At 65.7% G+C, this 55983-nt stretch carries 53 protein-coding genes (1 of these 53 running past the window's edge); 29 read left to right on the top strand and 24 right to left on the bottom strand.

Annotated elements, in window-relative coordinates:
• Positions 1 to 34 precede the first annotated feature (34 nt).
• On the top strand, positions 35 to 1414 hold the full coding sequence (locus BCV67_RS10485; protein WP_062170586.1) for an FAD/NAD(P)-binding protein: 1380 nt from the start codon (positions 35 to 37) through the stop codon (positions 1412 to 1414).
• Between the two features lie 33 nt (positions 1415 to 1447).
• Here BCV67_RS10485 and BCV67_RS20100 read toward each other — a convergent pair whose 3' ends face one another.
• Positions 1448 to 1996 carry a hypothetical protein gene (locus BCV67_RS20100; RefSeq protein WP_156455897.1) on the bottom strand — a complete coding sequence of 183 codons (549 nt, stop codon included), beginning with the start codon at positions 1994 to 1996 and terminating at the stop codon, positions 1448 to 1450.
• 200 nt (positions 1997 to 2196) lie between these two features.
• Here BCV67_RS20100 and uvrD point away from each other — a divergent pair, with 200 nt between their 5' ends.
• Positions 2197 to 4392, top strand: coding sequence for a DNA helicase II (gene uvrD, locus BCV67_RS10490; RefSeq protein ID WP_062170584.1), 2196 nt, complete (start codon positions 2197 to 2199; stop codon positions 4390 to 4392).
• Positions 4393 to 4593: 201 nt separating this feature from the next.
• Positions 4594 to 5043 carry a universal stress protein gene (locus BCV67_RS10495; protein WP_062170582.1) on the top strand — a complete coding sequence of 150 codons (450 nt, stop codon included), beginning with the start codon at positions 4594 to 4596 and terminating at the stop codon, positions 5041 to 5043.
• 174 nt (positions 5044 to 5217) lie between these two features.
• Here the strand turns inward: BCV67_RS10495 and BCV67_RS10500 are convergent, their stop codons facing one another.
• Entirely contained in the window at positions 5218 to 5499 is a 282-nt protein-coding gene (locus tag BCV67_RS10500; protein ID WP_062170580.1) for a DUF2782 domain-containing protein, read from the bottom strand.
• 76 nt (positions 5500 to 5575) lie between these two features.
• Between BCV67_RS10500 and polA the strand changes: the two genes are divergently transcribed.
• Positions 5576 to 8344 carry a DNA polymerase I gene (gene polA / locus BCV67_RS10505; RefSeq protein ID WP_062170578.1) on the top strand — a complete coding sequence of 923 codons (2769 nt, stop codon included), beginning with the start codon at positions 5576 to 5578 and terminating at the stop codon, positions 8342 to 8344.
• Positions 8345 to 8742: 398 nt separating this feature from the next.
• Entirely contained in the window at positions 8743 to 9225 is a 483-nt protein-coding gene (locus tag BCV67_RS10510; protein ID WP_062170576.1) for a DUF421 domain-containing protein, read from the top strand.
• A 187-nt stretch (positions 9226 to 9412) separates the two neighbouring features.
• On the opposite strand, the gene hemF is transcribed toward BCV67_RS10510, so the two are convergent.
• The 5 genes from hemF to BCV67_RS10535 all read right to left on the bottom strand — a co-directional run bounded on the left by hemF (position 9413) and on the right by BCV67_RS10535 (position 15630).
• A complete protein-coding gene (hemF, locus tag BCV67_RS10515; RefSeq protein ID WP_062170574.1) occupies positions 9413 to 10315 on the bottom strand; it encodes an oxygen-dependent coproporphyrinogen oxidase in 903 nt (300 codons plus the stop codon).
• Positions 10316 to 10361: 46 nt separating this feature from the next.
• Positions 10362 to 11918, bottom strand: a complete 1557-nt coding sequence (locus tag BCV67_RS10520; RefSeq protein ID WP_062170572.1) for a hypothetical protein — start codon at positions 11916 to 11918, stop codon at positions 10362 to 10364.
• A gap of 17 nt (positions 11919 to 11935) precedes the next feature.
• Positions 11936 to 12505, bottom strand: a complete 570-nt coding sequence (locus BCV67_RS10525) for a hypothetical protein (RefSeq protein WP_062170570.1) — start codon at positions 12503 to 12505, stop codon at positions 11936 to 11938.
• 40 nt (positions 12506 to 12545) lie between these two features.
• Complete coding sequence (locus tag BCV67_RS10530; protein ID WP_062170568.1) at positions 12546 to 12977, bottom strand: NUDIX hydrolase; 432 nt, start codon at positions 12975 to 12977, stop codon at positions 12546 to 12548.
• A gap of 286 nt (positions 12978 to 13263) precedes the next feature.
• A complete protein-coding gene (locus BCV67_RS10535) occupies positions 13264 to 15630 on the bottom strand; it encodes a S9 family peptidase (protein ID WP_062171924.1) in 2367 nt (788 codons plus the stop codon).
• Between the two features lie 406 nt (positions 15631 to 16036).
• On the opposite strand from BCV67_RS10535, the gene BCV67_RS10540 reads away from it, so the two are divergent.
• The 3 genes from BCV67_RS10540 (at position 16037) to BCV67_RS10550 (ending at position 19919) form a co-directional block, all read left to right on the top strand.
• Positions 16037 to 17431 (top strand): cytochrome ubiquinol oxidase subunit I, encoded by a 1395-nt coding sequence (locus tag BCV67_RS10540; protein WP_062170566.1) that lies wholly within the window; start codon positions 16037 to 16039, stop codon positions 17429 to 17431.
• A gap of 1 nt (position 17432) precedes the next feature.
• Positions 17433 to 18446, top strand: a complete 1014-nt coding sequence (gene cydB, locus BCV67_RS10545) for a cytochrome d ubiquinol oxidase subunit II (protein WP_062170564.1) — start codon at positions 17433 to 17435, stop codon at positions 18444 to 18446.
• 126 nt (positions 18447 to 18572) lie between these two features.
• The gene (locus BCV67_RS10550; protein WP_062170562.1) at positions 18573 to 19919 is read left to right on the top strand and encodes an AMP-binding protein; all 1347 of its coding nucleotides are present in this window, start codon (positions 18573 to 18575) and stop codon (positions 19917 to 19919) included.
• Positions 19920 to 19967: 48 nt separating this feature from the next.
• Here the strand turns inward: BCV67_RS10550 and BCV67_RS10555 are convergent, their stop codons facing one another.
• Complete coding sequence (locus BCV67_RS10555; RefSeq protein WP_062170560.1) at positions 19968 to 20978, bottom strand: hypothetical protein; 1011 nt, start codon at positions 20976 to 20978, stop codon at positions 19968 to 19970.
• A 195-nt stretch (positions 20979 to 21173) separates the two neighbouring features.
• Here BCV67_RS10555 and BCV67_RS10560 point away from each other — a divergent pair, with 195 nt between their 5' ends.
• The 8 genes from BCV67_RS10560 to fabG all read left to right on the top strand — a co-directional run bounded on the left by BCV67_RS10560 (position 21174) and on the right by fabG (position 27574).
• Positions 21174 to 21443: a phosphopantetheine-binding protein gene (locus BCV67_RS10560; protein WP_062171922.1), complete on the top strand. Its 270-nt coding sequence runs from the start codon at positions 21174 to 21176 to the stop codon at positions 21441 to 21443.
• A gap of 5 nt (positions 21444 to 21448) precedes the next feature.
• The gene (locus BCV67_RS10565; RefSeq protein WP_231732406.1) at positions 21449 to 22171 is read left to right on the top strand and encodes a ketosynthase; all 723 of its coding nucleotides are present in this window, start codon (positions 21449 to 21451) and stop codon (positions 22169 to 22171) included.
• Between the two features lie 51 nt (positions 22172 to 22222).
• Positions 22223 to 22522 (top strand): beta-hydroxyacyl-ACP dehydratase, encoded by a 300-nt coding sequence (locus BCV67_RS10570; RefSeq protein WP_062170558.1) that lies wholly within the window; start codon positions 22223 to 22225, stop codon positions 22520 to 22522.
• Positions 22519 to 23493: an acyltransferase gene (locus tag BCV67_RS10575; RefSeq protein ID WP_062170556.1), complete on the top strand. Its 975-nt coding sequence runs from the start codon at positions 22519 to 22521 to the stop codon at positions 23491 to 23493. The genes BCV67_RS10570 and BCV67_RS10575 overlap by 4 nt, the downstream gene beginning before the upstream one ends.
• On the top strand, positions 23399 to 24058 hold the full coding sequence (locus tag BCV67_RS10580) for a LolA-related protein (RefSeq protein ID WP_231732405.1): 660 nt from the start codon (positions 23399 to 23401) through the stop codon (positions 24056 to 24058). Before BCV67_RS10575 ends, BCV67_RS10580 begins: the two co-directional genes overlap by 95 nt.
• A gap of 65 nt (positions 24059 to 24123) precedes the next feature.
• A complete protein-coding gene (locus BCV67_RS10585) occupies positions 24124 to 26394 on the top strand; it encodes an MMPL family transporter (RefSeq protein ID WP_156455999.1) in 2271 nt (756 codons plus the stop codon).
• Positions 26381 to 26812, top strand: a complete 432-nt coding sequence (locus tag BCV67_RS10590; protein WP_062170552.1) for a hypothetical protein — start codon at positions 26381 to 26383, stop codon at positions 26810 to 26812. The genes BCV67_RS10585 and BCV67_RS10590 overlap by 14 nt, the downstream gene beginning before the upstream one ends.
• Positions 26813 to 26845: 33 nt before the next feature.
• Complete coding sequence (gene fabG / locus BCV67_RS10595) at positions 26846 to 27574, top strand: 3-oxoacyl-ACP reductase FabG (protein ID WP_062170550.1); 729 nt, start codon at positions 26846 to 26848, stop codon at positions 27572 to 27574.
• A 10-nt stretch (positions 27575 to 27584) separates the two neighbouring features.
• On the opposite strand, the gene BCV67_RS10600 is transcribed toward fabG, so the two are convergent.
• The 3 genes from BCV67_RS10600 to BCV67_RS10610 are packed head-to-tail and all read right to left on the bottom strand — an operon-like array spanning position 27585 to position 30365.
• On the bottom strand, positions 27585 to 28373 hold the full coding sequence (locus BCV67_RS10600; protein WP_062170548.1) for a glycosyltransferase family 2 protein: 789 nt from the start codon (positions 28371 to 28373) through the stop codon (positions 27585 to 27587).
• Positions 28366 to 29160, bottom strand: a complete 795-nt coding sequence (locus tag BCV67_RS10605) for a beta-ketoacyl synthase chain length factor (protein WP_062171913.1) — start codon at positions 29158 to 29160, stop codon at positions 28366 to 28368. Before BCV67_RS10605 ends, BCV67_RS10600 begins: the two co-directional genes overlap by 8 nt.
• A 5-nt stretch (positions 29161 to 29165) precedes the next feature.
• A complete protein-coding gene (locus tag BCV67_RS10610; protein WP_062171909.1) occupies positions 29166 to 30365 on the bottom strand; it encodes a beta-ketoacyl-[acyl-carrier-protein] synthase family protein in 1200 nt (399 codons plus the stop codon).
• A gap of 241 nt (positions 30366 to 30606) precedes the next feature.
• Here BCV67_RS10610 and BCV67_RS10615 point away from each other — a divergent pair, with 241 nt between their 5' ends.
• Positions 30607 to 30882 (top strand): YcgL domain-containing protein, encoded by a 276-nt coding sequence (locus tag BCV67_RS10615; protein ID WP_062170546.1) that lies wholly within the window; start codon positions 30607 to 30609, stop codon positions 30880 to 30882.
• The gene (locus tag BCV67_RS10620) at positions 30875 to 34213 is read left to right on the top strand and encodes an ankyrin repeat domain-containing protein (protein WP_062170544.1); all 3339 of its coding nucleotides are present in this window, start codon (positions 30875 to 30877) and stop codon (positions 34211 to 34213) included. Before BCV67_RS10615 ends, BCV67_RS10620 begins: the two co-directional genes overlap by 8 nt.
• A gap of 140 nt (positions 34214 to 34353) precedes the next feature.
• On the opposite strand, the gene BCV67_RS10625 is transcribed toward BCV67_RS10620, so the two are convergent.
• The gene (locus BCV67_RS10625) at positions 34354 to 34782 is read right to left on the bottom strand and encodes a hypothetical protein (protein WP_062171907.1); all 429 of its coding nucleotides are present in this window, start codon (positions 34780 to 34782) and stop codon (positions 34354 to 34356) included.
• Between the two features lie 144 nt (positions 34783 to 34926).
• On the opposite strand from BCV67_RS10625, the gene BCV67_RS10630 reads away from it, so the two are divergent.
• The 4 genes from BCV67_RS10630 to BCV67_RS10645 all read left to right on the top strand — a co-directional run bounded on the left by BCV67_RS10630 (position 34927) and on the right by BCV67_RS10645 (position 37495).
• Positions 34927 to 35175 (top strand): hypothetical protein, encoded by a 249-nt coding sequence (locus tag BCV67_RS10630; RefSeq protein WP_062170542.1) that lies wholly within the window; start codon positions 34927 to 34929, stop codon positions 35173 to 35175.
• A gap of 109 nt (positions 35176 to 35284) precedes the next feature.
• A complete protein-coding gene (locus tag BCV67_RS10635) occupies positions 35285 to 36199 on the top strand; it encodes a bestrophin family protein (RefSeq protein ID WP_062170540.1) in 915 nt (304 codons plus the stop codon).
• Positions 36200 to 36228: 29 nt separating this feature from the next.
• Complete coding sequence (gene hemB / locus BCV67_RS10640) at positions 36229 to 37218, top strand: porphobilinogen synthase (RefSeq protein ID WP_062170538.1); 990 nt, start codon at positions 36229 to 36231, stop codon at positions 37216 to 37218.
• A gap of 1 nt (position 37219) precedes the next feature.
• Positions 37220 to 37495, top strand: coding sequence for a hypothetical protein (locus BCV67_RS10645; RefSeq protein ID WP_062170536.1), 276 nt, complete (start codon positions 37220 to 37222; stop codon positions 37493 to 37495).
• Positions 37496 to 37690: 195 nt separating this feature from the next.
• Here the strand turns inward: BCV67_RS10645 and BCV67_RS10650 are convergent, their stop codons facing one another.
• Complete coding sequence (locus BCV67_RS10650; RefSeq protein ID WP_062170534.1) at positions 37691 to 38569, bottom strand: TolB family protein; 879 nt, start codon at positions 38567 to 38569, stop codon at positions 37691 to 37693.
• A gap of 52 nt (positions 38570 to 38621) precedes the next feature.
• On the opposite strand from BCV67_RS10650, the gene aroE reads away from it, so the two are divergent.
• The 4 genes from aroE (at position 38622) to BCV67_RS10670 (ending at position 42813) form a co-directional block, all read left to right on the top strand.
• Positions 38622 to 39470, top strand: a complete 849-nt coding sequence (aroE, locus tag BCV67_RS10655; RefSeq protein WP_062170532.1) for a shikimate dehydrogenase — start codon at positions 38622 to 38624, stop codon at positions 39468 to 39470.
• Between the two features lie 8 nt (positions 39471 to 39478).
• Entirely contained in the window at positions 39479 to 39835 is a 357-nt protein-coding gene (locus tag BCV67_RS10660; RefSeq protein WP_062170530.1) for a hypothetical protein, read from the top strand.
• 74 nt (positions 39836 to 39909) lie between these two features.
• Entirely contained in the window at positions 39910 to 42009 is a 2100-nt protein-coding gene (gene dinG, locus BCV67_RS10665; RefSeq protein ID WP_062171904.1) for an ATP-dependent DNA helicase DinG, read from the top strand.
• 375 nt (positions 42010 to 42384) lie between these two features.
• A complete protein-coding gene (locus BCV67_RS10670; protein WP_062170528.1) occupies positions 42385 to 42813 on the top strand; it encodes a hypothetical protein in 429 nt (142 codons plus the stop codon).
• An 809-nt stretch (positions 42814 to 43622) separates the two neighbouring features.
• Here BCV67_RS10670 and BCV67_RS10675 read toward each other — a convergent pair.
• From BCV67_RS10675 to BCV67_RS10690, 4 genes are all read right to left on the bottom strand, one after another.
• The gene (locus BCV67_RS10675) at positions 43623 to 44003 is read right to left on the bottom strand and encodes a DUF1761 domain-containing protein (protein WP_062170526.1); all 381 of its coding nucleotides are present in this window, start codon (positions 44001 to 44003) and stop codon (positions 43623 to 43625) included.
• 571 nt (positions 44004 to 44574) lie between these two features.
• Complete coding sequence (locus tag BCV67_RS10680; RefSeq protein ID WP_057626952.1) at positions 44575 to 44841, bottom strand: hypothetical protein; 267 nt, start codon at positions 44839 to 44841, stop codon at positions 44575 to 44577.
• Between the two features lie 88 nt (positions 44842 to 44929).
• Positions 44930 to 45202 (bottom strand): YdeI/OmpD-associated family protein, encoded by a 273-nt coding sequence (locus BCV67_RS10685; protein ID WP_062170525.1) that lies wholly within the window; start codon positions 45200 to 45202, stop codon positions 44930 to 44932.
• A 93-nt stretch (positions 45203 to 45295) separates the two neighbouring features.
• Positions 45296 to 46672 carry an amino acid permease gene (locus BCV67_RS10690; protein WP_062170524.1) on the bottom strand — a complete coding sequence of 459 codons (1377 nt, stop codon included), beginning with the start codon at positions 46670 to 46672 and terminating at the stop codon, positions 45296 to 45298.
• A gap of 141 nt (positions 46673 to 46813) precedes the next feature.
• Between BCV67_RS10690 and BCV67_RS10695 the strand changes: the two genes are divergently transcribed.
• Positions 46814 to 47566: a hypothetical protein gene (locus BCV67_RS10695; protein ID WP_062170523.1), complete on the top strand. Its 753-nt coding sequence runs from the start codon at positions 46814 to 46816 to the stop codon at positions 47564 to 47566.
• A gap of 16 nt (positions 47567 to 47582) precedes the next feature.
• Here BCV67_RS10695 and BCV67_RS10700 read toward each other — a convergent pair whose 3' ends face one another.
• The 7 genes from BCV67_RS10700 to BCV67_RS20335 all read right to left on the bottom strand — a co-directional run bounded on the left by BCV67_RS10700 (position 47583) and on the right by BCV67_RS20335 (position 53003).
• On the bottom strand, positions 47583 to 48161 hold the full coding sequence (locus tag BCV67_RS10700) for a methyltransferase family protein (RefSeq protein ID WP_062170522.1): 579 nt from the start codon (positions 48159 to 48161) through the stop codon (positions 47583 to 47585).
• Between the two features lie 87 nt (positions 48162 to 48248).
• On the bottom strand, positions 48249 to 48818 hold the full coding sequence (locus BCV67_RS10705) for a hypothetical protein (RefSeq protein WP_065868105.1): 570 nt from the start codon (positions 48816 to 48818) through the stop codon (positions 48249 to 48251).
• Between the two features lie 244 nt (positions 48819 to 49062).
• A complete protein-coding gene (locus tag BCV67_RS10710) occupies positions 49063 to 50205 on the bottom strand; it encodes a nitrilase-related carbon-nitrogen hydrolase (RefSeq protein WP_062170519.1) in 1143 nt (380 codons plus the stop codon).
• Positions 50206 to 50600: 395 nt separating this feature from the next.
• Positions 50601 to 51107, bottom strand: a complete 507-nt coding sequence (locus BCV67_RS10715; RefSeq protein WP_062170515.1) for a hypothetical protein — start codon at positions 51105 to 51107, stop codon at positions 50601 to 50603.
• A gap of 48 nt (positions 51108 to 51155) precedes the next feature.
• Positions 51156 to 51515, bottom strand: coding sequence for a hypothetical protein (locus BCV67_RS10720; protein ID WP_057626960.1), 360 nt, complete (start codon positions 51513 to 51515; stop codon positions 51156 to 51158).
• Entirely contained in the window at positions 51512 to 52699 is a 1188-nt protein-coding gene (locus BCV67_RS10725; protein ID WP_062170513.1) for a class I SAM-dependent methyltransferase, read from the bottom strand. The genes BCV67_RS10720 and BCV67_RS10725 overlap by 4 nt, the downstream gene beginning before the upstream one ends.
• Before the next feature lie 19 nt (positions 52700 to 52718).
• Complete coding sequence (locus BCV67_RS20335; RefSeq protein WP_156455896.1) at positions 52719 to 53003, bottom strand: hypothetical protein; 285 nt, start codon at positions 53001 to 53003, stop codon at positions 52719 to 52721.
• Positions 53004 to 53153: 150 nt separating this feature from the next.
• Here BCV67_RS20335 and BCV67_RS10730 point away from each other — a divergent pair, with 150 nt between their 5' ends.
• Positions 53154 to 54005 (top strand): DUF1838 family protein, encoded by an 852-nt coding sequence (locus BCV67_RS10730; RefSeq protein WP_062170511.1) that lies wholly within the window; start codon positions 53154 to 53156, stop codon positions 54003 to 54005.
• An 89-nt stretch (positions 54006 to 54094) separates the two neighbouring features.
• Positions 54095 to 55983 carry the 5' portion of a TonB-dependent receptor gene (locus tag BCV67_RS10735; RefSeq protein WP_062170509.1) on the top strand. It continues 544 nt past the right edge of the window, so the window shows 1889 of its 2433 coding nt (coding positions 1–1889); it begins with the start codon at positions 54095 to 54097; the stop codon falls past the right edge of the window.

Raw genomic sequence — 55983 nt, forward strand, 5'->3', positions numbered from 1 at the left:
AGGCAGGGGTACTGCATCGCCTACAATCGGGCGGATGAGTGTTATCGATACCCCTGCATTGTGTGATCTGGCCATCGTTGGTGGTGGCGCCGCCGGCGTGCTTGCCGCCATTGGCGTGCTGCGCGGCGCAAGCCGGTCGCTGCGCCTGGTGGTGATCGAGCCCAGGCTGCCGCTGGCGCGTGGCGTGGCCTATGCCACTCCCTGCGAGGAGCACGTACTGAACGTGCCGGCCGCCAAGATGAGTGGCTTTCCTGAACAACCCCAGGACTTCCTCGACTATCTGTGTGACACGCAGGCCTTTCCTGCGTTGTCGCGGGAGCAGCTGGCCTCGCAGTTCGTGCCGCGCCGCCATTACGCCGACTACCTGCGCCTGCGGCTGCAGCAGGCGCTGGATGCCAGTCCGGCGCAGCTGGAAATCCTCGCGGTGCGGGTGCAGGCGCTGCAGCCCAATGACGCCGGCGTACTGCTGACCCTGGATAACGGCAGCTCATTGCAGGCGGGGCAGGTGATTCTGGCGGTGGGCAACGCGCTGCGGCCGTTGCCGGCACGCGGCGCCGGCAGTCTGCCTGACAGCCTGCGGGTGGAAGCCTGGGATTACCCGGCGCTGGGCGGCATTGCCGACACGGCGGATGTGGCGATCATTGGCTCCGGCCTGAGCATGACCGACGCCGTGGCGACCCTGCAGGCCAACGGCCACCGCGGCCGCGTCCACGTCCTGTCGCGGCATGCACTGCTGCCCTTGCCGCATGCCAAGGGTGCGGCGGCCGACTACGATCCCGAGCCGCTGCTGGCGATGAATCTGCGTCAGCGGATGCACGCGCTGCGTGTCTATGCGGCCGAGGCGGCAGCCCGTGATATTCCCTGGCAGAGCGTGATGGAGCGGATCCGTCCGCTGGGGCAGCGGCTGTGGCAAACCCTGTCGTTCGACGACCAGCGCCGCTTTCTGCGCCATGTGGTGCGTTATTGGGATGTGCACCGGCACCGGATTGCCGCGCCTGTGCACGCACAGCTGCTGGGGTTGCAACAGGCCGGCCGTCTGCAGCTGCATCGCGGCCGGCTGGAAACCGCGGTCGCCGAAGGCGCCTGCGTCTGCCTGAGTGCACAGGACCGCCAGCGGCGGCCGCTGCAGCTGGAAGTGCAGTGCGTGGTCAACGCCACCGGCGTGGAAATGCGTGCGCAGGCCATGCGCAACCCGCTGCTGCAGCAGGTGCTGGGCAGCGGCGTGGGCCGGCCCGGGCCGCACGGGATTGGTCTGGATACCGCGGCGGACGGCAGCTTGATCGATGCCGAAGGCCGGGTGGAATCACGCATCCGGGTGCTGGGCAGCCTGCGCATCGGCAATCTGTGGGAAAGCCTGGCCATTCCTGAATTGCGAGGGCAGGCCGCGGCCGCGGCAAAGCAGGCGCTGCGCTAGGCAGTGGCAAGGAGGTTTGATTCCCTGCCTTGCTCAGGTGCTTTTGCCCCTAGTAGCCGGTGGCGTTCCACCGTTGCCTCCGGAGGGGCCGCCATTGTTGGGAGGCGAAGACCCGTTCTGGGACCTGTCCGAGGGTTCACGCTGCATGCGACTCACCGGGGGCAGGTTTCGGTTGACTAGGGCTAGGCGTCGGCCATCGGTATGCGCCCAATACCAGTTGCCGATGGGCACCGTTTGGGTGGAAACCAAGGCAAAGTGCACGGTTTGTAGATACTCTGAGCCACTTGGCGTGGCAACAGTGGTCATATTGGCGACGAATTGACGGCTGCTGTCGCTATCGCCGGGAGCCGCGGTGTTGGTGGGGCCGCTAAAGAGTTCGTTGATGTTTGCCCGTAGCAACCGATCGATCTTTGGAGGCAAGCGCAAAGCGGGGTTTACGTCGGTCACCCGGCCTTGGGTGTTGAGTTTCACTAGTACCGGCAGCACGCGTTGGTGCGACGGGACTGGGTTGTCTGCTTGGGCGATACCCGCCAGCATCGCAAGCGCAATGCCTACCAGAGCCACACTCTTGTTCCTTGCCATTTCACACTCCTCGGATAGTGAGAATTGCGCGTGCGTAAGAGAAAGCCGTAATTCCAGTTACGCCTGAGCATTGCGCTTGGCTGCCTGGATGTCAAATACGCAGTCTTGGGTACACCCCTGCCGGATTCTTTAGTGTTGCCGGTTCACGGCGCGTAACCACACTACAGGAACCATTGCGCCGCATCCCGTAAAATGGCGGCATGGATGTTTCCCACTTGCTCGACGGGCTGAACGCAGCCCAGCGCGAGGCCGTTTCCGCGCCTCTTGGTCACCACCTGATCCTTGCCGGCGCCGGTTCCGGCAAGACGCGTGTGCTTATCCATCGCATCGCCTGGCTCACCGAGGTCTGCGGTGTGCCTGCGCACGGCATTTTTGCTGTCACCTTCACCAACAAGGCGGCTGGCGAAATGCGCCACCGCATCGATCTGCAGCTGAGCCGCGGCAGTCGTGGCATGTGGATCGGTACCTTCCACGGCCTGGCCCACCGCCTGCTGCGCCTGCACTGGGCCGATGCCAAGCTGCCCGAGGCCTTCCAGGTGATGGATTCGGACGACCAGCTGCGCATGATCAAGCGCGTGGTGCAGCAGTTGGAACTGGACGACAGCAAGTACCCGCCCAAACAGGTGATGTGGTGGATCAACACGCAGAAAGATGAAGGCCGCCGTCCGCAGCACATCCAGCCCGAGCCGCATGACCAGTGGGGCGAAACCCTGCGCCAGGCCTACGCGGCCTACCAGGAGCGCTGCGACCGTGCCGGTCTGGTCGACTTCGCCGAGCTGCTGCTGCGCGCGCACGAACTGCTGCGCGACAACCCGGCGTTGCTTGCCCATTACCGCGCCCGTTTCCGCGAGATCCTGGTGGACGAGTTCCAAGACACCAATGCCATCCAGTACGCCTTCGTACGCGTGCTGGCCGGTGACAGCGCGCATGTGTTCGTGGTCGGTGACGATGACCAAGCCATCTATGGCTGGCGCGGTGCCAAGGTCGAGAACGTGCAGCGTTTCCTCAAGGATTTCCCGGGCGCGCAGACCATTCGTCTGGAACAGAACTACCGCTCCACCGCCAATATTCTGGGCGCCGCTAATGCGGTGATCGCGCACAACCCGGACCGCATCGGCAAGGAGCTGTGGACCGACAGCGGTGACGGCGACCCGATCGATCTGTTTGCTGCCTACAACGAAATGGACGAGGCGCGTTATCTGGTTGAACGCGCGCGGCAGTGGGTGCGCGATGGTGGCAGCTACGGCGATGTCGCCGTGCTCTACCGCAGCAACGCACAGTCGCGTGCCTTCGAAGAAGCACTGCTCAGCGAGCAGGTGCCGTATCGCGTGTATGGCGGCATGCGCTTCTTCGAGCGAGCTGAAATCAAGGATGCCCTGGCCTATCTGCGGCTGATGACCAACCGCAACGACGATGCGGCTTTCGAGCGTGCGGTGAATACGCCGACGCGCGGTATCGGTGAGCGCACGCTGGACGAAGTGCGGCGTATCGCCCGGCAGCAGGCGCTGCCGCTGTGGGAAGCGGCGATGCTGGCCACGCAGGGTACGGATCTGACCTCGCGTGCCAAGAATGCGCTGGCTGGCTTCATCAACCTGGTGCAGCAGATCACCGCAGAAACCGGTGAGATGGACCTGTCCGAACGCATCGATCACGTGCTGTCGCGCTCGGCCTTGCGTGAGCATTGGGGCAAGGAAAGCCGCAACGCGCTGGATTCGGAATCGCGCACCGACAACCTCGACGAATTGATCTCGGTGGCCTCGCGCTTCGTGCGCCGCGAAGACGATATCGAAGAAGGTGCCGAGGACATGAGCGAGCTGGTCGCCTTCCTGTCCTATGCCTCGCTGGAAGCGGGCGAAGGCCAAGCCCAGGCCGGCGAAGAGGGCGTGCAGTTGATGACGCTGCATTCGGCCAAGGGCCTGGAGTTTCCATTGGTGTTTCTGGCCGGCATGGAAGAAGGCTTGTTCCCGAGCGCGCGTTCGCTGGAAGAAAGCGGACGGCTGGAAGAGGAGCGCCGGTTGGCCTATGTGGGCATCACCCGCGCGCGCCAGAAACTGGTGCTGGGCTACGCCGAATCGCGCCGCATCCATGGCCAGGACAACTACAGCCTGCCGTCACGCTTCCTGCGCGAGATCCCGCGCGAGCTGCTCAATGAAGTGCGCCCCAAGGTGCAGGTCTCGCGCCCGGCTTCGCTCGGTGCCAACCGGGTGATGGGCGGCCACGCCAATATCGAGGCGCCGCCGATCAAGCTCGGCGCGCTGGTCAATCACCCGAAGTTCGGCGAAGGCATGGTCACCGACTACGAGGGCAACGGCCAGCACGCGCGCGTGCAGGTCGAGTTTGCCGACGCCGGCAGCAAGTGGCTGGTGATGGCGTATGCGAATTTGACGGTGATTTGATGTTTGGTGAGTACCGGTGATGTGCCGGGACTCATGGTCTGCACCAAGGGCTGCCGAGCATGGCTCGGCACTACAGGGTAGGACCACACTGGGAGGTATGGGCCAGCCGTTGATCGGCCCGGTTTGATCTTGCGCAAGGCATGGGGGCAACATCGGGTGTGCAATGGTGTCCCCACCACCCTTCAACCAAGGAGAACTGCCATGTACAAGCGCATCCTGATCGCCACCGATGGTTCCGAGCTTTCCGCCAAGGGGTTGGCCAAGGGCCTGGAACTGGCCGCCCAGCTGGGCGCGCACGCCGACATCGTCACCGTTTCCGAGCCGTGGGCGGTGGGCATGTACGACGCCATGGGCTGGAGTGCCGGCTATGAAGCCAGCCCGGAGTACAAGAAAGACCGTGAGGAAGCCGCGCAGAAGATCCTGCGCCCGGCGCTTGAAGCCGCACACGCGGCCAATGTGGCCGATGTACAGACCCACCACGTGCTTGACCGCTACGCCGCCGACGGCATCATCGATACGGCAAAGGCCTGCAACAGCGACCTGCTGGTGATGACCTCGCACGGCCGCCGGGGCGTCACACGCGTCCTGCTGGGCAGCCAGACCGCCGAAGTGCTGGCCCGCAGCACGGTACCGGTGCTGGTGATCCGCTGAGGGCTTTTGCCCCCTCCCTTTTGCCGCAGGCAAAGGGGAGGGTTGGGGAGGGGTGCTTCTAGAGCAAAAGCCAAAAGCTCCCCTAATCCGCCCCTTCGGGGCACCTTCTCCCGCTTGCGGGAGAAGGGAGGTGTCAGGCTCCGCTTTGTCCACTGGCACTCGCCGGCAGTCAGATCACCAGCTATACAGCTTCCAGTACACCGGCTTGGTGCCGTCCTTGTCGCTGTCCATGCGGCCGTCGCCATCGCGGTCGTACATGTAGAACGGTGCGCCCCGTGACGGGGTCACCTTGACCATGCGCAGGGTGCCGCCGACGCGGTATTCCTCGATGGTGTCACCGTTGTCCATCGCCTTGCGGGTGACATCCGCACCTTTGACGTCGACCGGCGGAGCGCCGTCGCCCAGGGTGGCACAACCGGCCAGGGCCAACAGCGGGATCAACAGCAGGGATTTCATGGGTGCTTCCTTCGGTGGGAATGGTCCGATTATGCCTGTCCACATGCAGCAGCGGCCCGCCGCGTAGAATCAGCGCATGAGCAGATTAGTCCTTATTGACGGTTCCAGTTACCTGTACCGCGCGTTCCACGCGCTCCCGCCACTGACCAACGCCAATGGCGAGCCCACCGGCGCGCTGTTTGGCGTGGTCAACATGCTGCGTTCCACGCTGAAGGAAAAGCCCGAGTACGTCGCCTTCGTGGTCGATGCGCCGGGCAAGACCTTCCGTGACGACATGTACGCCGAGTACAAGGCCAACCGCCCGCCCATGCCCGATGAGCTGCGCTCGCAGGTACAGCCGATGTGCGACATCGTGCAGGCGCTGGGCATCGACATCCTGCGCGTGGAAGGAGTGGAAGCCGATGACGTGATCGGCACGCTGGCGCTGGCCGCCGCTGCCGACGGGCTGGAAGTGACCATTTCCACCGGAGACAAGGATTTCGCCCAGCTGGTGCGCCCGGGCGTGGTGCTGGTCAATACCATGACCGGCAGCCGCACCGATTCGGACGCGGCGGTGATGGACAAGTTCGGCGTGCACGCCGGGCAGATCGTCGATTACCTGGCGCTGATGGGCGACACCGTCGACAACGTGCCGGGCGTGGAGAAGTGCGGTCCCAAGACCGCTGCCAAGTGGCTGGCCGAATACAACGACCTGGACGGCGTGATTGCCGCCGCATCGACCATGAAGGGCAAGATCGGCGAGAACCTGCGCGCCGCGCTGCCGCGGCTGCCGTTGAACCGTGACCTGGTCACCATCCGCACCGACGTTCCGCTGCCGCAGGGCCCGCGTGACCTGCAGCTGCGCGAGCAGGACGTGGAAGCGCTGCGTGGCCTGTATGCACGTTACGGCTTCACCCAGGCCCTGCGTGAGCTGGGCGGGGTGGCCGCACCGGATGTAGCCAGCGACACCACGCCCAGCCTGCGCGGCACCGCCGCCGGCTATGCCAAGGCTGCCGACAATGAGCCGGTTGTTGGCCTCGACCCGGCCATGGCGGTAAAGGGTGAATACGAGACGGTATTCACCATCGAGCAATTGCAGGCCTGGGTACAGCGGCTGCAGGCCGCCGACGAGTTCGCCTTCGATACCGAAACCGATGCACTGGATGCGATGCGTGCCAACCTGGTTGGTATCAGCCTGGCGGTGGAGCCGGGCAAGGGCGCCTATATTCCGGTCGGCCACACCTACCCGGGCGCGCCGGCCCAGCTGCCGATGCAGCAGGTACTGGATGCGCTGCGTCCGCTGTTGCAGGACGCCAGCAAGAAGAAGCTCGGCCAGCATGGCAAGTACGACATCCATGTGCTGCGCCGCCACGGCGTCGACGTGCAGGGCTATGCCGACGACACCATGCTGGAAAGCTTCGTGCTCAATTCCACCGCTACCCGCCACGACATGGATTCGCTGGCGCAGCGCTACCTGGGCTACACCACCACCAAGTTCGAGGAAGTGGCGGGCAAGGGCGCAAAGCAGATCTCCTTCGCCCAGGTCGGCATCGACGAAGCCGGTGCCTATGCGGCCGAAGACGCCGACATCACCCTGCGCCTGCACCGCGTGCTGGGCCCGCAGCTGGCGGCGGTGCCTTCGCTGGAAAGCGTGTACCGCGATATCGAAATGCCGCTGGTGCCGGTACTCGCACGCATCGAGGCCAATGGCGTCAGCATCGACATGGCCGAGCTGAAGCGGCAGAGCAGCGATTTGTCCGCGCGCATGCTGGCCGCACAGCAGAAGGCCACCGAGCTGGCGGGGCATACCTTCAACCTGGACTCGCCCAAGCAGCTGCAGGCAGTGCTGTTCGATGAACTGGGCTTGCCGGCGCTGGTGAAAACCCCCAAGGGCCAGCCCAGCACCAACGAAGAAGCGCTGGAAGCGATTGCCGAGCAGCACGAGCTGCCGCGCGTGATCCTGGAATACCGTGGCCTGGCCAAGCTGCGCAGCACCTATACCGACAAGCTGCCGGAGATGGTCAACCCGGATACCGGCCGCGTGCACACCAGCTACCACCAGTCGGGTGCGGCAACCGGGCGGCTGTCCTCATCCGATCCCAACCTGCAGAACATCCCGATCCGCACCGACGATGGCCGCCGCATCCGCCAGGCGTTCGTGGCGCCGCCGGGGCGCAGGCTGATGGCCTGCGATTACTCGCAGATCGAGCTGCGCATCATGGCGCACCTGTCCGAGGACCCGGGCCTGGTGCGCGCGTTCGAGCAGGGCGCCGACGTGCACCGTGCCACCGCCGCCGAAGTGTTCGGCCGCGCGCTGGAGGACGTCACACCGAACGAGCGCCGTGCCGCCAAGGCGATCAACTTCGGCCTGATGTACGGCATGAGCGCCTTCGGCCTTGCCAAGAACCTGGGCATCGACCGCGGCCAGGCACAGGATTATGTAGCGCTGTATTTCAGCCGCTATCCGGCGGTGCGTGATTTCATGGAAAGAATGCGGGTGCAGGCGCGTGAGCAGGGTTATGTGGAAACCCTGTTTGGCCGCCGCCTGTATCTGAACGATATCCACGCCCGCAACCAGGGCCTGCGCGCTGGTGCCGAACGCGCCGCGATCAACGCACCGATGCAGGGCACCGCAGCGGACATCATCAAGCGTGCGATGGTCAGCGTGGATGGTTGGCTGCAGGGGCACAGTGACAAGGCCAAGATGATCCTGCAGGTGCACGATGAACTGGTGTTCGAGGCGGATGCGGACTTCATCGACACGTTGCGTGGTGAAGTCGAGCAGCGGATGGCGTCGGCGGCGAGCCTGCGTGTGCCGCTCGTGGTTGACACCGGAATCGGGGAAAACTGGGATCAGGCGCATTGATTTTCCAGTTTCTTAACCAGAAAGTATTAGTTATTGAAACAATGCGTCGCGTTACATCGTATTTATAAAGTACGGGCACAGTTTGGCTTATGAATCTCTCCTTAATCTTTCTGGATGGAAGACGGAATCTTCACGAACCATCAAGGTTGAGGATGCTCATATAGCCCTCGACAGACGCAATGTCTGTCACGGATCTCTCCCATCCCCTGGAGCAGATCTCGGAGCGGGGATTCCTCCCCAAATGCCCGCTCCCCGGCCCCGTCGACCCCCCCCTGGTCGGCGGGGCTTCTTTTTGCGCGAATGAAAATGCCGCAGCGTCATTGTCGGGCCAGGTTTTCTCGCATCATCTTTATCCGTCGTGATTGACGATGGGCCGTTGCCAATGAGGGAGGGGCGTCATGTCGGATCTGTTTGCACTGGCCATGCCGTGGTGGGAGTTCGTGCTGCGTGCGGTGCTGGTCTATGTCGTGGTGCTGCTGATGGTGCGCGTCGCCGGCAAGCGCACGCTGGGCCAGTTCACGCCGTTCGACATGTTGTTGCTGGTGTTGTTGGGCAACGCGGTGCAGAACGCCTTGCTGGGGCAGGACACCTCGCTGGGCGGCGGCTTGTTGCTGGCCGCCACGCTGATCGCGCTGAATTATTTCGTCGGCTGGATCACCACCCGCAGCCCAGCCGTGGAGCGGGTGATTGAAGGCGAACCGGTGGTGCTGGCGCGGCACGGCCACGTACTGCAGAAAGTGCTGCAACGCGAGTTGGTAAGCAAGGCGGATTTCGCCAAGGCAATGCGCGACGCCGGTTGCGACGACGTGGATGACGTGGACCTCGCGCTGCTGGAAACCAACGGCCACATCACCATCATCTTGAAGAAAGAGCAGCGGTAGTGCCGAGCCATGCTCGGCAGGGGCCTCACCCCAGATCCAAGCTATGTGGGAGCGGTGTCAGCCGCGAAGCTAGTGGTCGATCCGATTACACGCACCATCTCGATTTCATTGTTGTCGGCTTCGCGGCTTACGCCGCTCCCACAGCACCACTTGCAGCCCCTGCCGAGCATGGCTCGGCACTACGGGGCTATGCGCCCAGCCAGTCTCTTGGGACCAGGTATTCGGCCAGGCGTGCTTCGTCGCTGCCGGTGTCGGGCTGGTAGCCGTATTCCCAGCGCACGCGTGGTGGCAGGCTCATTAGGATGCTCTCGCTGCGGCCGCCGCTCTGCAGGCCGAACAGGGTGCCACGGTCGTAGACCAGGTTGAACTCGACGTAGCGGCCACGGCGGTACAGCTGGAACTCGCGCTCGCGCTCGCCGTGAGGCGTGTCCTTGCGGCGTTCGACGATGGGCAGGTAGGCGTCCAGGAAGCCATTGCCGACTGCCTGCAGATAGGCGAAGTCGGTTTCGAAATCACCGTGCAGGTCATCGAAGAACAGCCCACCAACGCCGCGCGTTTCGTTGCGGTGCTTGATGAAGAAGTATTCATCGCACCAGCGCTTGTGCGCGGCGTAGCGATCGGCGCCGTAAGGCGCGCACAGATCGCGGGCAACCGCATGCCAGTGCTGCACGTCCTCGTCGAACGGATAGAACGGGGTCAGGTCGAAGCCGCCACCAAACCAGGCCGCGACCGTTCTGCCATCCCGCTCGGCCTGGAAGTAGCGCACGTTGGCGTGGGTGGTGGGCAGGTAGGGGTTGTTGGGGTGGAACACCAGGGACACGCCACAGGCGCGCCAGGAGGCGCCTGCCAGCTCCGGGCGGTTGGCCGAGGCGGATGGCGGCAGGCGGGTGCCGGCAACGTCCGAGAAGCCGATGCCGGCCTGCTCGAACACCGCGCCATCGCGCAGGATGCGGGTGCGGCCACCGCCACCTTCGGCGCGCTGCCAGCGGTCTTCGATGAAACGGGCCTGGCCGTCGGCCTGCTCGATGGCGGCGCAGATGCGGTCCTGCAGGGCGGTCAGATAATCGCGTACGCGGTCGAATTCGTTCATGTGCGTACTGTAGCGCAGGCCACCACCGTGGCCTGCGCCCCAGGCCTTACTTGCGCAGCGACTTGCCCTTGCTGGGCGTTGCCGGTGCTTCGGCTTCTTCCTCGTTGTCGAGGTCTTCGGCGGCGCGCGTCAGCTGCGCGCCGAGCCCGAGCATCGCCCAGTCGCTGGTCTCGTACACGTCGCAGGCCACGTGCGTACCCTTGCCATCGCGCTTGCAGAGGGACAGCAGCTTGCCGGGGATGTCTTCATCACCGGTGTTTTCGTAAACCGTGCGCAGGTTCTCGCAGCCGACGCGGACGCCGGCCTGGCACAGCTTCTGGTAATACGGTGCGGCCGCCTGCCAGTCGCCGGCCAGCGAATGGCGGTGGCCGAGCGCATTGCAGCCCTGCAATTTGCCACTGTCGCAGCAGGCCTGCGGGTCATTGCCCAGCGGGCAGTCCTGCGGCAACGGCAGTTCGACGAACACTTTGGGTGCGCTGCACTGGCTGCTGCCGCCGGTACGCTGGTAGACGGCGTAGCGGTTCCACTCGTCGATGCCAAGCAGGCCGCCAGTGCGCAGCGGCTTGAACACGAAGTCGCCGCCCTTGTCGTGGCGGATATGGATGCGGCCGTCCTGCAGGCGTGCGCGCAGCTCGCTGCCCATGCCGACGCTGACCCGGCCTTCATCGCCGAAGCCAAGCTCGTCCATCAGGCCGGTGCTGGCCTTGTAGTCGCCGCAGGGCAGGCTACCGGCTTGCCCACCAGCGAGATCGGCAGCGCTCAGCGCGGCCAAGCCCTGTGCGCGTTTGCAGGTCATCTCGTCGGCGCCGGCCTTGCAGGCCAGCTGCAACGCATCGCGTGCAGGCAGGTAGCGCCCGGCATCCCATTGCGCGTCGGCAACCTTGCCGCAGAAATTCGCGTCCGGATGGCTGCGGCACAGCTGCTGCAGTTCATCCAGACGAGCTGGGGGCAGGACCACCGTGCTGCTGTTCAGCGCGCCGGCCAGTGCCTTGGCCATGGCGATGCCCACCACTTCCTTGGCCGCTGCCAGGCAGGCTGCTTCGTTGTACTGCCGATTGCCTTCCTTGCAGACGGCAGGCTCTTCCAGGTCCGGATCAGGTTCGGCCGCCTGTTGCGCAGCCTGGGCTTCATCACGGTAGCTGGACAGCAGGCGTTCGCAGGCGAACGGCAGGTCTTCCTGGCACCACTGGGTCAGCTGCTGCGGCGTCGCTGCGCTGGCGTTCTCGATGCAGCTGTCGATATCGGCACGGCAGCTGTTCGCGGGCGGCGTGGGCGCGGTCCCGCAGCTGCTGGGTGCATCCAGCACATAGTCGCCGAGGCTGCCGGTGATGCGCTTGCCGTCGCGGCTGAGGCTGTACTCGGTGCTGAAACCATTGGATACGTCGGCGGCATGCAGGGTGTTGCCCTGCTGGCGGATCACGTACTGGGTGGGGGCCAGGCCTTCATAGCGCATCGAAGCCTGGCTGCTGCTCTCAATCACGAAGCGGGCCGAGCCTTCTTCGGCGGTATAGCTGCCGCAGTTCAGGGTGGCAGCGGCGGCCGGCAGGGTGGCAAGAGCCAGCAGGCCGCTGGCCAGTGCAGGCAGTAAACGTTGGAACGACATGAAAACTCCGGAGTAACTCAACGAAACAGGGCGCGAACGTCAGGGCGGCACAGTTTGACCACCAACCAAGCGTGCAGGCCGGCCAATGCCAGCGCGGCGGCAGTGCCGGTGATCAGCGAAGTCCACAAGCCCATGCGCAGTTGCGTGCGTATTTCCTGGCCTTGCGGGGAATTGAGGAAGTCGGCAGGCACCATGGCCTGCATGCTGTCGAACATGGTGTGGATCAGCGGCAGGAAGGCGAAGTTGGCCAAGGCCACCAGCACCAGGAAAACGATGAAGCCGATCCGGCCCCATTCGCGGTGCTTGAGCAAGGCCCAGGACACGGCAAGGAACACGATCGACAGCAGTAGGCCCAGCACGCTGAGTGAGAACGCATGCTCAGCGAGCCAGAGCATGCCAGGTGTTACCGGCAGGCCTTCGCTCTGCATCACGCTGATGATGTCGAGTCGCCCCATCAGCGCTACCACCAGCAGCTGCAACAGGCTCCAGACAATGGCCAGCGCTGCCATCACCAGCGACAGCTTGGCGGTGACCGCGATGAACGATGCGGCGGCGGAAGGATGAGGCGGGAGCTGGGGCGGATTCACGAGGGCTCGCTACGGATGTGTTGAGGGAAGAGTGCCGGAATCACTCGGCTTCCTCAGTGGGAAACAGCGCAACGCACGCTGCGGGCAGTACATGCTGCGCACTGAGCGGCGCCAGCTTCACACCGTGTGGTGGCTGCAGCGGTATCCAGGCCAGCTCGGCGATTTCTGCCTGCACCTGCGGGTTGCCGGTGATGCTTACCAGGAAGGATTCGCCCTGCACGCGGCGCCCGGGTTCATTGACGGCAACGTCCTCGAAGCTGCCGAGTGCGACTGCGTTGCTGCTGTCGATCTGCACGCCAAGTTCTTCGTGCAGCTCGCGGCTGAGGGTCTGCAGCGCGTCTTCGCCGGGTTCGCGCTTGCCGCCGGGCTGGATGAAGGTATCCGAGCCGTGCTTGCGCACCACCAGCACGCGTTGCTGTGGATCGAGGATGACGGCGGTGACGATGCGGATGGGGGCTTCAGTGGTGGACATGTGCTTCCTGCGGGTAGGGCTCCGTGATGGGAATGGTACTGGAGGCTTGGGGGGGTGTTGGGTAGAAGCAAGGGCAAAGGAAAAATCAAGATCAAGATCAAGAGCACCCCTCCCCAGCCCTCCCCTGCGCTACGCGCAAGGGAGGGGGCAGAAGCGGCGGCGGCTTTGCTCCCTCCCTTTGGCGCAGCCAAGGGGAGGGTTGGGGAGGGGTGCTCTTCGCTGTTCGCAAAAACCATCCACCACGCGCACAAACAACAAGGGCGCCTAACGGCGCCCTTGTCGGTGCTTACTTCAGTTCCTGCTCGAACAATTTGAGGATGCGCTTGTACTGGTCCAGCCAGGAATCAGCACGCGTATAGCTGTGGCGTTCCAGCGGGTAGGGCGCGATCGACCAGTTGTCCTTGTGCAGCTCGATCAGCTTCTGGGTCATGTTGACCGAGTCCTGGAAGAACACGTTGTCGTCCATCATGCCGTGCGCGATCAGCAGGTTGTCCTGCAGGCCTTCTGCGTATTCGATGGGCGAGGAGATGCGGTAGGCCTCCGGGTCGATGTCCGGGGTGTTGAGGATGTTGGCGGTGTAGGCGTGGTTGTACTGGTGCCAGTCACCGACCGGGCGCAGCGCGGCGCCGGCCTTGAACGTACCCGGCGAGCGGAACAGCGCCATGTAGGTCATGAAGCCACCATAGGAGCCGCCGTAGATGCCGGCATGGGCGCGGTCACCCTGCTTGGTCTCGACCAGCCAGTCCAGGCCGTCCAGGTAATCCTCAAGTTCGGGATGACCCATGTTGCGGTAGATGGCGGTGCGCCAGTTGCGGCCATAGCCTTCGCTGCCACGGTAATCCATGTCCAGCACGATGTAACCCTTCTGCACCAGCAGGTTGTGGAACATCTGCTCGCGGAAGTAGTTGGAATAACGTGCATGCACGTTCTGCAGGTAGCCGGCGCCGTGCACGAACATGGCGATCGGATACTGCTTGCCCGGCTCGAGCTTTTCCGGGCCGTAGTACTTGGCCCAGACGTGGCCGGCACCGTGCTTGGACGGCACCTGCACCATCTGCGGCTGCACCCACTCGCGCGCCTTGAACTGGGCGCTGCGGGTGTCGGTCAATTTGCGCGCTTCGCCGCCGGCAACCGGCAGTACGGCGACCTGGGCGGGCAGGTACGGTGCGGAGTAACGCACCAGCAACTGCTGACCATCCGGTGACAGGCTGAAATCTTCCACGCCATCGAGCGCGGTCACTTCGCGCACGGCACCGCCGTTGGCGTTGACGTTGCACACTTCGTAGTCGCCGGGCCATTTCTGGTTGCAGACGAAGTAGAAACTGCTGCCATCGGCGCTGACTACCGGTGCCGAGGTTTCCCAGTTGCCGGAAGTGATGGCCTTGGGCTTGCTGCTACCGGTCTGCGTGTACAGGTGCGAGTAGCCGGATTCTTCGGACAGCAGCCACAGGGTGCGGCCATCGGGCATCCAGCCGTAGTCGTTGAAGGCCCAGTTGATCCAGCCGGCATCGCTCAGCCGATGACGGCTTTCGAGGCGCGGGCTGCTGACGGGGGTGGTGGCGATCCAGCGGTCCTTGTTGTCATTGGCGCGCAGCATAAGCGCGGCCTGGCTGCCATCGCTGTTCCAACGGATGCCGCCACCCATGAAGTCGCTCATCAGTTCCAGCGGACGGTTGCCCTTGAGCGCGTCCTTGCCGGCCTTGCGGCGCAGTTCGGCCAGCGGATCGGTAGCGATGCCGGGCAGGTTGTCCAGCGACAGCGCTTCCACCTTGCCGGTGATGGCATCGGCCAACCAGAACGCGTGCGGTTCCGGATCGTTGCGGCCAACGCGGGTGCGGGTGTCCTCGGCTTCTTCATAACCGGATTCGGTCACGTACAGCGGCATCTTGCCGCCGCGGCCTTCGTCGTAGCCCTTCGGCTTGGTCACCACGATCAGGTGGCGGGCATCGGGCGAAAGTGCGCTGTTGACGATCTCGACATCGGCACCGAGGAAAATCGGCGCCGGTGCGCGGGTCGGATCGGCCTGGCGCCAACGTTCGCCCTGCTCGCGCAGTTCATCGCGCTGGGCGCGGTCGCTGCGCAGGGTGGACAGGGTGCGCATCTGCTGGTCACGCAGTACGTCGGCCTTGGGCGCATCGGCGGGGTTCTTGTCGGCCTTGAGCTGGGCAACCTGGCTGGTGATGCTGCTGCGCGGATTCCAATGGAACCAGTTGTTGCCCACTGCCCAGATCACGCCGCCATCGTTGGCGAAATTGACGCCGCTGGCGCGTTCGTTGCTGCGGGTCAGCTGGGTCAGGCTGCCGTTGCGCAGGTCGCGCACGAATACATCGCCATTGCGCACGAACGCCATGCGCTGGCGGCTGCTGTCATAGACGCGGTCGGCCGCATCGAGGGTGCCGCGCTGGTCGTCGGCAACCTGCTGGGCAACCCCACCGGCCAGCGGCTGGCGGAAACTGTCGCGCACCGCGCTGCCCTGGCGCTTGAGCGTGTATTCGACCTGCTGGCCGTTCCACGACCACCAGGCGGACTCCACCGGCGGCCCGATCCAGTCCGGGTCGGCCATCGCCTGTTCGATGGTGATCGGCGTGGGCGCAGCATGGGCGTTGCCGAAAGCGGTCAACAACAGCAGGGACAGGGGCAGCAGCTTGGGCATCATTCGGCACCGGTGTAGAGAACCGGGCAAGGGTAGCAGCAGGCCCGCGCGGCGGGCTGGGCCACAGGTCATGGGCGCAGGGTTCGGCGGGTGAGCTGCCGGAATCGGCAATGTTTGTGGTCCCGTACTACGTGCGCGGAGGGCGGCTCTGCCCCCTCCCTTGCGCCATAGGCGCAGGGGAGGGTTGGGGAGGGGTGCTTTTGGGCTTTTGCTGTTCTGGCTTTGAAATGTTGCTGTGGAGCCAAGGCAAATGCGTACCCCTCCCCAACCCTCCCCTTGGCTTCGCCAAAGGGAGGGAGCTATAGCCGCTGCGACTTTTTGACGCACTGCGACATCCGGTCACATCCGTTCTTAACCAATACAGGACCAGAATCGCCCCAATTAATGCGATAGCGGAGAAGCGGCCGTGGAAGCGCTGCTGTTGTCCCGGATCCAGTTTGGGTTCGTTGTCAGTTTTCATGTGCTGTTCCCGGCCTTCACCATCGGCACGGCCAGCTGGTTGGCGTTCGTCGAATGGCGTTGGCTGCGTACCCGCGATCCGGTCTGGCGCGAGCTGTTCTTCTTCTGGCAGAAGATCTTCGCGGTGTCGTTCGGCATGGGCGTGGTCAGCGGCATCGTCATGGCCTTCCAGTTCGGTACCAACTGGCCGCGTTTGAGCGAAGTGGCCGGCACAGTGATCGGCCCGCTGCTGACCTACGAGGTGCTGACGGCGTTCTTCCTGGAAGCCAGCTTCCTCGGTGTGATGTTGTTTGGTTGGGAAAAGGTTTCGCCGCGCCTGCATTTCTTTTCCACCTGCATGGTAGCGCTGGGCACCTTGTTCTCCACCTTCTGGATCCTGTCTTCCAACAGTTGGTTGCACACGCCGGCCGGCTACACGCTGGTCGATGGCATCGTGCATCCGCAGGACTGGTGGCAGGTGGTGTTCAACCCGTCATTCCCATACCGGCTTACGCACATGGCGCTGGGGTCGTTCATCACCACCTGCTTCGTGATCGGTGGCGTGGGCGCCTGGTATCTGCGCCGTGGCGTGCATGTGGAAGCCGGTCGCAAGATGCTGGTTGCCGCCGTTGCATTTGCGGCATTGACGGTGCCGGTGCAGATCTTCGTCGGCGACATGCACGGCTTGAACACGCTGGAACACCAGCCGATGAAGATTGCCGCGATGGAAGCGCACTGGCATGAGACCGCGCCGGGCGAAGGTGTGCCGCTGGTGGTGTTCGCGGTGCCCAACGAGAAGGAAGAACGCAACGATTACGAGATCGCCATCCCCAAGCTGGGCAGCGTGATCCTGACCCACAGCCTGGACGGCACGTTCGCGCCGCTGACCTCGGTGCCGGCCAGCGAACGGCCGCCGGTGGTGCCGGTGTTCTACGCGTTCCGCATCATGGTCGGGCTGGGCTCGTTGATGCTGGTGCTGGCGTGGATCTCGGCGTTCCAGCTGTGGCGTGGGCGCCTGCTGCAGTCCAAGTGGCTGCTGCGCGGCTGGAACTGGATGCTGCCAAGTGGCTTCATCGCGCTGGTGTCGGGTTGGTTCGTCACCGAGATGGGCCGGCAACCGTGGGTGGTTTATGGCTTGCTGCGCACCGCCGATGCGGTGGGCAAGCAGAGCATGTGGATGACCGTGTTGTCGTTGACGGTCTATGTGGTCGGCTATGTGTTCGTGTTCGGCTGGGGCATCTGGTACCTGGTCAAGATCATGCGCAGCGGCCCCACCCCGCACGAGCTGCCACCGCCCGACGACGGCATGCATACCCCGGCGCGGCCGCTGTCCGGCGTCAATGAACCGCTGGAGGAGCGCTGACATGGAACTGACAACCTGGCTGCCGGTGGCATGGTTCGCGGTGATTGGCTTCGGCGTGCTGATGTACGTGGTGCTGGACGGCTTCGTGCTCGGCATCGGCATCCTGGCGCCGTTTGCCGAGGATGAGCAGCAGCTCGACGTGATGATGAATACCGCCGCGCCGATCTGGGACGGCAACGAAACCTGGCTGGTGCTGGGCGGCGCAGGGCTGATGACGGCGTTCCCCAAGGCCTACGCGGTGCTGTTGTCGGGGCTGTATCTGCCGGTGCTGCTGCTGGTGATGGCGCTGGTGTTCCGCGGTGTGGCCTTTGAGTTCCGCTTCAAGGCGCATCGTTCGCGGGCGATCTGGAGCGTGGCCTTCGCACTGGGCTCGCTGCTGGCCGCATTCGCGCAGGGGGTGATCCTGGGCGCGCTGGTGCAGGGCCTGCCGATGCAGGACGGGCACTACAGCGGCGGCGCGTTTGGTTGGTTCAGCCCGTTCTCGATGCTGACCGGGGTGGCGGTGGTGACCGGCTATGCGCTGCTCGGCAGCACCTGGCTGATCCTCAAGACCGAGGGCCGTGAGCAGGCGCTGGCGCGTTCGCTGACCCGGCCGCTGATGGTGGCGGTGATCGTGTTCATGGGCCTGGTCAGCACCTGGCTGCCGTTCCTGCAGTCGCGGGTGATGGAGCGCTGGTTCAGCGACGGCAACTTCTGGTGGCTGTCGCCGGTGCCGCTGCTGACCCTGGCGGTGGCAGTGGCGCTGTGGCGCAGCGCCATGCATCCGCGCCGCGACCTGCCACCGTTCCTGCTGACCCTGGCCTTGTTCGTGCTGGGCTTCATCGGCCTGGTACTGGGCATGTGGCCTTACCTGCTGCCGCCCACCCTGACCCTGTGGCAGGCGGCTGCGCCGGTCTCGTCGCTGGCGTTCAGCCTGGTCGGCCTGGCCCTGCTGCTGCCGGTGATCCTGGGCTATACGGTGTGGTCCTACAGGGTTTTCCGCGGCAAGGTGACCGCAGACACCGGCTATCACTGATCCCGCTCCTGCTTAACCACAATGCCCGTTCCGGCTTGCCAGCCGGGCCGGGCAGCCCCAAGCTGGCCGCCCTGTCGTGGCTGCGGCCGCGATGGATACTCCATCGAACGAGGTCGCCACAGTCGCATGTCGGTTGTTTCAGAGCAGTTGCCTTCCACCACGCGCCATCCACTGGCCCACGGCCCACTGCACCGCTTGCTGGTCAGTGGCGGCGGCCAGACCGTCGATCTGCAGACTTTTTTCGCGCATGTGCGCGGCGTGGCGGCGCTGCTGCCGGCCGGGCAGCATGCGGTCAACCTGTGTGACGACCGTTACCGCTTTCTGGTGGCGTTCTGCGCCATCGCGCTGCGCGGACAGGTGAATCTGCTGCCGTCTTCACGCGCCCATGCGGTGGTGGCCGACGTGCAGCAGCGTTACCCGCAGACCTATTGCCTGGGCGACGATCCACAGCAGCCATTGCCGCCGGGCGGGTTCCTGTTGCCGGCGGTACTGCCGCGCCTGGCCGGTGAAGTACCGACCCTGGGCGAGGAGCAACGGGTGGCGATCGGCTTCACCTCCGGCAGTACCGGCACGCCCTGCGCCAACAGCAAGACCTGGGGCTCGTTCCTGGCCAGCACCGCGCAGAACCTGCAGGCGCTGCGCAGCCTGTGGGGCGATACCCAGCCGGCGCTGGTGGCAACGGTGCCTTCGCAGCATATGTACGGCATGGAGATGGCGGTGCTGCTGCCCTTGCTGGCGCCGGCCACGTTGCAGGCGGGGCGTCCGTTCTTCCCTCAGGATGTGGCGCTGGCATTGGCTGAAGTGAGCGCGCCACGGGTGCTGATCACCACCCCGGTGCACCTCAAGGCGCTGGTCGAATCCGGCGTGCAGCTGCCGCCGCTGGCCGGCATCGTCACCGCCACCGCGCCGCTGACGCAGGAGCTGGCGGCAGCGGCCGAGCAGGCCTTCGCCACCGAGGTACGGGAGATGTTCGGTTCCACCGAGACCTGCATCTTCGCCCGTCGCCGCACCGCGCTGGAGACGGCCTGGACGCTGCTGCCCGGCGTGCGCCTGGAGCCGCAGCCGGACGGCACGCGGGTGCATGCAGCGCACCTGCCGGCGCCGGTGGTGCTGGCCGATCTGGTGGAACTGCTGCCGGATGATCGCTTCGTGCTGTGTGGCCGCCGCGCCGATCTGCTGGAAATCGCCGGCAAGCGCGCTTCGCTCGGCGACCTGACCCGCAAGCTGCAGGCGGTGCCCGGCGTGCGCGATGCGGTGGTGGTGCAGCTGGCAGCCGAGCCGGGCCATGCCGTTGGCCGCATCGCCGCGCTGGTGGTGGCGCCGGATCGCGAGGAGGCGGAAATACTGCGCGATCTGCGCGAGCTGATGGACCCGGTGTTCCTGCCGCGGCCGCTGCGCAAGGTGGCGGTATTGCCGCGCAACGACACCGGTAAGCTGCCGCGCGATGCGGTGCTGGCGCTGTTGCGGCACTGACCGTCGAGGTTGTCGAGGCTGCCGGCGTAGCTGTCGCCGGCGACCAGCTCAGGCGTCGTGGACGCCGTCGATCTCCACCCGCAGATCGCGCCGGCACACGGCCGCGTGCAACACGATGTAAGGCACCTGCGGCGGCAGCAGTTCGGCCAGCATCGCGCGCACGCTGGCAACTTCGGCCGCGTCGCGCACATACACCTTGAGCCGGCTGCCAGCGCCGAAATGCGCAGGCAGGCCCGGCCGCTGCGCACGCGCCGCGCCGATCAAGGCATCGAAATTGGCAAAGGTTTCCTGCAGCTGGCGCTGCGTGCAGTCGCCATGCAGGGTGGCGTGGCCAACCACGCTGGCGGTGCCGGACAACAGCAGCGGCAGGCGGCTGCCGGCAGCGGCCAGCATGGCCCGGGCAAAACTGGGCGACTGCCGGCCGTACTGGCGCGGGTAGCGGTAGGCACTGACCTGGCGCGGGTTTTCCAACGGCGTGCCGGCGTTGCGCGCCGCCAGCCAGTACACCTGCAGCACGCGCACCCCATCGAGCCGACCGATCGCGGTGGCCGCCGGCAGGGTGCCGGTGTCGATGTCGCCGATGCCCCGTGCACGGCCCACGCAGAATTCACGGTAGCGCTCGTTGTCGCCCTCGCCATCGGTGATGGCGTCCAGGTAGTTCCAGATCCGCAGCAGGTGCGGGTAAGCGTGCGCCGGCAGCGTCTGCAACAGCTGCGCGTAGGCGTGCTCGGCGGCACCGACAATGCCGCCATGCGCGTCTTCCTCGACCTGCAGCGCGCCGAACATCAATGCCCCGTCGCTGGCCCAGGCCACGCCATTGGCGTCGCGCCCGCAGCTGACCGGCTTGTCGCTGCGCCACACTTCCAGCTGCGCCGCGCCATCGGCCTGCAGGCCTACCTGCAGATAGCGCGGGTCATCGCTGGGCGGTGCCGCGGTGCCGGCGTGGAAGCCGAAGATGGCCAGCACCTGCGGGTCGGCCAGCAAGGTGGGCAACAGGGCCGGGTCGGCATAATCGACCTGCAGCGAGGCGGCAGCCGCCGGTGACGTCTGAGCGTTCATCTCAGCCCCCCGTGACATTGGCAGGGCAGGCGGAGTGTGGATTCGGGCGGGGGCGGAAGTGGAGCGGGAACGTCATTGCACGGCGTATCGGGCATCGCAGAGACGGCAATGATACCCCGCGTACCCAAGCTGTAATGCTTGCGCAACAGTCGGCGATGCCGGATCGTTGCGGCTCTATTTGCCGTAGGTATGGAAATGTCGCAACAGAATGAAGCCGAGCGCGAGCTGGCCGGGTTGCTGGTCGAAAGCCTGAACCTGGAAGACGTGGACCCGGCCCAGATCGACCCGGAAGCCGCCTTGTTCAACGAGGGCCTGGGGCTGGATTCGATCGATGCGCTGGAACTGGCGCTGGCCATCAGCAAGCGCTATGGCTTCCAGCTGCGCTCGGACAACGAGGACAACCGCCGCATCTTCGGTTCCCTGCGCGCCCTGTCGGCGCACGTTCAAGCCAACAAGACGAATTGAGCGCGGTGACCGCTGCCCGCCCTGAACCCGGGCAAGGGCCGCTTGCGCTGGCGTTGCGGGTGATCCTGCTGCTGGCCTACCCGGTGCTGTCGCACGTGGCCAGCCTGCGCAACGAGGGCATGTGGGCGGCGGCGGCCTTGGCCGGGCTGGTGCTGTTGTGCCTGCTCGAACCGCTGGCGCGGTTGCGGCCATGGGCTTGGGCGGTGCTGGCGGCGTCGTGCGCGCTGCTGTGGTGGCTGGGCGGCTCGGTGTGGGCCTGGATGCTGTTGCTGGCCCCGCCGGTGGTGTTCCCGTTGCTGGTGGCCTGGGGCTTCGCCCGCTCCCTGCTGCCTGGGCAGGTCCCGCTGATCACCCGCATCGTGCGCGCGCTGTATGCGCGTGCCGGGATGCCGCTGACGGCGCCGCTGGAGCGTTACAGCCGGCGCCTGAGTGCCGCCTGGGCGGGCGTGCTGGTGGTGCTGGCGCTGATCAACCTGGGCCTGGCGATGAGCGCCGTGCCGGATGGCCTGCTGGCTGCGTTCGGCGTCCAGCCGTGGTGGCCGGTGACCCATGAACAATGGTCCTGGTGCGCCAACATCGCCGATTGGGGGCTGATCGGCGGCTTTTTCGCGCTGGAGTATGCGGTGCGTTCGCGGCTGTTTCCGCAGCGCCCGTACCGCAATGCCTGGGATTTCATGCGCCAGATGGGCCAGCTGGGCCCGGCGTTCTGGCGCGACCTGCTGCGCTGACACGCAGCGCTGCCGGTATCCTGTCGCCCAAATTTGCGGATATAGCACGCCATGCGCTTCACCATTCCTTCCGACCACCCCTGTTTACCCGGGCACTTCCCGGGCAGGCCGCTGGTGCCCGGGGTGGTGTTGCTGGAGCAGGTGCTGCTGGCGGTCGCCGCCGAGACCGGGCAGGCCATCGGCGCCCTGCGCCTGCCGCAGGTCAAATTCATGGCGCCGTTGCTGCCCGATGAGGAGGCAAGGGTGGAGCTGGAAGGCCAGGCGCCGCGCTGGAAGTTCCGCGTGCTGCGTGCAGAGCAGCTGCTGGTGCGCGGTGAGCTGGTGCTGGCCGGGGCTGGTCTGCCGGCATGAACGACACCGACTGGAAACATCGCCCCGAGGGCGGCGGGCGCTTTGCGGTCCGTCTGATCGGCGGCATTGCCCGCCATGGCGGGCGCGGCATCGCCCGTGCCTGCCTGTATCCGATCACCCTGTACTTCTTTTGCGTGCGCGGCGCCGAGCGGCGCGCCTCGCGCGACTACCTGCAGCGCCTCCGGGGCCACCGCGTGGGCGCCTGGCAGGTGGCCCGGCATATCCACACCTTTGCCGCCACCATTCTTGACCGGGTGTTTCTGCTGGCCGGCCGTACCGCGCTGTTCGATATCCGCAGCAGTGGCACCGAGCCGCTGCTGCAGCTGCTGGACGAAGGCCGCGGCGTGCTGGTGTTCGGCTCCCACCTGGGCAGTTTTGATGCCCTGCGGGTGCTTGCCAGGATGCGCCCGGACCTGAAGCTGCGGGTGCTGATGGACCGCTCGCACAACGCCGCCATCACCGAGCTGTTGGCCGAACTCGACCCCAGGCTTGCGGACTGCATCATCGATGCGGGGCAGGACGGCACCGCGGTCGTGCTGGCCATCCAGCACGCGCTGCAGGAAGGTGCGATGGTGGCCCTGCTGGTGGATCGGGCGCGGCCCGGCGAGCCCAGCATCGCCGCGCCGCTGCTGGGTGCCGATGCCGCGTTTCCCGCCGCGCCATGGCTGATCGCCAGTGCGCTGAAGGCCCCGGTGATGCTGGCATTCGGCCTGTATCGCGGTGGCAACCGCTATGACCTGCGCTTCGAATCGTTTGCCGAGGTGGTGGATATCCCACGCCCCCGCCGTACCGAACTGTTGTCCGCGCTTATCCACCGTTATGCCGGCAGGCTGGAGCATCACCTGCGGCAGGCCCCCAACAACTGGTTCAATTTCTATGATTTCTGGCATTCCCAAGCTCCTGCGGCAGCGGCTCGCCGGCCTGCTGACCGCCCTGCTGATCAGCAGCCCGGCCCTGGCCAGCGGCATTGATGCGGCCTGGATCCTGCGCCAACTGGCGCAGCCGGCGCCAAGCCAGACCAACTTCGTCGAGCTGCGGGGCTCGGCACTGCTGAAGGAACCGCTTCGGGTGGAAGGCCAATACCGCCGCCCCGATGCCGGCACCCTGGTGCGCGAGGTGCGCGCGCCGTATGCCGAAACCACCACCATTGCCAATGGCCAGGTCAGCATTGCCCGTGCCGGCAAGCCGCCGCGGGTATTCGCGCTGCAGCGGGTGCCCGAGCTTGCCGATCTGCAGGCCAGCTTTGGCGCCATGCTGTCCGGTGACCTGGCCGCGCTTGAACAGAGCTACCGGCTGCAGGCCTCGGGCAGCGCACAACACTGGCAGCTGCAACTCACGCCCAAGGCCGATGCCTTGGCCCGGCGCGTACGTGCGGTGACCCTGCATGGACAGAACGCGGAACTGCGCTGCATTGAAACCCAGCCAGCCAAAGGCGATGTGCAACGCACACTGCTGGGCGGCGCCGCCACGGCTGCGGCCACTGTGACGCAAGCCGCTGCACTGAACGGCCTGTGCGCTGCCGGTGCCACGCCTTGAAGCTGACTTCCACCGGCCGCATCGGCCTTGCCATTGTCTGGTTGCTGCTGCTCGGCGTGCTGGGCATGTGGGTCAGCAGCCGCATCCAGGTCAGTGGCGACCTGCGCAAGTTCATGCCCGATGCGCGCACGCCGGCGCAGAAGCTGCTGCTGGACGAGCTGGGTGAAGGCCCCGGCGCGCGCCTGTTGCTGGTGGCGCTGTCCGGCGCCGCACCCGAGCAGCTGGCGCAGCAATCGCGCGCATTGCGTGAGGCCCTGGCCAGCGATGCCCAGTTCGAGCTGGTCGCCAATGGCGAGCAGGCCGGGCTGGAGGCGTTTCCGGAGCAGCTGCTGCCGTATCGCTACCTGATCGATGCATTGCCGGCGGATGCGTTTTCCAGCGCCACCCTGGGCGAGGAACTGCAGGCACGCCTGCAGGACCTGGGTTCACCTGCCGGTGGCCTGATCGAGCCGCTGCTGCCCTCCGATCCCACCCTGCAGGTGCTGCGCGTGGCCGAAGCGCTGCAGCCGGCCAACGCGCCGCAGCGTATCGACGATGTGTGGTTCGACCGCGCCGGCAAGCAGGCCCTGCTGCTGGTGCAGACCCATGCCGCAGGCTTTGATCCCGGCGCGCAGCAGTTGGCAGTGGACACCATCAACGGCAGCTTCACCGCAATTGCCGGTGACAGCGGCAGCCGCATCGAACTCAGTGGCCCGGGCGCGTTCTCGGTGAAGATCGGCAACCGCACCGCCAGCGAGGCCGGCATGATCGGCACGCTGGACACCATCGGCATGATCCTGCTGCTGTGGTTTGCCTACCGCAGTTGGAAGATGCCGATCCTCGGCTTCCTGCCGCTGGCCAGCGCCGGCCTTGCCGGCCTGTGCGCGGTGGCGCTGGGCTTTGATGGCGTGCACGGCATCACCATCGCCTTTGGCTTCACCCTGATCGGCGTGGTGCAGGATTACCCCATCCATTTCTTCAGCCACCAGCGGCCGGGCCGCTCGGCGTGGGACAACGTGCGCGCGCTGTGGCCGACCTTGGGCACTGGTGTGATCGCGACCTGCATCGCCTATTTGACCTTCCTGTTCTCCGGCGTGGATGGCTTGAAGCAGCTGTCGGTGTTCACCATCACCGCGCTGGCCACGGCCGCATTGGCCACGCGTTACCTGCTGCCGGCGCTGATCGATCCGGCCACGCGTGATTTCGCCGATTCCGTGCGGTTGGCGCGTCTGTGGCAGCACACCCAGCGGCTGCCACGGCCGCGCTGGTCGTTGGCGGTGCTCGCCGGCCTGGCGCTGGCGGTGATGGCGCTGGCGCCCGGCGCGTTCTGGCAGAACGATCTGGGCCGGCTGACGCCAGTGGATCCGCAGGATCTGGCGCGCGATGCGCAGCTGCGCAGTGAGCTGGGGGCGCCGGACGTGCGATACCTGATCACCGTGCGCGGCGATGACGCGCAGTCCGCACTGGCCGCCAGCGAGCAGCTGCGGCCTGCGCTGGACGCGCTGGTCGCCAATGGCGAGCTGGAGCGTTACGACATGGCGGCGCGTTATCTGCCCAGCGCGGCCACCCAGCGCCAACGCCAACAGCAGCTGCCCGACGAGGCGAGCTTGCGTGCGGCATTGGCCAGCGCGGTGGCAGGCACGCCGTTCATCGATGATGCCTTCGCACCCTTCGTCGCCGACGTGATGCGCGCGCGCACTGCGCCACCGCTGCAGCCCGCCGACCTGCACGGCACGCCGCTGGCCACCGCAGTCGACGGCCTGCTGGTGCAGGGCGAGGACCATGCCATCGCACTGGTCTCGCTCAGTGGCCTGCGCGACGTGGCCGCAGTTGCAAGCACCGCACGCCTGCATGGCGCGCAGCTGCTGGACATGAAACAGGCCTCCGAATCGCTGGTGGCCGACTATCGCAGCCGTGTGCTGCTGGCGCTGGCCGTTGCCGTGCTGCTGCTGGCGCTGACCGTGGGCATCGCATTGCGCTCACCACGACGGGTGCTGCGGGTACTGCTGCCGATGCTGCTGACCACCTTGCTGGTGCTGGCGGTACTGCGCGGGCTGGGCGTGGAATTGAACCTGTTCCATCTGATTGGTCTGATCCTGGCTGCCGGGCTTGGCCTGGACTACGGCCTGTTCTTCGAGCATGCCGGCGACAGCCATGCCGACCAGCTGCGCACGCTGCACGGCCTGCTGGTGTGCAGCGTGATGACGCTGCTGGTGTTCAGCCTGCTTGGTCTTTCATCGATCCCGGTGCTGCGTGCGATCGGCAGCACGGTGGCGCTGGGCGTGGTCTGCAATTTCGTATTGGCCTTGTTGATATCGCGGCATCCGCTGCAGGAGGGTGGCAATGCTGGGGCGTGAGCAAATCCTGCAATTGGTCCCGCACCAGGGCGGCATGTGCCTGTGGGACGAAGTAGTGGACTGGTCGGCGCAGGACATCGTGCTGCGGGCCTATAACCACCGCGATCCGCAGCATCCCCTGCGCTGCGACAACCAGCTGCGTGCCATCCACCTGTGCGAGTACGGTGCGCAGGCGATGGCCGTGCACGGTGGCCTGCGCGGCCGCGAACACGGCGGCGCGGTGCGGCCGGGCGTGCTGGTGGCGCTGCGTGATGTGCAGCTGCACGTGGCCCGCATCGATGACCTGCCCGATGCGCTGGAGGTCAGCTCGCAGGTGCTGGTGGAAGGCGAGGGCAGCCAGCAATACGCCTTCCGCATCCATCATCGCGGGCAGCTGCTGGCCGAGGGGCGTGCGGCGGTGATGCTGCAGTTGCCGTGAACCTTCAATGAGACATAGCGGAGCAGACCACGCATGAGCAAGCAAAGACGCGCCCTGGTAACCGGCGGCAGTGGAGACCTTGGCGGAGCGATCTGCCAGAAGCTGGCTGCGGACGGCGCGCATGTGATCGTGCATGCCAACGCGAACCTGGCGCGTGCCGAGGCGGTGGTGGCGCAGATCCTTGCCGAGGGCGGCAGTGCGCAGGCGGTGGCCTTCGATGTCGCCGATGGCGGGGCGGTCGGCGCCGCGCTGGAAGCGCTGCTCGCCGATGGCCCAATCCAGATTGTGGTCAACAACGCCGGCATCCATGACGACGCACCGATGGCCGGCATGGACGCGCAGCGCTGGCGGCGGGTGATCGACGTCAGCCTCAATGGTTTTTTCAACGTCACCCAGCCGTTGCTGCTGCCGATGGCACGTACCCGCTGGGGCCGCATCGTCAGCGTCTCCTCGGTGGCGGCGGTGCTGGGCAACCGCGGCCAGACCAACTACGCCGCCGCCAAGGCCGGCCTGCATGGCGCCAGCAAATCATTGGCGCGGGAAATGGCCAGCCGCGGCATCAGCGTCAATGTGGTTGCGCCCGGTGTGATCGAAGGGCAGATGGCGGCCGATGCATTTCCGCCGGAGCTGATCAAGCAGACCGTGCCGGCCGCACGCGCCGGCAAGCCGGAGGAAGTGGCTGCGCTGGTGGCATTCCTGTGCAGCGATGCGGCCGGCTACATCAACGGCCAGGTGATCGGCATCAACGGCGGCATGGGCTGAGTGCGCTGACTCAGCTGCCGGCGTCGGTGCTGTCGATGACCGGCGGATTGCGGCGGATGCTGCGGTAGACGCGCCAGATATGGCCGTGGCGCAGGGCCAGCAGCACGATGTGGCTGGTGATGCGGTACAGGTCCTGCAGCGGTTTGAAGTGGCTGGGACGGAACTGCTCGTCGCTGTCGGCGGAGCTGTAGCGCGATTCGATCGGCACCGACACGCAGCGCGTGCCCAGCTGCCGCGCCGCCGAGATCACCACCTGCGCTTCGAACACGAAGCCTTCAGCGCTGATGTCGCGCAGGGCGATCACGCCGGCCGGGTAAAAACGCTGCCCGCTCTGGCTGTCGGCCACCTGGTAGTGCGTGCCCCAGGCGATGCCCCAGTCGCCGAATTCGTTGGCCAGGCGCCGGTACAGGGGCTGCGAAGCGCGCTTGCGCAGGCGCGCACCGATGATGATGCAGCCCGGGTGGCGGTTGGCGCTGGCGAGCAGCCGCGGCAGGTCCGCGGCAACATGCTGGCCGTCGCCATCCAGGGTCAACACGCCCAGCAGGCCACGGCGGCTGGCTTCGGCAAAGCCGCTGCGCAACGCGTGGCCCTTGCCCATGCGCTGCGGGTGCCGCAGCACGCTGACCGGCAGGTCGGCGATGCAGGCGGCAGTGCGGTCGGTGGAGCCATCGTCGACCACGATCACATGCGGGAAATACTGCAGCGCGCCTTCGACGACCTGGCGGATGCGCAGTTCTTCGTTAAGCGCCGGGATGACGACGGCGACGTTTTCCGGGGTGAGCAGGCGTGGCTCATTCATGGTGGATGCCGATCCTCAGCCATTGCGCGACGCCGGCGCGTAGCCACAGCGCCTGCTGGTCCATGGCCAGGGCTTCCAGCAACGGCAGCGCCGGGTGCATGGCGTTGTCGCCGAACAGCTGCCCAAGCGGGCCTTGTTCGTTGCGCTGCTCGGTTGCCGGCGGCGGCTGCGTGTGCACGCTGAGCTGCAGCGTGGGCAGGCCCACGCAGGCGCTGCGTGAGAGCACGAACGCGGCACCGAGCAGGCCGGTGCTGGGCGAAACCTCGGCTGCCGGGCCGCTGGCGTTGCCGTCATAGGCGACCAGCAGCACCGCTTCCTCGCCGGCGTGCAACTGCACCATGGCTTCGAGCAGGCCCTGCGCAAAGCTGTAGCTGCCGGCGCTGATCGCGGTGGCGGCGACATGCGCGCCTGCACCGATGGTCCAGTAGCCGGCGGCGGCGTTGTGTACCGAATTGTGGAATTTTGTGGGCGAGATCGCAGCCGGGTCGATAGCCAGCGTGGCGCACATGTAATCGGTGATGGTCAGCTCACCGTGGGTGGAGGTGAACACCGCCGGCAGCACGGCCGGTGCACGGTCGGCGGCCTGGCAGGCGGCCAGCGCCGCTTCCAGTGCGACCGCCACGGTGCCGGGCGCGCGGCGCCGCTCGTTGGCCGCCAGCAACTGCGGCGAAGGGCGCGCCGGCGGATCGAGCGGGCGTTCACCCTTGCGCATCCAGGCGCAGGCGCTGTCCCAGTCGGGCAGGCCGCTGCCCCAGAAACCAATACCTTCCAGCGTTGCTTCCAGCATCTGCGTCATCCTGCCCTGCCAAACACCAGCGAGCAGTTGTTGCCGCCGAAGCCAAAGGAATTGTTCATTGCGTAATCGATCTGCGCCTGCGCGTTTTCAAAACGGATCTGCGGGCCGCAGGCGGGATCGGGTATCTCGCTGTTGAGCGTGCCCGGCAACAGGCCATCGCTCAGCGCCAGCAGTGCGAACACCGATTCGACGATGCCGGCCGCGCCCAGGGTGTGGCCGGTCCAGCCCTTGGTCGAGCTTGCATGCAAGGTGGCGGGAAACAGCGCGGCCACCGCTGCGGCCTCGATGCTGTCGTTGGCCGGGGTCGAGGTGCCATGCAGGTTCAGGTAACCCACCGCGCCGGCGTCGATGCCGGCGCGCTGCAGCGCGGCCTGCATGGCCAGGCGTGCGCCCAGGCCTTGCGGATGGGGCGCGGACATATGGTGCGCGTCGCTGGATTCGCCATAGCCCGACAACTGCAGCGGCGTGGCCGGGCCTGCGCCGGCACGTTCCAGCACCGCGTAGCCGCCGGCTTCCCCCAGCGACAGGCCGACCCGGCGCGCATCGAAGGGCTGGCAAGGGGTAGGTGCCACCAGCTGCAGGGCGTTGAAACCGAACAACACGCTGCCGCACAGGGTGTCCACGCCGCCGACCAGGGCGGCATCGGCCAGCCCGGCGTTGATCAACCGCGCGGCCTGCGCGAAGACCTTGGCGCTCGAGGAACAGGCGGTGGCGACGGTCACGCAGGGGCCGCCGAGGCCGGTGGCCGCCTGCACGAAATCGCCCAGCGAATGCGGGGTATGAATGCGCGGGCGCTTGAGTGCCTGCGGAAAATGCAGGCTGCCATCGGCAGCGGTTTCCAGCTGGGTATAGGCTTCTTCGGTTGCGCCGATACTGGACGTGGAGGTGCCCATGACCACCGCCACGCGGTCGGCGCCGTGACGCATGCGCACCTGCTGCACGGCCGCCAGCACGTCGTCCTGCTGCAGCGCGTGCCACGCCAAGAGGTTGTTCCTGGAAGAGAATTCCGCAAGTTCCGGCGGCAGTTCCAGGTGGTCCAGGGCGTCCACCCGGCCGATCCAGCAGGCCAGCGACGCGTCGCCGAAGTCATTCGGTCGCAGCCCGCTGCGCTGTTCACGCAGCGCCTGCCGTTGTGCGTCCAGCCCCGCACCCAGCGCCGTGGTGGCGGAATGGGCCAGGATGTTCAGCGGCGCCAGGCGCGGCGGTGATGCAGATGTCACGGCATCTTCCATGGGTTCGACGGGGCGCGAGTATATCGGCAGGCGGCAGCCAGGCCATCGGACAATCGGCGGGTGGGGCCGTATGTCCACAAAATCTTGATGTAAATGAATGTATAAGGACCCTGCGAATTCATTTGCTTGTTGACGCTCCGCCTTTCAACAGCGCCGGATTTCCGACACAATCTCCGACTCCCGATGCAGGGCCAAGCCCGCTGGCATGCAAGCTTACGTCTATAAAAGCCAACGCAAGCAGGACACCTACGTGTACCTCGCCAAGCGTGATGATTTCGATGTGATCCCGGCGTCGCTGGGTAACACCTTGGCCCCGTATACCTTCGTGCTGGAGGTGGCCCTGACCCCCGAACGTCGCCTGGCCCAGGCCGACGCCGCACTGGTGCGCGCCAACCTGGCCGAGCGCGGTTTCCACCTGCAGGCGCCGCCGTTGCCATTGGCACCGGTGAAGATCGCCCGTATCGACGGTCGCGATGACTGAAGCATTACGTAGCCGCGTTGTAGCCGCCGCGCTGGGCCTTGGGGTGTTGTTGACCCTGGCCACGGCGTTCGGCGGCGTGGCCGCGGCCGTATGTGGCGTGCTGGCCCAGCCGGCGTTCGCCTTGGCGGTGTCGTGGTGGCGGCGCAGCCGCACCGTGACGCCGACGCTGGCTACCTTCAAACGCGAGCTGCCCGGCTTGCTGGGGCTGTGGGCTGGCGGCGCGGCGGTGGTGGCGGTGCTGGTGTCCTGGCCATTGGCCGCGCTGCATGACAGCGGCAGCCTGGCGGCGGTACTGGCGCTGAGCATCGCGGTCAGCGTGGCCCTGCTCGCCTTGTGGCGTACCTGGCCGTTGTGGCATGCGATGGAGCGTGAAGACAGCTCGCTGCGCACGCAGTGGCAGTCGCTGAGCGGTCGCAGCCTGGATTCCTGGCATGGCCTGGGCGCGGCCGCCATCGTGTTGCTGTTGTGTGCGGCCATCGTCGCGCCGGCCTGGCCTGGCCTGATTGGCGCTGGCCTGCGCTGGCCGCTGGCCATTGCCACCGCCGTGGCCGCACCGCTGCTGCATCACCTGCTGCAGTCCATGCGCAGCGCGCCGGTGGCAGCGGCCGGCAAGGGCAGCACCGTGCAGCAGCCGGCGTTTGATCCGTTCGCCGAAGCGCTGGCCGAGCCGGCACCGCTCGAGCCTATCGCCCAGCACGAACTGGTGCCGCAGCTGTACGATGCCGCCCGCAGCGGCCGGATCGACCGCGCGCTGCAGCTGCTGGATGCCGGTGCCGATCCGCATGCACCGGCCCCGGCCGGGTCGCGCGACCAGCGCAGCCTGGCAGTGCTGGCGGCGGTATTGCCGGACCTGCGCCTGCTGCGTGCGCTGATCAGCCGTGGCGTTGATGTCAACCAGGCCCATCGCGGCATGACCCCGTTGCTGGCGGCAACCCGCGACAGCTGGCATGGCCGTCCCGAAGCGGTGATGACCCTGCTGGCCAATGGTGCCGATCCGCGCACCCCGGATGCCGATGGCAATACGCCGCTGCATCACGCCGCACGCAGTTCCGATCCGGGTGTTGCCGCGCTGCTGCGCGATGCTGCTGCCGAGATCGATGCGCTCAACAATGATGGCCATAGCCCGCTGGCGGTGGCCTGCCAGGCCGGCAACTGGCGGCTGGGCAAGTTCCTGCTGGAACGCGGTGCCAAGGTCGAGCCGGCCGATGGCGTGCCGGTGCTGGTACAGGCCGCAGCCACCGACGACGACGACCCGGCCGGCGTGCAGCTGCTGCTCAAGCACAAGGCGCGGCTGGATGCGCGCGACCGTCAGCGCCGCAGCGCGCTGCACGAGGCCGCATTGGCCGGCCATGTGGATATTGTCGAAACGCTGATCAACGCCGGTGCCAATGTGGAGCCCCGCGATGCCGCCGGCCGCACGCCGTGGCTCGACGCGGCCTCGCAAGGACATGCCGCCGTGCTGGAACGCCTGCTGGCGCACAAGCCCGATGTGCATGCCGTTGATGGTGAAGGCAGCAACGCGGTGCTGCTGGCCAGCCGCGCAGAACATGTGTCGGCCGCGCTGATCCGGCGCCTGCTGGACCTGGGTATCGCCGCTGATGGGGTTGGCAGCGATGGCCGCCGCGCCATCGAGCATGCTGCTGCGGCGGGGCGCTGGAGCATTGTCTCGCTGCTCGACCCGAGTTATCCGTTGCCGGTTGCGGTCAGTGATGCGGCCAGCAATGCCGAGGGCGCAGATGGCGATGCCGCGCCGGTGCTCAATGACCGCGCACCGTTGGCGCTGCTGCGCGAGGCGCTGGTGTTCGGCAATGTCGATGGCATGGCGCCGCTGGCCAAGCTGTGCGTGGCCGATGAACTGGGCGGCCTGCTGCATGATCCGGAGCTGGCGCTGCAGCCGCGCGTGGTGGAATGGCTGCTGGGCCAGGGCGCTGCGCCGGAAGTGCTCGACGCCTGCGGGGATACCCCGATGTTCGCGTTGCTGTCGCGCGGCGTCGATGCGATTCCCACCTTGCAGGTATTGCTGCAGCACGGCGTGTCGCCGGCCGGTCGCGGTGGCCTGACCCGCTTCCTGGCCGCCTGCGCGCAGCACGACCACGGCGCACGCAGCACCGAACAGTTCGCCCTGGAGCTGCTGGAGCGTGGCGCCGATCCGTTTGCCGCCTCGCCGGCCGGTGATCCGGCCTTGTCGCTGGCCGTGCGCCTGGGCTGGTTGAAGCTGCAGCAGACGCTGCTGCTCAACGGGGTTGATCGCGAGGCCCGCGACAGCCACGGCATGACCGCCTTGCACCTGGCCACCGCGCTGGCCCGCGAATCCGCCCTCAAGCAGCTGGTGCTGCAGGGTGCATCGCCCGATGCGCGCGCCGCCGATGGGCAGACGCCGCTGGGTGTTGCGCTGTCCAGCGGCCGTCGTGATCTTGCCGATCTGCTGGACTGGCGCGGCTGGCAGCTGCCGCTGCGCCCGCTGCGCGACGCCGACGTCGCTGCGGCGGCAATGGCCGGAGATGCCGATGCGGTGCGTCGCCTGCTCAATCTTGGTTTCGCCGTCGATGCGGTCGACGCGCAGGGCTGCACCGGCCTGTTGCGCGCGGCTGGCGGCGGTCATGGCGCGGTGGTGGACCTGTTGCTGTCGCGCAGTGCCGATCCGCAGCATGCCGCGGCCAGTGGTGCCACGCCGTTGTCGGCGGCGGTGAGCATGCGCCAGACCACGATTGTGGCGGCGCTGCTCAATGCCGGTGCCAAACTCGAACATCGCCTGCCCGGTGGCGTCACCGTCTTGATGCTGGCGGCCGCGCTGGGCCTGCCGGATATCGTCGCGCGCCTGCTCACCGCCGGCGCCGATGTGCACGCCGGTGACGACCAGCAGCTGGCGCCGCTGCATTGCGCCGCGCTCTATGGCTTCACCTCGCGTGATCGCTCTCGCCTGCTGGCCCTGCTCGACACCCTGCTGCTAGCCGGCGCCGAACCGGACCAGGCTTCGGCCGGCACGGTAACGCCGCTGCTGTTGCTGCTGGGCGCACGCGCCGAGCCGGGAACGGCCTGCGACGAGAGCGTCGTACTGGCCGCCGTGGAACGCCTGCTCGACGAGGACGTGTCGCTGGAGGTACGTGATCCGCGCGGCTTCGGCCCGCTGCATCTGGCCGCGTTGCACGGCCTGCCGCAACTGGTGCAGCGCCTGCTGCGCGCCGGTGCCGATCCGGAAATGCGCGACGCGATCAACCGCACCCCGCGCGACATCGCCATCATGCGTGGCTTCATCGACGTGGCCGGCGAGTTCGAGCCGGCAGTGCCGGGCGTGTCGTCAATGGCGCGCTTCCTGCGCGATCGAAGCTGATCGTATTACGTGGGCTGGTTGCAGCCCGCGAGCGACGCAGTTCCTGCAACGTGCAATGGCAGCAAGCAACGGCACTTCAAATGCAGTTAAAAACAAGGGCGCCAATCGGCGCCCTTGTTGTGTCAGCTCACGCGCCAGACTTACTTGCCCGCGCCCGGCGGCACCCAGATCGCCACGCCGGCGGCGCGCTTCTGCTGGGTGGGGATGCCAACGCTGAGGCCACCGGCGGTATGGCGGCCAAAACTGCCCGCGCCCACCGACATGCCGACCGGCGAACCACCGGCGCCCACACCCATCAGGATCACGCCGTTGGCGCCGAGTGCGGCGGCTTCGCGCTTGAGCCGGGCGATGGCGGCGTCAGTCTGGCCCTGGGTACCAAAGCCGACCGCGCTGGAAGACTCCAGCTGGGCGATCTCCACCGAGCCTGCCGGCGGGGTGGAATAGATCTGCACAGTGGCCGGGTCCACCGGTGCGCGGGCCTGGCCCAGCATGACCTTGGAGGTGCTGGCGCAGCCGCCTGCAGCCAGGGCCACGCCGAGGGATAGAGCGATAGCGAACGCAGTTTTCATGGTTTCACTCCCCGGTGATCGGTAATTGCGGATGATCCATGGCATCGGCTGAATCTGTCGAGAACTTCCGGCCAGGGGGGAGGGCCTTTTGCTCGGCACCTGTTCCCGGCTATCTTGCAATCTGTATTTGGTGGAGGAAAGCACATGGGGCTGATCAGCCTGATTTGGGGAATTATTGCCCTGCTGTGGATGATTCTGGCTTTTATTCCGCTATTGGGCTGGGGGAACTGGGTTCTGATCCCGTTCGCGGCGGTGGGGGCGATCATTGCCGCCGTTGGCCTGCTGTTCACCCACGCCAGCAAGCGCGGCCGGGCCAAGACCGGCCTGCTCCTCAACGCCATTGTCATTGTTGTCGGGGTGATTCGTTTGAGCCTGGGCGGCGGCTTCATCTGAGCCTGGGCAGGCCCAGGCCGGCGGGGTACGGCCAGGGGGCGTAAAATGACGGGGCTGGCCGGAGGCCCTCCGGCGCTGTTGGCCTGTTGCAGGCCCGTCCCGTCTCCCGATGATCATCCGTCCCCGCCCTACCGGCTGGCAGCTGCTGTACATCCTGCGTGGCTCCATCGTGCCGGCCATCGCCCCCAAGGTGCTGGCCATTGGCGTGTTGGCGGTGGGGGTGGCGGCGTTCAGTCGCAGCTGGCACCCGCTGGGTGGCAGCGGCCTGTCGGTGGTGCCGTTCACCCTGCTGGGCCTGGTGCTGTCGATTTTCCTGAGTTTCCGCAACAACGCCTGCCACGACCGCTGGTGGGAAGGCCGCAAGCTGTGGGGCCAGTTGCTGATCGAATCGCGCAGCTTCGCCCGCGAGGCCGCCGCGCTGCTGGCCGCCGAGCCGCAGCTGCGCCAGCGCAGCACGCGGCTGGTGATCGGCTTTGCCAGTGCGCTGGCGGCGCGCCTGCGTGGCCGCGATGAGCTTGCTGCCTGCGCGCCGTGGCTGCAGCCTGACCAGGCCGCGGTACTGGCGCGGCGCAATGTTCCCGATGGCGTGTTGAACCAGCTGGCCAGCGAGCTTGCCGTGCCGCTGCGCGAAGGCCGCTTGGATCCGTATCTGTACGCCCAGTTCGAAGCGCGCCTGCATGGCATGGCCAGCGTGCAGGCCGGCTGCGAACGCATTGCCGGCACGCCGCTGCCGTTTGCCTACACCTTGCTGCTGCACCGCTGCGCATGGCTGTTCTGCGTGCTGCTGCCGTTTGGTTTGGCCGGTGCACTGGGCTGGGCCACGCCGGTGGTGTCGATGCTGCTGGCCTATGCCTTCTTCGGCCTGGACCAGCTCGGCGAGGAGATGGAAGACCCGTTCGGCACCGAGCCCAACGACCTGCCGCTGGACGCCATGGTGCGTACCATCGAAATCGATCTGCTCGACGCACTGGGCCACAGCCCGCTGCCCGAGCCATTGCAGCCGCAAGGCTACCGGCTGCAATAACCCTGTTTTCAGAATCAAGGAGTACCGCGATGATCCATCCCCAGTACCGCCCGCGCCGCATGCGTCACGATGAATTCTCGCGCCGGCTGATGCGCGAAAACACGCTGACCAGCAACGACCTGATCTGGCCGGTATTCGTGCATGAGCTGGATGGCCGCACGCCGGTAGCCTCGATGCCGGGCGTGGACCGCATGTCCATCGATGAACTGCTGCGCGAAGCCGAGCAGGCGCTGGAACTGGGTGTGCCGGTGATCGATCTGTTCCCGGTGATCGACCCGTCGCGCAAGTCGCTGGACGCGGCCGAAGCCTGGAACCCGGAGGGCCTGGCGCAGCGCGCCGTGCGCGCGCTCAAGCAGCGCTTCCCCGAGCTGGGGGTGATGACCGACGTGGCACTTGACCCCTACACCACGCATGGCCAGGACGGCATCATCGACGACACCGGCTATGTGCTCAACGACATCACCGTCGAGGCGCTGGTCAAGCAGTCGGTATCGCATGCCGAAGCCGGCGTGGACATCATTTCGCCGTCGGACATGATGGACGGCCGCATCGGTGCCATCCGCACCGCACTGGACGACGCACGGCATATCAACGCGCGCATCATGGCCTATTCGGCCAAGTACGCCTCGGCCTTCTACGGCCCGTTCCGCGATGCGGTGGGCAGCTCCGGCAACCTGGGCAAGGCCGACAAGAAGACCTACCAGATGGACCCGGCCAACAGCGACGAAGCCATGCGCGAGATCGCGCTGGATCTGGACGAGGGCGCCGACATGGTGATGGTCAAGCCGGGCATGCCCTATCTGGACATCGTGCGCCGGGTGAAGACCGAGTTCGGCGTGCCGACTTTCGCGTATCACGTCAGTGGCGAGTACGCGATGTTGAAGGCAGCCGCGGCCAACGGATGGCTGGACGAACGCAAGTGCGTGCTGGAGACGATGATCGGTTTCAAGCGGGCCGGTGCCGACGGCGTGCTCACCTATTACGCACCGCAGATCGCGCGTTGGTTGAAGGAGGCGTGAGATGAATGTTCCCGGCCTTGAAGGCTACAACTGGGCGGTGTGGCTGATTGGCGTGCTGGTGTTTGCCGTGGTGATCGGCGTGTTCATTGCCGCCATCGTGCGCGCCGGCAAGCGACCGCCGCAGCTGCATTCCGCCGCCGAGCGGCTGCAGCGCGAGGCAGGGCAGGGTACGGATTTGCAGGCCAAGCTGCGCGAGCTGGATCTGCGCAGGCAGGGCGGGCAGATCAGCGAGACCGAATATGAGGCGATGCGCGCGGCGGTGTTGGCGGGGAAGTAGGGTTTGTTGGTTTGCGGGTGCTGAAAGCTTTGGGGCAGAAGCACCCCTCCCCAACCCTCCCCTTGGCCTGCGGCCAAAGGGAGGGGGCTGATGCCGCAGGCTGCCAAATTGCCGGGGCTGATCGCTTGTCTCCCTCCCTTTCGCGTAGCGAAGGGGAGGGCCGGGGAGGGGTGAGCTTTGTTGCAGCCCACCGCCTCAACGGCAGGAATCATCTCCATCAACCACCGGCGCCTTCATCCGGTACAGATCCATGCCACCTGCACGTGGCGAACGAGCCTTGCCGCTGACCACCAGCTCGCCCGGCTTGTTGGCATCGATGAGTGCGCCACGCGTGTGGCTGTCGGCGGTGTTGAACGATAGATCCAGCAAGTACGGCTCGGCCCACTGACCCTGCAGGCACTGTGACAGCCACAGCTGGGTTCCACCCTGCGCATTGCTGCGGGCGACGACCACGCCGCGTCCGCCGCCCAACCAGCTTGCATCCACTTCGTCGCCAGGCGTGTTGATGCCGGCCAGGGCGGTCACGGCGGCAAAGCCGTTACCACTGGCCCGCGCCTGCCACAGATCCCAACCGCCGCTGCCACCGCCGCGATTGCTGGCAAACAACAGCCGGCCATCGTCGGCCAGTGCCGGCGAGCGCTCATCCTGCCGGGTATTGGTGGTCGGGCCCAGATTCTGCGGCGCACCCAGGCTGCCATCGGCCGCCACTGCCGCCCGGTACAGATCAAACCCGCCGTGCCCACCCTTGCGGTTGGAGGCGAAGTACAGCCAACGGCCATCGCTGCTGAGGAAGGGGTCCAGCTCATCGGCGCTGCTGTTCAAGGCCAGTGGCTGCGGGCCGGTCCAGCGCTTGTCCTGCAGCCGTGCCTGCCACAGGTCCCAGCCGCCGGCGCCGCCGGGGCGGGTGCTGGCCCAGATGATGCGTTGCCCATCCGCCGACAGCGTTGCGCGGATTTCATCGGCGCCGGTGGAGACTATCCCCATGCCTTCGATGCCGAACTCGGAAAGCGCCGAGGCGATCGGGGTAAAGGGTAAACTCAGGCTCAGCGCGAGCAGCAAACGTCGGGTCCGCATAAGGGTCCAGCCAGTAAAGTCGCGTCCAGTCTAGGTCATGCAGAGGATCCCAATGAGCGCTCCACGCTACGCAGTGTTCGGCCAGCCCATCGCCCATTCGCAGTCGCCGCGCATCCAGTCCGCGTTTGGCAAGGCGCATGGCATCGACGTGGATTACCGCGCCATCGAGGCCTCGCCGGAAGACTTCGCCGCCGCGCTGGAGGCCTTTGCCGCCGACGGTGGCGTTGGCGCCAACGTGACCTTGCCGCACAAGGAGGCCGCATTTGCCCTGTGTGCCACCACCACCTCGCGCGCGCACCGCGCCGGCGCGGTCAACACCCTGCTGCGCAAGGGCGAGCGCTGGCACGGTGACAATACCGACGGCATCGGCCTGGTGCGTGATCTCACCGGCCGCCACGGCCTGGATTTGCGTGGCCGCCGGGTATTGCTGCTCGGTGCCGGTGGCGCTGCACGCGGCGTGGCACCGGCGTTGCTGGATGCCGGCATCCTCGAACTGATCGTGGTCAACCGCTCGCCGGAACGCGCCGACGCGCTGGTCGATGCGATGAGCGAACCCGGCCGCGTCATTTCCGCGTACTGGGATGCGCTGCGCGAACAGGGCGACTTCGAACTGATCATCAATGCCACCTCGGCCGCACGCGGCGAGGGCAACGGTTTCAACCTGCCGCTGTCGCTGGTCAACAGCATGACCACGGCGGTGGACCTGAACTACGGCGAGGCCTCGATCCCGTTCCTGGCCTGGGCGCGCGCGGCCGGCTGCCGCAACAGCTTCGATGGTCTGGGCATGCTGGTGGAACAGGCGGCCGAGAGCTTCCAGCAATGGCATGGCATGCGCCCCGAAACCGATGCGATCTACGCCGAGCTGCGCGGCCGCGACGCGCTGCTGGTCACCGCGGACTGAGGCCGGCCATGGACAGTTCGCAATTACTCAGCACCCTGCTGGTATCCGTCGGCTACCGCCTGCCGATCCTGATCGCATTGGCGGTGGCACTGATGATGGTGCTGGACACGCCGCGCGGAAGTATCCGTACTGCAGCCTTGTCCGGCCTGTCGCTGCTGCTGGGCTGCGGTATCGTTGGTGGCCTGCTGGCGGTGTGGCCGCTGTTGCTGATCGCCAAGGGCAGCTATGGCAGCCTGGGAGCATTCAGCACCTTGATGAACATTGCCCAGTTCGCGGTGGCGTTGGTGCAGGCCGCCGGTTTCGTGTTGTTGGCCTGGGCTTTGTCGCGCGCCCTGCGGCTGGCGGGTCAGCAGGCAAAACCCTGAGTTACAGGCAGTTTCAGTGAATGCGGGCGGGTATGGGAAAATACCCGCCTTGATTGAGCTGCGGGCAGGTTGGCGTGACGGAAAAAGTAGAAGCACCGCGGGCGCTGACCGAGGACATCAAAACCGGCATCCGTGACGCTTACAGCAAGCTGCAGGCGAATACGCCCGGTTTCAGTACGCGCCGTTCGCAGAGCCAGATGATCGGCGTGGTATCGCGCGCGCTGGGCACCGGTGGCGTTGGCGTGGTGGAAGCGCCCACCGGCGTCGGCAAGAGCCTGGGCTATCTGACCGCAGGCGTGCCGATCGCATTGGCCAGCAAGAAGAAGCTGGTGATCAGCACCGGCACCGTGGCCTTGCAGTCGCAGCTGGTCGAACGCGACATCCCCAACTTCCTCAAGTCCACCGGCCTGCAGGCGACGGTGGCGCTGGCCAAGGGCCGCACCCGTTACCTGTGCACGCGCAATGCCGCCGAAGCACAGGGCGAAGGCGTGCAGGAAGGCATGTTCGGCGACGACGTGCAGCTCTACGACCGGCCGTTGGCACCGATTGAAATGGACGTTGCCGAGAAGCTGACCAAGGCCTTCATCGAAGGGCGCTGGAACGGTGACCTGGACAACGCCCCGGAAAACGTCACCCCCACGCTGCGCATGCGCATCACCACCCCGGCTTCGGCCTGCGCCGGCCGCCGCTGTGCGTATTCGGCGCAATGCCCGGTGTTGCGCGCGCGTACCGAAGTGCGTGATGCACAGATTATCGTCACCAACCATGCGCTGCTGCTGTCGGCGCTGTCGCTGGGTGACAGCGACAGCGGTCAGCCGCTGATCGCGCCGCCCGGCGAAATGCTGCTGGTGCTGGACGAAGGCCACCATATCGGCAACGTCGCCATCGATCAGGGCGCGGCCAATCTGCCGCTGGACGACATGGCCAAGCGCACCAGCCGCCTGCAGATCCTGATTGCCGGCGCCTACCGCGCGGTGGACAAGGACAAGCTCGGCAATCTTTTGCCCAACGAAGCCATCGATGTGGCATCGCGGGTCAGTAAGCTGCTCAAGGCCTTCCGCGACGAGATCGGCAGCGTGTGGATTCCGCAGCCCGATGACCGCGAACCGATGTGGCGTGCCGCAAATGGCCGCCTGCCCGAGTCCTGGCGGCAGCCGATCGAAGTGCTGGCCGATGAAACCCGCACTCTGCTCAACTGGGCCACCGCAGCTGCGTCGGCGGTCGCCAAGGGCAAGCAGGACGATCCCGCCGTCGAGCGCCTGCAGCGCAACCTGGGCATGGCCCAGGAAATGATCGAGCAGCAGTACAACCTGTGGGCCGGTTGGCGCCGCGAGGACAAGGAAGGCCAGCCGCCGATCGCGCGCTGGGTGACCCTGTCACGCGATGGCGACTACATCCTGCATTGCTCGCCGGTGTCGGCGGCGATGGTGCTGCGCAAGCTGCTGTGGGACGAAGTGGACTCGGTGGTGATGACCTCGGCAACGTTGACCGGCGGTGGTGATTTCCAGTCGCTGGCCATCGACAACGGCATTCCGGAAGAAGCGGAAATGGTGTCGCTGGCTTCGCCATTCGACCTGCCCAACCAGGCCGAGTTGATCGTGCCGCAGTTCCCGGTGACGCCGGATGACCGCGAGCGTCACCCCAAGGAAGTGGCCAAATACCTGGCCGCCGAACTGGATTGGGACAAGGGCAGCATGGTCTTGTTCACCTCGCGCTGGAAGATGGAAAAGGTAGCCGAGCTGATGCCGGCGACGCTGCGCAAGAAGGTGCTGGTGCAGGGTGACGGCGCCAAACAGAAGATGATCGACGAGCACATCCGGCGCACCTCGGCGGGTGAGGGTTCGGTGCTGTTCGGCTTGAATTCGTTTGGTGAGGGCCTGGACCTGCCTGGTGAAGCCTGCACCACGGTGGTGATCACCCAGGTGCCGTTCGCGGTGCCGACCGACCCGCAGACCTCGACCTTGAGCGAGTGGTTCGAGAGCCGCGGCTTGAACTCGTTCAACCTGATCGCGATCCCGCATGCGCTGCGCACCTTGACCCAGTTTTCCGGGCGCTTGATCCGTACCTCGACCGATACCGGGCGGGTGATCATTCTGGATTCGCGCTTGCTGACGCGCAGGTATGGCAAGCGCATCATCGATTCGCTGCCGCCGTTCAAGCGGGTTATTGGCTGAGCCAGGAGGCTGCGCCTCCGTTCCCTCTCCCCAACCCCCGCTCCGCGCCCCGGCCTTCGCTTACGCAAAGGCGCTCTGAGAGCAGCGAACCAATGGTTCACAAGCTGCTCTCAGTCGCCCCGTAAGGGGAGAGGGGCTCGAAGCAAAGCTGCAGTTTCAAATGATGGTTCAACCTGCAGAATCCTAGCTCCTCTCCCCTAGCGGGGTGAAAGGGGCCGGCTGACGAACCGGAGGTTCGTGGCACCTTGAACGACCTTGCGCTGGCGCAAGGGCCGGGGCGCGGAGCGGGGGTTGGGGAGAGGGGGGAATCTCCCAGCTGGCGCAACCCTCCGCCAACCCGTAAAGTTCGCCGCCTTTCCTTGAATCCGACCCCCAATGGCCACTCCCCACGCAGCCTTTCCCTGGACTGCACAGCTACAGCGCCTGCAGCAGCGCGACAGCGCGCTGGCCATGCCGGCGGCGCTGCCCATGTTCGCCGCCGAAGACAAGGCGTTGACCGCTGCAGGGCAGGCACTGGAGCTGCTGTTGCTGGCCGGTGAACATCTGCTCAAGGCAGATGCGGACGTTGGCTTGGTCGCTGACGAGTTGCGCCGCTTCCAGAAGTTCGCGCCGCCGGGACGGCCTTCGGTACAGATCGTGCAGTTGCGTCGGCAGCAGTCGACGGTGCAGCAGGCACAGCGGATCGCACGCCAGACATTCATTCGCAACGCCGATGGTTTTGCACGCGCGATCGCGCTGGACGTGCCGCAGAAGTTGGGCGTGGTGGAAACGGTGATGCGCTGGCTGCGCGCAAATCTCGCGTAACGCAGTTCTTCAGCTCCCTCCCTTGCGCAAAGCGCAGGGGAGGATTGGGGAGGGGGGCCTTGGCCGTGGCTCCAGCTTTCGCAGTTGCAGTTGCAGTTGCTCTGGACTTTGACTCACCGGGCCCCTTCTGTAGCGACGGAGCCGGCAGACAAGACCCCGAACGGGGCGACGTGCAGGACGCACGTCGTTTTTCGACGATACAGGGATGTATCGTCGAAAAATCCTGACGGCGAAGTGGACCCGCGTCGCGTAGCGGCGCGGGCGCGGAGGCAGGGTGTGCTTTCTTTTGGTTATCTTTTCTTTGCACAAGCAAAGAAAAGTGACTCGCTCCCCGAAGGGGAGAGAAAGCCTTGGCATTGGCTTCAGTTGTTGCTGTTGCTGTTGCCAAAGCCAAAGCAAAGTGCAAGTGCAAGTGCAGAGCTTTCGCCCACCTTCGGTGCGCGAGCACACCTTTCTTTGCTTGTGCAAAGAAAGGTGGCCCAAAGAAAGCACACCCTGCCTACGCGCCTTCCGCGCTACGCGCTCCAGGTTCACTCCGCTGCCGGGATTTTTCGACGATACATCCCTGTATCGTCGAAAAACGACGTGCGTCCTGCACGTCGCCCCATTCGGGGTCTTATCCGTCAGCTCCGTCGCTGCGGAAGGGGACCCGGTAGATCAAAGGCCGGAGCCACGGCAAAAGCCAAAGTCAAAGTCAAAGTCGGAGCCGAAGCTGAAGCTGAAGCTACCCCTCCCCAGCCCTCCCCTTGCCTGCGGCAAAGGGAGGGGGCTAAAGCAACAGCAGGGAGCTTCGCTACTGTCTCAGTGCCTTAATGCCACAAGCCCAGGATCAGACCGAACAGCACGAACTGTACGGCGTGGTAGCCACCATCGATCGCCCACAGCTTTCCGCTGCGCTGCGCGAACTGATAGTTGATGCCGAAGCTCGCCGCGACCATGCCCAAACCCGCGACCAATCCGCATATCAGCGCCTTGCGCAGTTCCGGTGCCGGGCCGATGAACCAGGCGAACGCGAACGCCGCCAGCAGTGAAAACACGAGCGCAACCCCAAATACCTTGCCAGGATGCCCCTGTGGTACTTCGCCACCGTTTTCGCGGTTCCATGCACGGCCAAACAGCAGCGGTGAATACCACAGGCCGCCCAGCAGAAAGCTCGACACAGCGGCCAGCACCACGGCATAGACGTTCATGCGTTTCCCCTGAAGCAGTGAGCGATGCCGCATCCTAGCGCCGGCGCAGGTGCTTGCGTAACAACAGCGCAGCATGTGTCGCGACGGCAATGTAGGAGCGGCGTAAGCCGCGAAGCAGGCGCTGCATCAATCCGCGAAAAGCCATCCCTCCCCAACCCTCTCCTTCGCTGCATGAAAGGGAGGGCGCAGCGTAGTGCCGAGCCATGCTCGGCAAGGGGCTTTACCGGCAAGTCCAAGCCGAGCATGGCTCGGCTCTGCAACAGCGCAGCATGTGTCGCGACGTCGGTGTAGGAGCGGCGTAAGCCGCGAAGCAGGCGCTGCATCAATAACAGCGCAGCATATGTCGCGACGGCAATGTAGGAGCGGCGTAAGCCGCGAAGCAAGCGCTGCATCAACACGCGGAAAGCTACCCCTCCCCAACCCTCCCCTTCGCTGCGCGAAAGGGAGGGCGCAACGTAGTGCCGAGCCATCCTCGGCAAGGGGCTTTACCGGTAAGGCCCCAGCCGAGCATGGCTCGGCTCTACAGCAGCGCGGCGCCGCGGCGCTGCGGTTGCACCAACCCTGCGAAACCTCAGTCCGCTTCGGGGCGGTTCAACGCCGAGGTCATTGCTGCTGCATCCTCGCGGTTGAGGAACAGATACTCCAGTTCGGCGTTGCCGAACTTGTCTTCCAGTTCCTGCTTGCGCACCGGGTGGTTGCCGAAGCGGAAATGGGTGCTGCCGTCATCGACGTTTTCGATGGCATACACGCCGAAGGACGGCGGATTTGTCAGGGTGCCTTCCAGCTTCACGGAGGCCGGGTCGATGGCACGCTGGATGAGGTCTTCTAGGTCGATCATGGCGTAGCAACAGGACTTATGGGGGTGTTTGGAGGAAGTGGAATCGCTGGCGCGTCCCACGTCAATGCGTTTGATGTTTCAAGTTGCGTCACTTGCCATCGGATAACCACCCGATGGTCAAGGCAATACGCGGTTGTCGGGTACGGTCACGGCTGGTCTCACCTATCCATTCCACAACATCGCGTTGGTAGCGGGGTGTGAAACCGCCAACGGCTGCCTTGGGCGCCGGTACAGTTGCCAGGGCCCCGGTGGCCGCGCCGCGGTCGCTGTGCACACGCCGGCGGAGCACGCGCAGCAGGGGCTGGGCGAAAGCAGCGGCATGGGCGATGTAGGCGTCGACGCGGGGTTCGGCTGTGGACATGACTGGCCTCGGATGGGCGCAGCCTGCCGTCACTGGCGCACTAAAACAAGCCCATCGTGACGATGGGCTTGCATGCCAGCTGATTTGGCACGGTCAGGCGCGGCGGGCGTGCCTTGCCAAACCACTGCACAGTGCGATGAAGGCGGTGAAGGCGGCCATCGACAGGAACTGCAGGCGGGTTTCCGGGGTGAGCAGCAGCAGCGCGAAGATCAACGCCAGGATCGCCAGCGCCAACACCGTCAGGAACGGGAAACCGGCCATGCGGAACGGCAGCGGTGTACCCAGCCGATCGGCGCGACGGCGCAGGATGAGCTGCGATACCAGGGTGATGGTCCAGACCAGCAGGCAGGTGGAACCGACCACGTTGAGCAGCACCGGCAGCACCTTGTCCGGGTAGATCAGCTCCAGCACGGTGGCGGCGAAACCGAACAGCACGCTGGCCAGCACCGCCACCACCGGCACCTGGCGGGTATTGGTGACGCCCAGCCAGCGCGGGGCCTCACCACGTTCGGCCAGCGAATAGATCATCCGCGAGGCGCCGTACAGGTTGGCATTGAGCGCCGACAGCAGGGCGATCACCGCGATCAGGGTGATGGCAGTGGCCGCACCCGGGATGTTGGCCACCTGCAGCACCGCAGCAAACGGCGATTTGAGGGTGGGGCTGTTCCACGGCACCACCGCGATGATCACGCCGATCGAGCCGATGTAGAACACCAGGATGCGCCAGGCCACGGTGCGGATGGCACGCGCCAGGCTGCGCTCCGGGTCCTGGGTTTCGGCCGCGGCCACGGCCACGATTTCGGTGCCGCCAAAGGCGAAGATCACCACCAGCAGGGCCGCGCCGATGCCGGCCAGGCCCTTGGGCATGAAGCCGTCATGGCCGGTGATGTTGGCCAGGCCCGGCGAGGGCACGTCCGGCAGCAGGCCCAGCAGCAGGGCGATGCCGATCAGGATGAAGGCGATGATGGCGCCCACCTTGAGGATGGCGAACCAGAACTCGAACTCACCGTAATTGCGCACGCCCATCATGTTGATCACGGTGAACACCACCATGAACGCCAGCGAGGTCAGCGGCACTGAAAGCTGCGGCCATACCGTACTGAGCAGGCCGGCCGCGCCCACCGATTCGGCGGCGATCACCACCACCAGCTGGGCCCACCACAGCCAACCCACGGTGGCGCCGGCAGTGGCGCCCAGCGCATCGGCGGCATATACCGAGAACGCGCCGCTGGCCGGCCGTGCGGCGGCCATCTCGCCCATGGCGTGCATCATGATGATGACAAGCGTGCCGGCCACCAGATAGGAGATCAGTACCGCCGGGCCGGCGGCCTGGATACCGACGCCCGAGCCCAGGAACAGGCCGGCGCCGATGGCGCTGCCCAGGCCCATCATGATCAGCTGGCGCGGCTTCAACGCACGTTCCAACTGCTGCGACGGTGCCGGGGCCGGGGCGGAAGAAGGGTTGGGCATCGGCTGTGTTTCGGTGTTGAGAAGGGCGACACGATACCGCGTCCGTCCCTTGTCGTGTCCCCCGGCATGCCTGTGGCGGCCGACAAATCGCTACGATGATCGCCTCGGCGCCGATGTGCGCCTGCAGCAAGTGGTGCTGGCATGCGTGGTCTGGATTTCAGCTCTTGGCAGGGTCTGCTGTCGACCTTGTTTGGCCTGGCGATCATCACCCTCATCGGTGTCGGCATTCGCCTGCTGGTGATGCAGGTGGTGCAGCAAAAGCGTGAGGCGGCCAACCGCCAGATCAACGAACGGCTGAAAACCCTGATAGCCGCCTACAAGACCCTGGGCGGCTCGTTCACCGGTGATCTGAGCGTGGACCCCAGCCATCTGCGCGACGTGCGCCGGCGCGCGGCCGAGCTGGCCGAGGGGCAGGCCGTGACCACCGCCGAAGGCACCGTGCTGCTGCCCGTGGTGGACCCGGGTGAGGCCGGTGAGCGCGCCCGCCGTACCCGTGATGCGGTGGAAGCGGCACTGTCGGATGTGATCCTGCTGGGCACCGAGCAACAGGTGCGGCTGGCCGCGCGCGCTGCCAGCGACATGGTCGAGGGGCGGCCGATCCATACCGCCGAACTGGTGATTTCGCTGCGCGATTTCATCCGCAGCGTGCTGGACCTGGAGGTGATCCCGGCTGCCGTCGCCATTCCGCGGCAAGGCCCGCTGCGCCCGGCCAGCAGTGGCGGAGGCGGCAAGGGCAGCAAGGCGGCAGACCGGGAGGGTGGTGGTGCCGGCGGCAAGGGCGGTGGCGGCGCCGGCGGTGGCATGGGTGGCATGGGGGCCGGCGTGGGCATGGGCGCCGGGCTCGGCTACGGGGCAGGGCGCAGCGGGGAAGACGACCCCGAGCGCGCGCCCTGAGCATTCGCCGCCGCTACTACAGCAGCGCGGGGATCAGCATCCTCGTGCGCGCCGCATAGTCGGCGTAGGCCTGCCCGAAATGCGCAGCCAGGAAACGTTCCTCCTGGCGCAGCTTGGCCCAGAACGAAGCCAGCACGATCAGCACGGCTACCACCCCGCGCCACTCGCCAACCACCAGCGCGTTGCCGCTGAACATCAACAGCACGCCGCTGTAGATCGGGTGGCGCACCCGCGCATAGGGGCCGCTGGTGATCAGCTCATGGGCCTGCTTGATCTGCACATTGCCGCTCCAGTTGCGGCCCAGCCGCCAGCGTGCCCAGATCGCCAGGATCAGCCCGCAGAGGCATAACAGCAGACCGGTGGCGTAGATCGGCAACGCGTGCGGCACGAACTGCTCACGCAGCCAGCCCTGCCCGAACCACGACCCCGGGCCGAGCAGCAGCACCGCCACCAGCAGCGGCAACCAATACACCAGCAGCTGTTTCCAAGGCGATTCGGTGCGCGTCACCGGCTTGGCCTGCGCCGCGCTTGCACCCCAATACACCAGCAGTATCAGCCAGCACAGCTTCACGCCCAGATCGAAGGCAAGTGGCATTGCGTATACCGAGTGGGTAAACGGATCGAAAGGCCACCTTATACCGTTGCCCGAACGCAGGTGTCACAGCGGGATGAACGCAGCACGTCAGGCGATGCGTTCCACCCGGCACAGCCGGCACAGCGGGTAGCTGTCCAGCAATGGCAGGATCGCCGCATGCATGCGCTGGAAGCTGTCGCCGTACATGTACAACGCGGTTTCGGTAGGGCCTTGCCAGTGACTGTTGACCATGCCGATGCCGTCCAGGCGACGTTCGCATTCGTCGTGGACGTGGTTGGAATCGCAGATCTCGTAGATTTCCTCGGGCAACGCAGTGCCGTTGAGGTACAGGGCCAGGCCTTCATGCTGGCCCAGTGCGATGCGTTCACTGTCGTTGCCCACCGTCATGTACGAGCCCTTCGGCGCCAGCATCGCTTCGAACAAGCGCCCGACCATGGCGATCCTGTCGGGGCTGAGGTCATCCACGCGCACTTCGATGTCGCAGGCAGCCACCTCGCCGTTGTCGGCAAGCAGGGTGCCGCCGCCGACCACTTCCGCACCCAGGTCGTGCCCGTTGCAGGCATCACTGAATGCGTCTTCCAGCTCGGCACGATGCATGGGCTGCAGGCGCGCATTGAGCCTGACGATCACGATGCCCGTTCTTTTTTTCTTGAACATTCCCAGCATTGCAGACTCCGGCACCAAGGAACGGGCGTTCCCAGCCATGGCCGGTCAACATCCCCCTGGGCGCAGTATCGGCAGCGGGATGTGCAGGGTAAGTGCAGATTCTGCGAGCACGATCACACTTGAAAGGGCCGCTTCTGTTCAGCAATGCATATCGCGCGCTGCGCGGGCGGGGCCCTGCGACAGGCGCATCGGACCTTGCCGGCCCGATGCGCGCATGTGCTGGCAGCCGTGCCTGTTACTTCCAGCGCGACTTGCCGCGGATGTAGCGGGCGGCGTCTTCCAGCGAGGTGGGCAGGTATTCCGACCACAGGTTCGGCGGGTAGGCGTTCTGGTAGGTGTCGTAGACGTCGCGGAACAGGTCCATGTGCACCACCGGCTGGCGCTTGCGTGCACGCAGTTCGGCGATCGGCACGCGGCCCAGCACCAGGGTTTCTTCCTTGCTCTGTGCCTCGGCGATGGCCTTGCCGCTGGGGTCGTACAGGGCGGTGCCGCCTGAACCCGGGTCATCGAAGTAGGGGCCGTTGTCTGGCGAGATCGAGTTGTTGACGATGGACGAGTAGACGCCGTTGTACATCGCGCAGGCGGCCACATCCATGTCCGAGAAACCGCCCGATGCGGTGCGCAGGAATATTTCCGCGCCCTTGAACGCCATCGCCCGGAACAGCTCCGGCTCGCGCTGGGTGGAGCTGGTGCAGATGTTGCCCAGCGGCGTGCGGGTGACCGGTACCACCGCATCGCGGCCGTACATTTCAACGTAGCGGTCGAGCACGTCGTAGGTGGTGGTGGTGAACAACTCGAAATCCGGGAAGGCGCCCTTGAGGTTGCGCGCCTTCCAGTGCTTGTCCACGATCTCGCCCTTGTCGTTCATGATCGTGGTGATCGACAGCACGTGGCCCGGCCAGTCCGGATCGGTGGCGTAGGCGCCGAACACGATCCAGGTACCGTACTGGCGTGCCTTCCTGGCGATGGCCTCGGTTTCCTCGCCGGGAATGGTGATGGCGAACTTGAGGATTTCCTCGCGCGTCCACTTGCGCCAGCCGGTCAGCGGGAATTCGTGGAACTGCAGCAGGTCGGGCTTGGCGTGGTAATGCGCCTTGTCGATCAGGTCCAGCATGTGCGCCAGGTTGCCCTTGGTGGCCGACTTCCATTCGCGCGCATCGAAACTGTGTACGCGCGACTGCACCAGGCCCAGGGTCCAGGCCGGCTTGGCCAGCTCCACCGTTGCATAGGTGCCATCGGTGCGCACGTTGAGTCCATCCGGGCCCTTGCCCATGGCCGCCTGCACCGGTGCCGAGGCACCCAGCAGGGACGGGCCAACCGCGCCCAGTGCGGCCAGGCCGGCGGCACTGCCCAGGAAATGTCTGCGGGTGTTGCTCATTGGGTACCTCGGTGGTTGATGGCGTGGATCATGTTGGTTGCGGTTGCGGTTGCGGTTGCGGTTGCGGTTGCGGTTGCGGTTGCTTGTGCAGTTGCTCTGGCTCCGGCTACTGCTTTCGCTTTTTGCTTCTGGCTTCTGGCTTCTGGCTTTAGGCTTTTGCAATTGCTTCTGCTTTTGCTTCTGCTTTTGCAGTTTCCCTTCTCCCGCTTGCGGGAGAAGGTGCCCCGAAGGGGCGGATGAGGGGAGCTTTAAAGCTTTAAAAGCTTCCCCTCACCCCAACCCCTCTCCCGCGCGCGGGAGAGGGGCTTCACAGCTGCAGCTTTCAGGCAGCACTTGCAGCGTTCAAACAAACGCGGGGCGCCATGGCGCCCCGCGTTGATCGTCGTTGCGGAGGATCAGATCGGGTCGCCGTTGAAGCTCTCGCCCTTGATCTTCTGCCAGTCGCGGCTGACGAACTTCTCGTCGATCAGCGTGCGCTGCACCAGCACGCCGTTCTTGTACCAATGCCAGATGCGGTTGCGCATCTGACCGCAATCGGAGAGCTGGATCATCTCGTACAGTTCAAGGCCTTCCTCGCCCTTGCGCTTCCAGTACAGCATGACGGTGCGGTGATGGTCGTCCAGCGGCACTTCGGCAGCCCAGCCGTAGATCAGCTCGTTGTCGAAGATCACCCGGCCAAATTCATAGCGCGTCGGGAAGTCGCGGACTTCCACCTTGCCGTCCGCCCAGCTGTAATGATTGGTCTGGTGGTAGGGCAGGTTCTCGTCGCTGGTGAAGCGGCAGATCAGGCGCGACTTGTGCTCGTCGATCTTGTCGCCGTTGGCATCGTAGTAACGGTACACGCCGTCCCAGACGCCTTCGTGGCGGGCCAGCAGCGGCATGTGCAGTTGCATGTTCGGCATTACGGTTTCCCTTGTGGTCGTGTTGATGTCATCAGTTGAGGCCGGGCCTCATTCGTTGCGAAGTGCATCCATCACTTCTTCCATCGGCACGTCCATAGCACCGCCTTCCAAGGCCTCGGTTTCCTGCTGCACGATGCGCAGTACCCGGGCGATGTATTCCTTCATCCACAGCGTGCGCTGGGCTTCGGCCTCACGGTCCGGTCGGAACTGGTCCAGTTCTTCGCGGCTGAGCAGGCCTTTGTTTTCGATCAAGCGTTCCAGCGCATCCAGCCGCTGGTGGGTCACCGCGTTCTCCATGGCGATGGCCATGGCGATGGACAGCACACGCTCCACGTCCGGGTCCTTGAAGAAGTACGGACGCTTGCCACGGGCGCGGCTGCCGGCCAGGGCGATCGGATCGATGCTCATGCTTTCCAGGCTCCAAACATGGTCCACAGCGCAGCACGGCCGTGGTCTTCGCCGCTTTCGCTGGCGACCGGGAAGATGTCCCGATCGACCACGCCACGGACCTTGGTTTCGAAATAGCGCTCCGCCTCGAAGCCGGCCGCGGCCATCATCTGGCGCAGGTCGTATTCGTGCATCACGCTCCAGAACGGCTCGTTGTTGTTGTACGCATCCCAGTCGCGGATGAACTGCTCGTAGGGATCCATGCCGTGGTACTGCGGCTGTTCCAGGTGCGCGGTGAGGCCGCCGGCGGCAAGCAGGCGGTGGATTTCGCGCAGCTTGCGTGGCATCGCCGTGGACGAGCTCTCGTGCCAGAACATCGAGGTGGTGATCAGGTCGAACGTGCCGTCGGCATAGTCCAGTGCTTCGCCATTGGCCTGGCGGAAGCGGATGTTGTTCACGCCAAGCGCGCGGGCACGCGCATGCGCATAGCGCAGCATTGGCGCGGCCACGTCGATGGCGATGACCTCGGCCTCCGGGAACGCCTGCGCCAGCGGCACGATGTTGTGGCCAACCGTGCAGCCGATGTCGAGGATGCGGCGTGGCTTGAATTCGGGATGCTGTTCCTGCAGCCACTGCGCAAGCGCCTGGCCACCGCCATCGTTGTAGCGGCCGAGCATGCCGCCGGTGGTGGCGAAGATGCCGCAGTCGTAGTTGGCCGCTGCCGACACGTCATCGGCCAGCAGCTCGGTGTGGTAACCGCCGGGCATGCAATGGATGTCAACGGCGCTGGAATAGCGCGGCACCTTCACCGAAGCGTCCAGCTGCAGGCCGTCGTCACTGGCATTGAGTGCGCGTGCCTTTTCGATCAGTGCATCCACCTGCTTGAGCACCAGGCCGCGGCCGGCCTGCTGGCGCATCTCCATGCTGCTGCGACGCAGGGCGCTCCAGGTCTGGTAGATGCCATCGGCGGCCATTGCCTTGCGCACTTCGTGGCGGGTTTCCGGGGCGCGGCCTTTTTCCTTCTCGAACGCCGGCTTCACCCGCTGCTCGTAGGCCAGCTTGACCTTGGGGCTGAGCTGGGTGGCCAGGTAGCCGTTGAGGTTGGCGAGGAAGTCGAAGCGGGCCGTGTCATCCAGCGCGCTATCGGGGAACACCGCGTGGCGGCCTACGTGCTGCCAACTCGGCGGCAGGGCTTGCTGGCTCATGGCAACTCCTCGGAAGGCTTCAAGTTCTAAAGTTATATCTATATGTCATGCGGATCTGGTCAGGGTCAAGCGTCCATTGGTACCAGTGTCCTGCTGCCGCCCCAAGGGCCTGGAAAACCCCGCCGCCAGCTGCTGCAGGGGCGTCGCGCATCTGCCGCTTCCCCGAATTTCTCAAATGTCCGGACAAAAATCCAGTGCCGTTTTTCACGGCATCGCCCGGTGAAATTTTGTTGCAAAGCAGCATCTTGCGCAGTCTTGCCAAACGCCGCTGCAGCAGGGTTTTCGCCCGCCCCAGCACTGCCACGGGATCTGCGACATAGGTTCTACAAATGATTGGACAATCATGTACTAATGATATAGCTATATGACATCTTTGACGGGTCGAGAGGCTCGTCTTCCGTGGTCGGAGCGCCGCAGGGGCTCCACTTCAACCGGGGGGTTGGACGTGATTCGAATGTCATCGGTTTTGCTGGCTGCCGCAATTGCACTTTCGCCACAGGCAAAAGCGCTGGATCTGCAGTCCGAACAGGGCAGCGTTGAGGCAATGGTCAAGTTGCGTTGCTCGCTGGACCCGAAGCAGGAGGAGATCCTGTGGTGGGCCGGCACCCTGTTCTCGCAGGAGCCGGGGCAGAAGCCGGCACCGCTGCTGGGCTTCGAGGGCTACAACATCTGCCGGGCCGAAAAGCAGGCCGATGGCGTGTGGCGTCTGTATACCCGCGAGCTGACCTTCTACCGCGACCTGAAGACCGGCAAGATCATCGACAGCTGGGACAACCCGTTCTCCGGCGAACGCAACGACGTGGTGCAGGTTGCCAACGACCCGGTCAACACCGTGCTCAATGCACCGGGCCGGCCGCTGCACCTGCCGTGGGTGGAAGCAGGCGACCAGGTGATGCTGACGCTCAACATTCCGTTGGCCTATCCCAACCCGTTGCAGCCCAGCGAATTCCCCGCTGAATCTTCCGGCCCGACCTACATGGGATCGGAGCACTTCATGTTTTTCGCGCCCCGCGCGGACCTCGAAAACCCGGCGCTGAAGAGCGTGCCGGTCACCTACGGCTGGACCCGTGTCGGGCCGTGGCTCCCCTGGATGAAGCTGGGCACACGCCCGGGCAATCTGCTGTACGTCGCGCAGGGCAACAAGCGCGCCTCGGTCAGTGAACTGCCTGCCGATATCCAGGAGCTCGTCCGTACCCGCTACCCGGAGTATGCACGCGCACCTGCAACCTGGGTGCAACCCAACGTCACCAGCTGGAGCTACTACAAGCAGCTCAAGCAGGGTGCGGCGGCGAAACAGCAGGACTGAAGTACGGAAACACTGGACGGAACCCTCCCCCAAGACGGCGCATCCATCCTCCCAATCCATTCCGATCAAACTTTCCAGTCGGGAAACAAATGAAAATCATCAAGCCAGACCTGCTGTGCTCCTCGATCGCCTTTGCACTGATGTTGTGCGCAGGCAACGCCGCGGCCCAGGCCGCCGACGAATCGGCTGCACCGCCGGCCGCCAACAGCGATGCCGTACAGAGCCTTGACCAGATCACGGTAACCGCGCGCGGTGTGTCCGAACCGCTGCAGCAGATGCCGCTGCCGATCACCGCCATGTCCGCGCAGACCATCGAGAAGAAGGGCCTGGTCGACGTGCGCGACATCGCCAATCTGTCGCCGAGCTTCTCGTTCAAGTCCGGCTACGGCCGCGGCTTCGACCGCCCGGTGATCCGCGGCATGTCCAACATCCAGGGCGAGTCCAACGCCTCGTTCTTCATCGACGGCATCTATGTCGAAGGTGATATCTCCAGCTACGGCCTGGAGAACATCCAGCGTGTGGAAGTGATCCGTGGCCCGCAGTCGGCGGCGTTCGGTCGCCGCACCTTCTCCGGTGCGGTCAACTTCATCACCAAGCGCCCGGGCAGCGCACCGGGCGGCAAGGTCACCCTGGGCGCCGGCAACTACGGCCAGGAGAAAATGGGCCTGTTCTATTCGGGCGCGAATGAAGACGGCTCGTTCGGTTACGACCTGAGCCTGAACAAGCGCGGCAACGATGGCGTGTTCTACAACAGCGCCTCGGGCAGCAAAGACCTCAACGGCACCGAAACCATCAGCGGCATGGCTGCCATCGCGTGGTCGCCGACCGATGCGCTGGATATCACCGCACGCGTGATGCAGCAGAAGAGCCGCGACCAGCACTTCGCCGTTGCGCGCCTGGGCAGCGACAACCTCAACTGCTACCTGCCTGAGTACAGCGGTGTTTCGGCCGGTGGTGTGCCGATCCTCGAGTCGCGCCGCCGCGGCTACTACTGTGGTGAGCTGAAGGCACCGGCGGGATACGCGTTGAACACCAAGGAGTTCGAGAGCGCCGGCTACTTCCCGGGGCGCAAAACCGACCTGCTGCGTACCAGCGTGGTGGTGGACTATCTGTTCGCCAATGGCTGGAACCTGACCTCGACCTCGGCCTACAACAAGAGCGATACCTATTCGGCCAGCGACCAGGACTACAGCGCCATTCGCGGCTACGGCGGTGGCTTTGAAAGCTTCGCCGACACCGGCGTCAAGAACTGGTCGCAGGACATCCGCCTGACCACCGACCAGAGTCTGGCCGTGTCGGGCATGCTTGGTGCGTATTACTACAAGCAGCAGGCGCTGCCCGGCTGGGGTGGCGACCTGACCGGCTACACCATCGGTGGCAACAAGGTGGTCACCTCGGTGCCCACAGACCCTGATGACCAGACCGTCAACAAGGCGCTCTACGGCCTGATCAACTGGCGCATCAACGACCAATGGACCACCTCGCTGGAAGGCCGCTATGCGCGCGACGAAATCAGCAAGGGCGGCACCGACATCCGTGTGTTGGCCGGCAGCACCTATCGCCAGCCTTATGCATTGGCCAAGACCTTCAGCAGCTTCACCCCGCGCTGGACCTTGAGCTATCAGGCGCAGGAAAACGTCAATCTGTATGGCCTGGTGTCCAAGGGCAACAAGCCGGGCGGCTTCAACACCGACGTCTACCGTGCGGACTTCCTCGAAACCGAGCGTGACGCGCTGATCGCGCGTGGCTTGAACACGTACAAGGAAGAAGAGGCTTGGAACTACGAGCTGGGCATGAAGAGCGATTGGCTGGACGGCACCCTGCGCGTCAACGCCAACATCTACCAGATCGACTGGACCAACCAGCAGCTGACCGAAACCGGCCCGGTGATCCGCAAGAACGGCTCGCTGTTCTCGACCAGCTACACCACCAACGTCGGCGAATCGCGCATCCGTGGCTTCGAGCTGGAAAGCCAGTG

Source organism: Stenotrophomonas nitritireducens (assembly GCF_001700965.1).
Classification (GTDB): Bacteria; Pseudomonadota; Gammaproteobacteria; order Xanthomonadales; family Xanthomonadaceae; genus Stenotrophomonas; species Stenotrophomonas nitritireducens_A.

What these genes read in the sequence shown, in the direction of transcription:
- BCV67_RS10690 (WP_062170524.1), bottom strand. Translation starts at nt 46,672, where the DNA reads ATGCCCAACCCTTCTTCCGCCCCGGCCCCGGCACCGTCGCAGCAGTTG.
- BCV67_RS10695 (WP_062170523.1), top strand. Translation starts at nt 46,814, where the DNA reads ATGCGTGGTCTGGATTTCAGCTCTTGGCAGGGTCTGCTGTCGACCTTG.
- BCV67_RS10570 (WP_062170558.1), top strand. Translation starts at nt 22,223, where the DNA reads ATGCGCTTCACCATTCCTTCCGACCACCCCTGTTTACCCGGGCACTTC.
- BCV67_RS10630 (WP_062170542.1), top strand. Translation starts at nt 34,927, where the DNA reads ATGGGGCTGATCAGCCTGATTTGGGGAATTATTGCCCTGCTGTGGATG.
- BCV67_RS10675 (WP_062170526.1), bottom strand. Translation starts at nt 44,003, where the DNA reads ATGAACGTCTATGCCGTGGTGCTGGCCGCTGTGTCGAGCTTTCTGCTG.
- BCV67_RS10550 (WP_062170562.1), top strand. Translation starts at nt 18,573, where the DNA reads ATGTCGGTTGTTTCAGAGCAGTTGCCTTCCACCACGCGCCATCCACTG.
- BCV67_RS10715 (WP_062170515.1), bottom strand. Translation starts at nt 51,107, where the DNA reads ATGCCGAACATGCAACTGCACATGCCGCTGCTGGCCCGCCACGAAGGC.
- BCV67_RS10555 (WP_062170560.1), bottom strand. Translation starts at nt 20,978, where the DNA reads ATGAACGCTCAGACGTCACCGGCGGCTGCCGCCTCGCTGCAGGTCGAT.
- BCV67_RS10520 (WP_062170572.1), bottom strand. Translation starts at nt 11,918, where the DNA reads ATGTCGTTCCAACGTTTACTGCCTGCACTGGCCAGCGGCCTGCTGGCT.
- BCV67_RS10585 (WP_156455999.1), top strand. Translation starts at nt 24,124, where the DNA reads ATGTGGGTCAGCAGCCGCATCCAGGTCAGTGGCGACCTGCGCAAGTTC.
- BCV67_RS10620 (WP_062170544.1), top strand. Translation starts at nt 30,875, where the DNA reads ATGACTGAAGCATTACGTAGCCGCGTTGTAGCCGCCGCGCTGGGCCTT.
- BCV67_RS10710 (WP_062170519.1), bottom strand. Translation starts at nt 50,205, where the DNA reads ATGAGCAACACCCGCAGACATTTCCTGGGCAGTGCCGCCGGCCTGGCC.
- BCV67_RS10670 (WP_062170528.1), top strand. Translation starts at nt 42,385, where the DNA reads ATGGCCACTCCCCACGCAGCCTTTCCCTGGACTGCACAGCTACAGCGC.
- BCV67_RS10575 (WP_062170556.1), top strand. Translation starts at nt 22,519, where the DNA reads ATGAACGACACCGACTGGAAACATCGCCCCGAGGGCGGCGGGCGCTTT.
- BCV67_RS10720 (WP_057626960.1), bottom strand. Translation starts at nt 51,515, where the DNA reads ATGAGCATCGATCCGATCGCCCTGGCCGGCAGCCGCGCCCGTGGCAAG.
- BCV67_RS10685 (WP_062170525.1), bottom strand. Translation starts at nt 45,202, where the DNA reads ATGTCCACAGCCGAACCCCGCGTCGACGCCTACATCGCCCATGCCGCT.
- BCV67_RS10560 (WP_062171922.1), top strand. Translation starts at nt 21,174, where the DNA reads ATGTCGCAACAGAATGAAGCCGAGCGCGAGCTGGCCGGGTTGCTGGTC.
- BCV67_RS10730 (WP_062170511.1), top strand. Translation starts at nt 53,154, where the DNA reads ATGTCATCGGTTTTGCTGGCTGCCGCAATTGCACTTTCGCCACAGGCA.
- aroE (WP_062170532.1), top strand. Translation starts at nt 38,622, where the DNA reads ATGAGCGCTCCACGCTACGCAGTGTTCGGCCAGCCCATCGCCCATTCG.
- BCV67_RS10680 (WP_057626952.1), bottom strand. Translation starts at nt 44,841, where the DNA reads ATGATCGACCTAGAAGACCTCATCCAGCGTGCCATCGACCCGGCCTCC.
- polA (WP_062170578.1), top strand. Translation starts at nt 5,576, where the DNA reads ATGAGCAGATTAGTCCTTATTGACGGTTCCAGTTACCTGTACCGCGCG.
- BCV67_RS10615 (WP_062170546.1), top strand. Translation starts at nt 30,607, where the DNA reads ATGCAAGCTTACGTCTATAAAAGCCAACGCAAGCAGGACACCTACGTG.
- BCV67_RS10605 (WP_062171913.1), bottom strand. Translation starts at nt 29,160, where the DNA reads ATGCTGGAAGCAACGCTGGAAGGTATTGGTTTCTGGGGCAGCGGCCTG.
- BCV67_RS10495 (WP_062170582.1), top strand. Translation starts at nt 4,594, where the DNA reads ATGTACAAGCGCATCCTGATCGCCACCGATGGTTCCGAGCTTTCCGCC.
- BCV67_RS10600 (WP_062170548.1), bottom strand. Translation starts at nt 28,373, where the DNA reads ATGAATGAGCCACGCCTGCTCACCCCGGAAAACGTCGCCGTCGTCATC.
- BCV67_RS20100 (WP_156455897.1), bottom strand. Translation starts at nt 1,996, where the DNA reads ATGGCAAGGAACAAGAGTGTGGCTCTGGTAGGCATTGCGCTTGCGATG.
- hemB (WP_062170538.1), top strand. Translation starts at nt 36,229, where the DNA reads ATGATCCATCCCCAGTACCGCCCGCGCCGCATGCGTCACGATGAATTC.
- cydB (WP_062170564.1), top strand. Translation starts at nt 17,433, where the DNA reads ATGGAACTGACAACCTGGCTGCCGGTGGCATGGTTCGCGGTGATTGGC.
- BCV67_RS10500 (WP_062170580.1), bottom strand. Translation starts at nt 5,499, where the DNA reads ATGAAATCCCTGCTGTTGATCCCGCTGTTGGCCCTGGCCGGTTGTGCC.
- uvrD (WP_062170584.1), top strand. Translation starts at nt 2,197, where the DNA reads ATGGATGTTTCCCACTTGCTCGACGGGCTGAACGCAGCCCAGCGCGAG.
- BCV67_RS10580 (WP_231732405.1), top strand. Translation starts at nt 23,399, where the DNA reads ATGATTTCTGGCATTCCCAAGCTCCTGCGGCAGCGGCTCGCCGGCCTG.
- BCV67_RS10660 (WP_062170530.1), top strand. Translation starts at nt 39,479, where the DNA reads ATGGACAGTTCGCAATTACTCAGCACCCTGCTGGTATCCGTCGGCTAC.
- BCV67_RS10700 (WP_062170522.1), bottom strand. Translation starts at nt 48,161, where the DNA reads ATGCCACTTGCCTTCGATCTGGGCGTGAAGCTGTGCTGGCTGATACTG.
- BCV67_RS10635 (WP_062170540.1), top strand. Translation starts at nt 35,285, where the DNA reads ATGATCATCCGTCCCCGCCCTACCGGCTGGCAGCTGCTGTACATCCTG.
- BCV67_RS10725 (WP_062170513.1), bottom strand. Translation starts at nt 52,699, where the DNA reads ATGAGCCAGCAAGCCCTGCCGCCGAGTTGGCAGCACGTAGGCCGCCAC.
- BCV67_RS10650 (WP_062170534.1), bottom strand. Translation starts at nt 38,569, where the DNA reads ATGCGGACCCGACGTTTGCTGCTCGCGCTGAGCCTGAGTTTACCCTTT.
- BCV67_RS10705 (WP_065868105.1), bottom strand. Translation starts at nt 48,818, where the DNA reads ATGTTCAAGAAAAAAAGAACGGGCATCGTGATCGTCAGGCTCAATGCG.
- BCV67_RS10590 (WP_062170552.1), top strand. Translation starts at nt 26,381, where the DNA reads ATGCTGGGGCGTGAGCAAATCCTGCAATTGGTCCCGCACCAGGGCGGC.
- fabG (WP_062170550.1), top strand. Translation starts at nt 26,846, where the DNA reads ATGAGCAAGCAAAGACGCGCCCTGGTAACCGGCGGCAGTGGAGACCTT.
- hemF (WP_062170574.1), bottom strand. Translation starts at nt 10,315, where the DNA reads ATGAACGAATTCGACCGCGTACGCGATTATCTGACCGCCCTGCAGGAC.
- BCV67_RS10510 (WP_062170576.1), top strand. Translation starts at nt 8,743, where the DNA reads ATGTCGGATCTGTTTGCACTGGCCATGCCGTGGTGGGAGTTCGTGCTG.
- BCV67_RS10535 (WP_062171924.1), bottom strand. Translation starts at nt 15,630, where the DNA reads ATGCCCAAGCTGCTGCCCCTGTCCCTGCTGTTGTTGACCGCTTTCGGC.
- BCV67_RS10625 (WP_062171907.1), bottom strand. Translation starts at nt 34,782, where the DNA reads ATGAAAACTGCGTTCGCTATCGCTCTATCCCTCGGCGTGGCCCTGGCT.
- BCV67_RS10530 (WP_062170568.1), bottom strand. Translation starts at nt 12,977, where the DNA reads ATGTCCACCACTGAAGCCCCCATCCGCATCGTCACCGCCGTCATCCTC.
- BCV67_RS10645 (WP_062170536.1), top strand. Translation starts at nt 37,220, where the DNA reads ATGAATGTTCCCGGCCTTGAAGGCTACAACTGGGCGGTGTGGCTGATT.
- BCV67_RS10485 (WP_062170586.1), top strand. Translation starts at nt 35, where the DNA reads ATGAGTGTTATCGATACCCCTGCATTGTGTGATCTGGCCATCGTTGGT.